Raw genomic sequence first — 57,671 nt, 5'->3', positions numbered from 1 at the left:
TGCCCTATGCAGCGTGGCGTTATGTCCAGCGGCGGCGGGCGATCCATGCGTGAGCGAACCATCGCGCCAAGCCGGATTCTGATCTATCTCGTCGTCTCGCTGATCGCTGCAGCATGGCTCGCGCCATTGGTTGTTGTCGGGCTGAACTCGCTCCGCACCAACGAGGAGATCGCGCAGGCGTCGATGATCGGCTGGCCGAAGCAATGGGCATGGAGCAACTACGCCGCGGCCTGGAGCGGTTTCTGCGTCGCCGAGACCTGCGCCGGCATCCGGCCGTACATGCTGAACTCGGCGCTCGTCACGATTCCCGCGACGATTTTCTCGACTCTGCTCGGTGCTGTCGCCGGTTACGCTGTGTCGCTCTGGCGTTTTCGCGGCGATAACTGGATCTACGGCATCGTGACCCTCGGCCTCTTCCTTCCCCAGCAGATGCGCTTGCTTCCCTGGACCATCGTGTTGCGCGATACGGGCCTGATGAACACGCTCACGGGCCTGGTCGTGATCCACACGATCCAGGGGCTCTCCTTTACCGTCTTGTTCTGCCGAAACTACTACACTGCCATCCCGCAGGATCTGATAAGAGCTGCGCGCATCGATGGCGCAGGGTTCTTTCGTATTTTCTGGCGCATCATCCTGCCGCTCTCGCCGCCTATTCTGGTCGTCACCGTGATCTGGCAGTTCACGCATATCTGGAACGAATTTCTCTACGGCGTGACATTCACGACTGGTCAGCAGCAGCCCGTCACCGCCGCGCTGATCGCGCTATCCGCAGCAGTCGCGGACATCCCGCAGCATGGCGTGCAGAGCGCGGCGGTGATGATCGCCGCCCTGCCGACCCTGCTGATCTATCTGATCGGCGGCAAGTATTTCGTGCGCGGCCTCACCGCCGGGGCCGTGAAATGATCGGATTGTCATGGCAGCCCTAAGCATTCGCTCCCTGTCCAAGCGCTACGCCAATCTGGAGGTGCTGAAGGGCATCGATCTCGACATCGAGAGCGGTGAATTCACCGTGCTCGTTGGCCCATCCGGCTGCGGCAAGTCCACGCTGCTCAACATCATCGCTGGGCTCGACCTCCCGAGCGCAGGCACCGTGGAAATCGGCGGACGTATCGTCAACGACATTCCGCCGAAGGACCGCGACATCGCGATGGTGTTCCAGTCCTACGCGCTCTATCCGTCGATGACGGTGCGCCAGAACATCACCTTCGGCATGGAATGCCGTCACGTCCCGAAGGCCGAGCAGGAAAAGGCGCTGGCGAATGTGGCCAGGCTGCTCCAGATCGAGCCGCTGCTCGGCCGCAAGCCCTCGCAGCTCTCCGGCGGCCAGCGCCAGCGTGTGGCGATGGGCCGGGCGCTGGTGCGCGATCCCCTGCTCTTCCTGTTCGACGAGCCGCTCTCCAATCTCGACGCCAAGCTGCGCGTCGAGATGCGGATGGAGATCAAGCGGCTGCACCAGCGCATCGGCGCCACCATCGTCTATGTCACACACGATCAGATCGAGGCGATGACGATGGCGACGCGCATTGCCGTGATGCATCGCGGCGTGGTGCAGCAGTTTGCCGACCCGGATACCGTGTATCGCTATCCCGCCAATCTGTTCGTGGCCCGCTTCATGGGCTCGCCGCCGATGAACACGATGCCGGCACGGCTGGAGGCCGATGCCGGCGGGCCGGTGGTCGTGATCGGCGCGGGACGGCCGGACGAGGTCCGCCTCCGCCTTGGTCAATACGACGCGGCGGCCCCTTTCGTCGGCCGTGACGTGGTGGTCGGGATCAGGCCGGAATGCCTCGCCGAGGGCAGCCGCGTGTTCTCCGCCGATCCGCCCGTCGTCGTCAACGCGCCGGTGGAGATGGTCGAGCCGACGGGAGCCGAAACGATCGTGCTGCTGCGGCTTGGCGGCGAGCCTGCGCTGGCGCGCATCACGCCGGACATCCGCCCCACACCGGGCGCCGCCGCCCCGTTCGCGCTCGACACGCGTCGCATCTGCCTGTTCGACCCCGAGACGGAGCGACTGATCGCATGACAAGAACGAGCTATGCCGGCCTTAGGGACCGCGTGGTGTTGATCACCGGTGGCGCCAGCGGCATCGGTGCCGCCTTCGTGCGGGCGTTCGCGGCGCAAGGGGCGCGCGTCGCGTTCCTGGATCTCGATGAAGCAGCCGGCCGGGCGCTGGTCGCGGAAGTGAAGGCCGCGGCCGGGACCGTACCCTTGTTCGTGCCGTGCGATCTCCTCGACATCGACGCCTTGCGCGGCGCCATGGCGCAGGTCCGGGGATCGCTTGGCGATGCCGCGGTCCTCGTCAACAACGCCGCCAATGATCAGCGTCAGGTGCTGGCCGAGGTGACGCCGGCCGAATTCGACTGGATGATCGGCGTCAACCTCAAGCACGTCTTCTTTGCTGCGCAAGCGGTGGTGCCGCAGATGCAGGCGCGCGGCAGCGGTTCGATCATCAACATGTCGTCGATTGCCTGGATGCGCGGCGCGCCGGGGCTGCCTGTCTACGCCGCGGCAAAGGCCGCGATCGTCGGCTTCACCAACTCCCTGGCCCGGTCGCTCGGGCCCGACCGCATCCGCGTCAACGCGATAGCGCCGGGGATGGTGATCACGGAGCGTCAGCGCCGGCTGTGGTACCCAGACGACCAGGTGATCGCCGAGCTGCGCACGCGCCAGGCCATTCCCGACGCGGTGACACCCGACGACATCGCCAGCATGGCGCTGTTCCTCGCCTCCGATGAGAGCCAGCGCATCACGCGGCAGTGTTTTCAGGTCGACGCTGGTCTCGGCTAGAGCGTGTACTCACAAACCCGAGCTGCCTCGTAGAGGTCCGCTCCGTATCTTGATAGCAGTCGCGTTGGCGTAACTCTCCCTGGGTCCGAGTTGGGCCACAAGCGGAAGTAATCGCTCATTCATTCGATCGGCGCGCCGCCACAATCGCGTACAGTAGTTTCGCGACGCTGTACCCGATATCTTCCCGCGTGAGACCCATACGCAGGATCACCAGTTTACGCGAGGGGATGATCGCAATCACCTGGCGCAGGTGCCCTTGCAACATGAACGTGTCGGTAGGGAGTCGGAATCCCGGCCCGGCCCCAACCAAAGCTGTCCGCGACCGTAGACCGGGCCATGTCCCTCATCGGACGCTGGCACAGGCGAGCGCATGTAATCGACAAAGCCCGGCGGCAAAAGCTGAGCACCGTTCCACTCTCCGTTCATGCGCAGGAATTCGCCGAAGCGCGCCCAATCATGCGCATTGGCGAAGAGAAAGGCTTCGCCAAGGAATGTGCCTGAAGGGTCAGCCTCAAGAACAGCGCTGGTCATGCCCAAAGGCTTGAACAATCGCTCCTGCGGATACGCTCGCGCGTCGGCTCCAACCGCGTTCTGCCAGACCCGGGCCAACAGGACAGACGAACCCCCGGAATAGTTGAACTGCGTCCCAGGCGGGGCGACAAGCGGACGGTCCCGCGCGAAAGCCGCCGCATCATGTGCGAGATTTTCTAACCCGTCGGGGTCGGGAGAGTCACCGTCCTCGCTCCATTTCAATCCGCTTGTCATGGCCATCAAATCGGCCACCGAGATGTCCGCGCGCGCGTCGCCAGTCCACTGCGGAAACAGATTTTTTCGGTCCAGCGAAAGCTTTCCGTCCCTGATCGCCATGCCGGCCAAGGCGGCGTTCACGGTCTTCGTCATCGACCAGCCCTGGAGGGGCGTCGAAGCGTTGAAGCCTTCGCCGTAGGTTTCTCCGATGATGCGCCCGTCCTGGACCACGACGATCGCGCGCATGCCCGGCCCCTGGAGAGCCGGATCGTTCAGCGTCGCCAGTAAGTGTTTGTCGTCAGACAATTGAGCACTCTCGCCGACCGGCCAGAGCGCACTAGGCTTTCCGGGCAGTGAGGGCGGCTCGGCACGGTCGGGGACTTCGTCCTTAGACACCAGCGTACAACCACGTCCTTCCTCATATTGGGCGTAGCGTTTGGCGAACAGGCCTCGATATGCCGCCTCGACACGCTGGTTGGCGGTGTCGACGTTGATCTTCAGACGTTCGACAATGCGTGGATGTGTTAACGCGAGGTCGGTTTTGATCACCGCATCCGCATCACGTTCGGCAATGAACACATTCGAGCAAACCATTTTTGCCGCATAAGCCGAGGCGGACACTAGTCCATTGGGTGGGCTGAAGGTCAGCCAGCCAGCGAACCCTAAAATCCCAAGAAGCAAGATCGCGACAAGAAATCTGAACATTTTTAGAGCAAGACGCATGCGTCCCTTTAGGTAAATCCAATCAGGAGGCCGCACCTAGGCGAGCGCACAAGATATTGCGCGCAGATCCTGACATGCACCTGACATCCCGGTTTGCCGTGGTTGTTTGGTGGACCGAGGATGTTGGCAGTCTTACCGAGACGATGAGAGATGCAAATCGACGCGAGGTCTGCTCTGGGTCACAAACCGCCGATCACGCCCAAGGTTAGGAGGCTTCCGCTTTGCGCTGGCAAGCCAACGTTTATGAGTACACGTCCAAGCCTGCCCGCCTACCCTTGCGCATCGTCGCCAGCACGATGTCAGCTGCGAGCACGCTCGGCGATCTGTTGCCGGTCGACATGATCGCATCGAGCTGGGCGAATGCTTCCACCTGCTGCCGGCGCAGCGGTGAATCGGTCAGAAGCTCCGAGAGCGCGGCCGCCAGCTTCTCCGGCGTGCAGTCTTCCTGCAGGAACTCCGGGATGACATCCTTGCCGATCACGAGATTGGCGAGGATCACCGAGGAGACACGGATCGCGCGGCGCAGGATGAAGGCTTCGATCGCGCCGACGCGATAGGCCGTCACCATCGGAATGCCCGATAGCGCGAGCTCCAGCGTCACCGTGCCGGATTTTGCCAGTGCCGCGCGCGCGATGCGGAAGGCAGCGCGCTTCTCGTTCTCGCCGACCACGATTTGAGGCTTGACCGGCCAGTTCGCGATGCCTTCGCGGATGGTGGTTTCGAGATGCGGCATGGTCGGCAGCATCAGCTCGAACGCGCGGCCTTCAGTCTGCAATCGGCCGAGCGTCGCGCCGAACACGTCGAGATGGTGCCTGATCTCGCTGCGGCGGCTGCCGGGCAACACCAGCAAGACCGGCGGCTCGCCGTCGCGGCGCGCCTGCTCCTCCGCGTTCGGCCGCAGCGAGGGCAATTGCTCGATCAGGGGATGGCCGACATAGCTGCATGGCGGCCCGCCGAGCTTGCGGTATTCCTCCGGCTCGAATGGCAACAGGCCGAGCACATGGTCGACATAGCCGAGCATGGTCCGCGCCCGTCCCGGCCGCCAGGCCCAGAGCTGTGGCGAGACGTAGTCGACGATCGGGATCGCCGGATTGCGCGTCCGCACGCGGCGGGCGACACGGTGGGTGAAATCGGGGCTGTCGATGATGACGAGCGCGTCCGGCGCGGCTTCGGTCACGGCCTCCGCGGTCTCGCGGATCAGCCGCAGGATCTTCGGCAATTGCTGCACGACCGCGGCGAAGCCGACGATCGAGAGCTGCTCGATCGGAAACAGCGTCTCGAGCCCCTGGCGCGCCATGGTGTGGCCGCCGACGCCCACGAACTGCACGCCGTCGCCGAGGCGCTGGCGCAGCACCTTCATCAAGGCGCTGCCGAGCCGGTCGCCGGATTCCTCCGTGGCGATCAGGAAGATCTTGCGCTTGGGATCGCGACCCTGCATCACGCCGGCAGGCCGATGACGAAGAGATATTTTGCGTCGGCGAGTGCGATCATTGCCTGCGGCTCGGCGGCGATGGTGTTGCCGGCAACGACGGCGATCCCGGCCAGCCCTGCGGCGGCGACGCCCTCGAGGGTGCGCGGGCCGATCGTCGGCAGGTCGAAGCGCAGATCCTGCCCGCTCTTTGGGACCTTCACCAGCACGCCCCGCCCGGTGGCGGCGCGGATGCGGCCCTCTTCGCGCAGCCGTGCCACGCGCGCGAGCAGTGCATCGGTGCCCTCGATATCCTCGACCGCCACCACATGGCCGTCGATCACGACCGCGGCCTGGCCGATGTCGAACGGACCGAGGGCGGTCAGCACCGCGCGTCCGCGCTCGATGTCGGTCTTGCCGGTGTCGCTCGGCCAGGCGCGGCTGATGCAGCCCTCGGGCATCAGCAGATCGGGCGCGACATCCTTGATGCCGACCATCCGAAAGCCGCCCTGCTCGAGAATGCGCCCGACGCCGGACAACAAATGATCGTCGCCGCCGCGGAAGGCGCGGATGACATTGCCGAGCAGCCGAAGCGTCGTGAAGTCGACCCGGACCTCCGAGAGCGAAGGTCGCACCAGCGTGCCGATGAAAATCAGGTCGCGGCAGCCCTCCTCGCGAAACAGCCGCATGGCGCGGCCGAGCTGGCCGACCGAGATCCAGCGATGACGGAATTTCTCTACCCGCGCGAGATCGCAGGCTCCCCGAAGGGGAAACAACACCGGCGTGATGCCGCGGGCGGCGAGCGAGTCGGCAACCGCGAACGGCATCGCGCCGCCGCCAGCGACGACGCCGACCGGCGATGAAATTTCCGAAGCCGCCGATGTCATGCCCGGGGCCATTCCATCATCACTTCGCGATGGCGGGAAGACAGAGCGGGCGCTTGCCCTTGCCGATGAAGTCGAGGATTTCGCCGATCGCCGGATCTCCACCGGCGAGCGGCCGCGCCGCCTCCAGGCGTTCGGCAAAGGTAGCGGGGCCATGGAAGAGTTTCTGGTAGAACGCGCGCACGGTCACAAGCCGCTGCTTGGTGAACTTGCGCCGCTTCATGCCGATCAGGTTGAGGCCTTCGAGCACCGCATATTGGCCGTTGACCAGCCCATACGGGATGACGTCGTCGCGCACGCCGCAGACACCGCCAACCATCACATAGGGGCCGATGCGGGTGAACTGATGCACTGCGGACAGGCCGCCGATATAGACGGCGTCACCGATCTCGCAATGGCCGCCGAGCGTCGCCGAGGTTGCGAAGATCACGTTGTTGCCGACCATGCAGTCATGCCCGACATGACTGTTGTTCATGAAATAGCCGTCGTTGCCGACGCGCGTCAGGCCACCGCCCTTGATGGTGCCGACATTCATGGTCGCACCTTCGCGGATGGTGCAGCCCGAGCCGATCTCAAGCTTCGTGGGCTCGCCCTTGTAGCTGAGATCCTGGGGCGCCCCGCCCAGCACCGCGAACGGCGAGATCACGCAGCCATCTCCGATCGAGGTGTGGCCGATGGCGGTGACCTGTCCGATCAGCTTGCAGTTATTGCCGATCGCGACATGCGGGCCGATGATGCAGAAGGGGCCGATCTCGGTGCCCTCGCCGATCACGGCGCCGTCCGCGATCCGTGCGGTGGGGTCAATCTTACTCATCAAGCAATCTGACTCATCAAGAAGGTCTGATTAGGTGTTGAAGTCGCTCGGTTTTCCGCTGGTTAGCGCGACTATGCCCGATCTGTCCAGTGACGTATGATCTCTCCGTGTTTCAAGTGCCGGATGAGGCAGCCTTCCCGGGTCATCAACAAGTTCACGCGGAGCTTCAGGTATCGTGGTCAGGGCCCTGGCACTTCTCCTCGCACAGTTCGCCGCGGCGCCGATCGTCTCCGAGACGATCGAGACCGCCGAACACCGCCCCATCGACCTCGCGACGTTCGAGTGCCGCGACATCAGCCGCAGCACGGTGCTTCAGCGGGTCTGTTACGACCGTGCGCAGCAGGCCCTCGTCGTGGCCGTTGAAGGCGTTTATGACCGCTATTGCGGCGTACCGGTCGACACGGTCGAGCGCCTGCTGGGCGCACCGTCCATGGGACAGTTCTTCAACCAGAACATCAAGCGCGAGGTCAGCGGCGGCCGGTACGCGTGTCCTGCGCGCGAGCGCATCCAGAGAAGTTGATCCCGCTCAGTCGGTCAGCATGGCGCCGACGTCGGCCTCCGCAACCACCTGGCCGTTGACCTTGGCGTCGCCGTGAAACCACCACATGGCCTTGCGGCGGCCGATCGAGCGCATGTGGTATTCGATGGTATCGCCGGGCAGCACAGGCTTGCGGAACTTGCACTTGTCGATGGTGAGGAAATAGACCGCGCGCGGCTTCTCGGTGCCTTCGACCGACTTGATGCCGATCACACCCGCGGTCTGCGCCATCGCTTCGATCATCATGACGCCGGGATAGACCGGGCGATCGGGAAAGTGGCCCTGGAACGGCGGTTCGTTGAAGGTGACATTCTTGATGCCGATGCCGCTGTAATCGGTGCGGATGTTGATCACGCGATCGATCAGCAGCATCGGAAAACGGTGCGGGAGCGTTTGCAGGATCATGTTGATGTCCACAAGCTCGAACCTGACCGGTGCTTCGTCCGTCACTCCCGTTCCTCCTGCTTCGGATCGGCCTTGCTGTCGCGCGCCAAGCGCTCGACCGCCAAAATTTCCTTGAACCACTGCCTGGTCGGCTTGGCGAAAAAACCACCCCAACGTCCGTTGGGAGGAACGTCGTCCTTGACGCCGCTCATGGCAGTCACCTGAGCTCCATCCCCGATCTTGACGTGATTGTTGATGCCCACCTTCGCTCCCAGCGCCACGTTGTCGCCGAGGGTGAGGCTGCCGGCAAGGCCGATCTGGGCTGCCAGCAGGCAGTGCCGGCCAATGGTCACATTGTGGCCGATCTGGACCTGATTGTCGATTTTGGTCCCTTCCCCGATCACGGTGTCGCGCAAGGAGCCCCGATCGATGGTGGTGCCGGCGCCGACCTCCACGTTGTTCTGAATCAGCACGCGGCCGGTCTGGGGCACCTTCAGATGGCCCTCGGGGCCGAAGAAGATGAAGCCGTAGCCGTCCTGGCCGATCGAACAACCGGGGTGGATCAGCACGTCGTTGCCGATCAGCGCGCACTGGATGGCGGTGCGTGCGCCGACATTGCAGTCCCGGCCGATCTTGACGCCGGGGCCGATCACGGCCCCCACACCGATCACCGTGCCGCTGCCGATCTCCACGTCAGGGCCGATCACGGCCAAGGGATCGACGATCACGCCGTCCTCGAGCCTGGCGGTGGGGTCGATGATGGCCGACGGCGCGATGCCGTCGTTGCCGGTCCAGGATTGCGGCCGGAGCGCGTCGCCATGCCACTCCCGCGCGATCCTGACGAAGGCGCGGAACGGCTGTGGCGCCCGCAGCACGGCGACATGCGCGGGCACCCGCGCCTCGAAGCGTGGGCTCACCAGGCAAGCACCGGCCTTGGTCGCCTTGAGCTCATCGGCATATTTGAGATTGTCGAAGAACGTCAGGTGCATCGGGCCGGCTTCGTCGAGCGAAGCAAGACCCCTGATGATTTGGCCGCCCCTGGCGGGATCGACCAACTCCGCCTTGGTCAGCGTGGCGATGTCAGCCAGCGCTGAGGCGGGCGGCTGTGTGAAGAAGGTCGGCTGCGCCATTCCACCCCGTCGCGGTCCGGCTTCGGCATGAAGCGGCCAAGCCGCATCATGCCTCATCTCCTGGATTGGCACGATCCCTTTCGGAAACCGGCTCCGGTGGTCCGGATCGTGCCGTGCTGTTCGAATTAGAACGAGGTGCCGCCGCCGAACCGGAACTCCTGCGTACGGTCGTTCTTGCCCTTGGTCAGCGGCACGGCGTAGTCGAAGCGCAGCGGACCGAACGGCGAGGCCCAGATCAAGCCGACGCCGACCGACGACCGGACCGCATTGCCATTGTCATACACCAGGCCGGTGCAGGTTCCAGCCGAAGCGGGATTGACGGTCGACGGCGTGCAGCTCGAATTCTTGGTCGTGGTCAGTTCGTTGGTCACCGACCACGTCGTCGGTCCCTGATAGTCGAACAGTCCGCCGGCGTCGGCGTAGACGGCGCCCTTCAGACCCACTTCCTTCGGCAGGAACCAGAACGGCATCTGCAATTCGAGCGAAGCACCCCAATACTTGGTGCCGCCAAGCGCGTCCTGCGTACCGAAGGGGTTCAAATCGCGCGGTCCGATGCCGTTCGGGGCAAAGCCGCGGACGAGGTTCGGGCCCATCTGGAAATGATCGAGCATGCGCAGATCGCTGCCCATCTTGTTCAGCATGCCGCCCTGGAGGCGAACGAGACCGACGATATCGGAGACCAGCGGAGTGTAGTACTTCGCGTCAACCACAGTCTTCAGATAGGAGACGTCGCCGCCGACGCCGGCGAAGTCCTGCCGGAAATCGACCAGCAGACCGTCGGTGGGGTTCTTGTTGTTGTCGAGCGTGTTGTAGGTCAGCGTGTAGCCGAGCGCCGAGGTCAGGGTCTTGCCGTTGGCAAGCTCCTTGCGGACCGGCAGCGAGGCCTCGCCGTCGCTGTAGCAGCCGAGGCCGTTGGTCGAGGGAGCCAGAGGAATACCACTCGCCGCGGAGAAAGCCGGGCTTGGATTGAATGCCGGATTCGGAGTGACACCGTCGGCAAGGAACTGGTTGTTGTTACAGTTCGCGAGGTACGACGGCAGCGTGATTTCCTGCCGGTAGATCGAGTAGCGCACCTGCAGCGACAGATCTTCACGCAGGGAGAAACCGAGGCGCGGCGAGAAGCCGAGCGTCTTGGTGCCGTAGGAGATGTAGCTGTTGGACCTCTGCTCACGCTGATAGAGGTCGAGACCCAGCGCGACCCGGTAGTCGAGCAGATAGGGTTCGACGAACGACAGCGAGTAGCCGCGGGCATACTGGCCGTAGGTCACCGCCGCCTTGGCGAACAGGCCGCGGCCGAGCAAATTGCGTTCGGAAACCGAGACTTCGGCCAGCGCGCCGTCGGTGGTGGAATAACCACCCGAGACCGAGAAGTCGCCGGTCGATTTCTCTTCCATGTCCACGAGCAGGATCACGCGGTCGCTCGACGAGCCGGGCTCCGTCGTGATCTTCACGCTCTTGAAATAGTCGAGGTTCTTCAAGCGGCGCTCGGCACGGTCGACCAGCGCGCGGTTGTAGGCATCGCCCTCGGAGACGTCGAACTCGCGACGAATCACGTAGTCGCGCGTGCGGGTGTTGCCGCGAAGGTTGATGCGCTCGATATAGGTGCGCGGACCCTCGTCGATGTTGAACACGACCGACACGGTGTGCGCCTCGAAATTGCGGTCGCCGCCGGGACGGACCACGGCGAAGGCGTAACCGCGACGCGAGGCCTCGATCTGCATCTCCTCGACCGACTTCTCGACCGACTCGACGTTGTAGAGCGAGCCGACATTGACGCGCGAATAGTTGCGCATCGAGGTGGGATCGAAGTTCGGAATGCTGGAGCGGAAGTCGATCGAGCCGACCCGGTATTGCGAGCCCTCCTCGATCTTGAAGGTAACGTTGAAGCCCTTCTTTTCCGGATCGTATTCGGTGAGCGCGGCGACGACCTGGACGTCGGCGAAACCGTTCTTGAGATAGAAGCGGCGGATCAGGTCGCGGTCGGCCTCGACCCGATCGGGATCGTAGATGTCGCTGCTGGCGAGGAAGCTCAGCAGGTTCGATTCGTGCGTCTTGATGACGTCGCGCAGGCGGTACGACGAGTACGCGTTGTTGCCGACGAACTCGATCGACTTGACGCCGGTCTTGGCGCCCTCCTCGACCGTGAAGACGAGATCGACGCGGTTGTTCGGCTGCTCGATGATTTCAGGCGTGACGCGAACGTCGTAACGGCCGGAGCGGCGATAGATTTCTGCGATTCGCAGGGTGTCGGACTGCACCATGGCGCGGGAGAAGGTGCCGCGCGCCTTGGACTGGACTTCACCGGTGAGCTGCTCGTCCTTGATCTTCTTGTTGCCCTCGAAGGCAATGCGGCCGATCACCGGGTTTTCCACCACGGAGACGACGATCTGGCCACCGGCCCCGCGGTTGATCCTGACGTCCTGGAACAGGCCGGTCTCGATCAACGCCTTGAGGCCGTCGTCGATGGCACCCTGATCCAGGCGACCGCCGGGACCCGGCTTGAAGTAGGAGCGGATCGTCTCCACCTCGACCCGGCGATTTCCTTCGACGGAAATCGACTGCACGGTCTGAGCAAGCGCAGACGAAGACACAAAGGCAGCCCCAACCGGGGCAAGCACCGGCGCGCCGAACATGATCAGGGTTGCGAGCAAGCCCCCCGGAGTCGCAGTCCAAACTTCATTGCGCAACGCGCCCTTATCATTCCGTACCAGACCCAACCCCAACGCCGGTCTGGAGATTCCCCAAGTTCAAGCCGCTTGTAGACAATTTCACCGACGCCGCAAACGGTCGAGCGCGCCGTAATTTCATTTTCATTCCAAGACGTTGCCCAAGAGCAACGCCCGGGCAACGCCACAAAAAAGCCCCTATCAGGATGCGGCCATTCGCAGGATGTCGTTATAGGTCGCAAACACCATCAACATCAGCACCAAGCCAAGCCCGATTCGGAACCCCATCTCCTGGGTCCGCTCGGACAGGGGCCGACCACGGGCGACCTCCGCCGCATAGAACATAAGGTGACCGCCATCGAGCAGTGGGATCGGGAACAGATTCAGCAGGCCGATCGACACCGACAGCACCGCGCAGAGGTTGATCACGAACTGGAACCCGGCGCTGGCCGCCTGCCCTGACATCTTGGCAATGCCGAGCACGCCGCTGACCTCGTTCGGATTGCCGTTCCCGACGAACAACGAGCCCAGGAACTTGAAGGTGCTGGTGATGATGAACCAGACCTGCTCCACCCCGATCTTGAGCGCTTCGCCGACGCCGACCGGCGACGTCGAGGCCTCCCCGGCCTGAGACTTGTGTTCGACGCCGAGCACGCCGAGACGGTGGCTGTTGCCGAAGGGATCCTTGCGCTCGAGCAGCGCCGGCGTCGCGGTCAGCGACACGATGGAACCGTCGCGCTTGACCTGGAAGACAAGCGGCGAACCAGCATTCATCGCAACCATGCGCTGCATGTCGGCAAAGCTTTCGATCGGCTTGCCGTCGATCTGGACGACGACGTCGCCGATCTTGAAGCCGGCTGCCGCCGCAGCGCCATCGGCGACGACACCGTCGACGCGCGCAATCGTGCTCGGCTTGCCGTAATACAGCGCCATGCCGGCGAAGATCAGCGCGCCCAGGATGAAATTGGCGATCGGTCCGGCGGCAACGATGGCGGCGCGCGGGCCGACCTTCTTGTGATGGAAGCTGCCGGCGCGCTCCTCGGCCGTCATGGCCGCAAGCTTCTCGGACGACGGCGTCGAAGCCTCGCTCTCGTCGCCGAAGAACTTGACGTAGCCGCCGAGCGGGATCGCCGAGATCTTCCAGCGCGTGCCATGGCGGTCGTTGAAGCCGACCAGCTCAGGTCCGAAACCGAGCGAAAAAGTTAACACGCGAACGCCCGCCCAGCGCGCGACCAGGAAATGGCCGAGCTCATGGAAGAACACGACGATGGTCAGGACGAACAGGAAGGGAACCGCGTAGCCGAGGAGCCCATGGCTCAACGTATTGAAACTATGGACGAAAAAGTCGATCATCGAATTCCCTCATCCAGTGCCGCAAGGCGCTGGCCCCGAACCATCTAGGATGCCTTTAAGGCAATTTGAGGCAATAGGGCGGCAGCCCTATTTCGCGCAACATGGTCAACAGCGATTGCATCGTCCGCTGACGTCAGCGGCGCCTGGTTCCCGCTGCGGATCCAGTCATCCAGCGTCTCCTCCACCAGCCTGGCAATCGCCCCGAACCGGATCTTGCCGGCGATGAAGGCGGCGACCGCGACCTCGTTGGCGGCGTTGTAGACCGTGGTCGCCCCCTTCCCGGTCCGGAGAGAATCGAAGGCCAGGCGCAGCCCGGGGAAGCGCTCGAAATCTGGCGCCTCGAAGGTCAACTGGCCGATCTTGGCCAGATCGAGCTTGGCGGCCGGACCCTTGATACGGTCGGGCCAGCCGAGGCAATGCGCGATCGGCGTGCGCATGTCGGGTGAGCCGAGCTGGGCCACGACCGAGCAATCGGAGAACTCAACCATGCCGTGGATGATCGACTGCGGATGAACGAGGACGTCGATCTCGTCGGGCGAGAGCGCGAACAGATAGGAGGCCTCGATCACCTCGAGCCCCTTGTTCATCATCGAGGCGGAATCGATCGTGATCTTCTGGCCCATGCTCCAGTTCGGATGCTTCAGGGCTTGCGCGAGTGTCGCCTGCTCGATGTCGGCAGGCTTCCAGGTGCGGAAGGGGCCGCCGGAGGCCGTGATGATGACACGGACGAGCTCGTCGCGATTGCCCGAGGCGAGCGCCTGGAACAGCGCATTGTGCTCGGAATCCGCAGGCAGGATGCAGGCGCCCGCTTTGGCCGCGCGCTGCATGAAGAAATCACCAGCGCAGACGAGACATTCCTTGTTGGCGAGCGCGACATGCGCGCCGCGATCGACCGCCGCCAGTGCCGGCTTCAGCCCGGCCGCGCCACTCACGGCGGCCATCACCCAATCGGCCGGACGCGCGCCGGCCTCAATCACCGCGCTTTCACCGGCGCCGCATTCGGTGCCGGTGCCCGCGAGCGCAGCCCTGAGTTCGGCAAACTTGGAGGTGTCGGCGATCGCAACGAAGCGCGCGGAAAACTCCTTCGCGAGCTTTGCCAGCGCCTCGACATTGCTGTTCGCCGTTAGCGCCTCGACACGGTAGCGCTCGGGAGAGGCGCGCAGCAGATCCATCGTGCTGTCGCCGATCGAGCCGGTGGCGCCGAGAACCGTGACGCTGCGGACGCTCGATGCCGCAGCCTTGTTGTTACGCAATGGAACCGCGCTCATATCTTCACCAAACCATAAGACCGCTTCCGGCGCTATGCACACCATGGCGGAGGAAGCCGATAATCCATGCCACCAGGATGGCGGCGACAAAACCGTCCAGACGGTCCAATAGCCCGCCGTGGCCAGGAATTAAGTGACTGGAATCCTTCACGTCGAAGCGCCGCTTGACCGCGGATTCGAACAGATCGCCGCAGGCCGACACGATTGAGAGGACCGCGCTGACGAGCAGCAATGGAACTATCTTTCCAACCCCGCAAGCGGCAAAGGCGACCGCGACCAAAAAGGCTCGCGGCAAAGCCGCCGAGCGCCCCTGACCAGGTCTTCTTCGGGCTCACGCGCGGCCACAGCTTCGGTCCGCCGATGCCGCGGCCGGCGAAATAGCCGCCGATATCGGTCGCCCACACCACGAGCAGCACGAACATCAGCGCGGCGAAGCCGTTCACGAAATCCTTCCGCAGCAGGATCGAGGCGAGTAGCGCCGCCGACGCATAGGCAAATCCGGAGGCCGCCCAGACGAACTTGCCCCGCGCGATCACCGTCACGACCGCCCCGCCAATCAGGCCGGTGATGATTGCGGTCTTCAGCGCGCCGAAGGCAACGCACAAGCCCATCGTGGCGATGACGATCGTCCCCGCCCCGGTCAGCGCGGTCGAGCCTGCGCCAACCACCATCAGCCATTCCGCGAACAGTCCGATCGACACCAGGGTGACGAGAAGCGCCCACAGCCAGCCGCCGGCATAAGCGAGCGCAATGGCGAGCGGCGCCAGCACCAGCGCCGCGAGGATCTGCATCACGAGATTGCTCGGGGCAGGCTGAGAGCCGGCCGGTGCGGAGTTGGGCTCGCTCACGAGGCGGTTTTCGCGACCAGGCCGCCGAAACGGCGCTCGCGCCTGGCGAATTCGGCGATTGCGCCTTCCAGCGCCGCCTTGTCGAAATCGGGCCAGTGAATCGGCACGAAGACAAGCTCGCTATAGGCGGCCTGCCACATCAGGAAGTTGGACAGGCGCTGCTCGCCACTGGTGCGGATGATGAGATCGGGATCGGGAATGTCGGGCGCGTCGAGATGCGCCCCCAGTGTCTCGGCATCGATCGTGTCAGGATTGCGCCGGCCCTCGGCGACTTCGCGCGCGAGCTTCTGCGCCGCCTTCGCGATCTCCTGCCGGGAGCCGTAATTGAATGCGACGACGAGCGTGAGGCGCGTGTTATCGCGCGTCAGTTCCTCCGCCTCATTGAGAAGTGCGCAGATGTCGCCCTCCAGCCCATCCCGCTCGCCGATGATGCGTACCTTGACGCCGTCGCGATGCAAGCTCGCCAGATCGTTGCGGATGAAGCGGCGCAACAGGCCGAACAGATCGCCGATCTCGCTCGCCGGACGCGACCAGTTTTCCGAGCTGAAGGAGAAGATGGTGAGATAGCGGATGCCAAGTTCATGCGACGCCCGAACCACGCGACGCAGGGCCTCCACGCCGCGGCGATGGCCCTCCGCCCGTGGCAAGCCGCGCGCGGCCGCCCAACGTCCGTTGCCATCCATGATGATGGCGACATGCGCAGGCGCATCGGACCGTTCTGGTCCTTCCGTTGCGGGCGCGGCGGCGTTGGACATGAGGTGCCTTAAAGCATGATCCGGACCCGAAGGGCCGCGTTAGCGCAAAGTGCGAAGCGGTTTTCCGTAAATCATGCGCGAACAATAACCTAGAGCGCGATCCATCGTGCTTTAGACGGTGAGGATTTCTTTTTCCTTGGCGGCCAGCAACTGGTCGATCTCGGAGATCGTGCCGTCGGTCGCCTTCTGCACCTCGTCGGCGTGGCGCTTCTGATCGTCCTCGGACATCTCGTGATTCTTCTCGAGCTTCTTGAGAACGTCGAGACCGTCGCGGCGGACGTGGCGCGCAGCGACCTTGGCGGCTTCCGCGTATTTGTGCGCGACCTTGACGAGCTCCTTGCGACGCTCCTCATTGAGTTCGGGGATGCGCAGGCGCAGAACCTGGCCTTCAGTCGCCGGCGACAGGCCGAGATTGGAATCGACGATCGCCTTCTCCACCGCCTTGACCATCGACTTGTCCCAGACCTGCACCGAAATCAGGCGCGGCTCCGGCACGCTGACGGTGGCGAGCTGGTTCAGCGGCATGTGGCTGCCATAGGCGTCGACCTGCACCGGATCGAGCATCGAGGCGGAGGCGCGACCGGTGCGCAGGCCGCCAAGCTCGTGCTTGAGCGACTGGATCGCGCCCTGCATGCGGCGCTTGACTTCGTTGAGATCGAAATTGTCCGTGGCCATCACGTTTCTCCTTCAAAATCCCGGCGACCTCTCCGCACCCCTTCTCTGAGGGTGCAACGACAAGCCGTCAGCCGGCGACAATGGTTCCGTGGCCGCCGCCACGCAGTACAGCACCGATCGAGCCCGGCTCCGCGATCGAGAACACGATGATAGGCAGCGACGTCTCGCGGGCAAGCGCGAAGGCGGTCGCATCCATCACCTTGTAGCCGCCCTCGATCGCCTGCGAATGCGTCAGACGGTCGAATCGCGTCGCCGTCGGGTCTTTCTTCGGGTCGGCCGAGTAGACACCGTCGACATTGGTCGCCTTCAGAACCGCCTGGGCGCCGATCTCGGCTGCGCGCAGCACCGCGGTCGTGTCCGTGGTGAAGAACGGATTACCGGTTCCGCCGCCGAGCAGCACGATCCGGCCCTCGGCGAGGTATTTATGTGCCGCGGTGCGGGTGAACAGCTCGGAAATCTCGGGCATGACGAAGGCCGACAGCGTGCGCGCAGGCGTGCCCTTGCGCTCGATCGTGGCCTCGAGCGCGAGGCAGTTCATCATCGTCGCGAGCATGCCCATGGTATCACCGGTCGGGCGCGACACGCCGCGCGAGGAGACCTCGACGCCGCGAAAGAGATTGCCCCCGCCGATGACGACGGCGACTTCGGTGCCGAGGTGGCGAGCGGCGATCAGATCGTCGGCGACCCGGTCGATGGTCGGTTGATCGATGCCAAAACCCTGCGGTCCCGCGAGATATTCGCCGGACAGCTTGATCACGACGCGACGATAGACCGGATCAGTCATGAGCACTTTCCTTGTCCGGGCGCCGCTTCCGGCGGCACGCCGGAAGGAACGTTCCGGCGCTTACTTCTTGCCGCTGGCCGCCGCGACCTCGGCCGCGAAGTCGCTTTCCTGCTTCTCGATTCCCTCACCGAGAGCATAGCGCACAAAGCCCGCGATTTTCACCGCGCCGCCGACCTTGCCTTCGGCTTCCTTCACCGCCTGCGCCACCGACTTCCCGGTGTCGTGGATGAAGGCCTGCTCGAGCAGGCAAACTTCCTTGTAATAGGTCTTCAGGCCGGACTCGACGATCTTCTCGATCACGTTCTCGGGCTTGCCCTGCTGGCGATATTTGTCGGCGAGCACGTCCTTCTCGCGCTTGACGACCGCCGGATCGAGACCGGACGGATCCAGCGCCAGCGGGTTGGCGGCCGCGACATGCATCGCGATCTGGCGGCCAAGCGTTGCGAGCTCGTCGGCCTTGCCGGGGGATTCCAGTGCCACGATCACGCCCATCTTGCCGGCGCCCTCGACCACCGCGCCATGGACGTAGCTCGACACCACGCCCTGGCTGACCTCGAGCGAAGCTGCGCGGCGCAGCGTCATGTTCTCGCCGATGGTGGCGATTGCGTCATTGATCGCAGTTTCGATCGTGACGTCGCCGACCTTGGCGGCCTTGATCTTGTCGACATCGGCGCCGGTGTTGAATGCGACCTGGGCGATCATCTTGACGAGGCCCTGGAACTGGCCGTTGCGCGCGACGAAGTCAGTCTCGGAATTGACTTCGACCACGACGCCCTTGTTGCCCTTGGTGAGCGCGCCGATCAGACCCTCGGCGGCGACGCGGCCCGACTTCTTGGCGGCCTTCGACAGGCCCTTCTTGCGCAGCCAATCCTGCGCCGCTTCCATGTTGCCGTCGTTTTCGGTCAGCGCGGCCTTGCAGTCCATCATGCCTGCGCCGGTCGACTCGCGCAGGTCCTTGACCATCGCAGCTGTGATCGTTGCCATCGTTCAAAATCCTTTTTGCCTGCCGGTTTGCCGCGGCGCGGCCAGATCGCCTCGCCGCGGTCCATCTCAGGAATTCGCGTCAACTGAAATGGTGGCCGGAGCTTGTCCGGCCAACCCATCGCTCTTTTTGACTATTCCGCTTCCGCGGTCAGCGCCTTGGCCTTGGCCACCCAGGCGTCCGCGCGGCTCGGCAGGCCGACTTCTTCGCCGATCTTGTGCGCGGTATCGTGATCGAGCTCAGCCAGCTGCCAGAAGTGGAAGATGCCGAGATCGTTGAACTTCTTCTCGATCGCGCCCGACACGCCCGGGAGCTTCTTGAGGTCGTCGGACGTCCCGCGCGGGCCGGCAAGGCCTTGGAAGCCGCTCGTGGCGGGCAGCTCTTCTGCGACCGGCCGAACCGAAGCACCGACGTCGATTCCGGAATCGCCCTGCGCGCGTGAAATGCCGTCAATCGCTGCGCGCGCGATCAGATCGCAATAGAGCGCAATCGCGCGGCCGGCGTCGTCATTTCCCGGCACCACATAAGTGATGCCCTTCGGATCCGAATTGGTGTCGACGATCGCCGCGACCGGAATGTTGAGCCGCTGGGCTTCCTGGATCGCGATGTCTTCCTTGTTGGTGTCGATCACGAAGATCAGGTCGGGCAGACCGCCCATGTCCTTGATGCCGCCGAGCGAGCGGTCGAGCTTGTCGCGCTCGCGCTGAAGGGTCAGGCGCTCCTTCTTGGTGTAGGAGGAGGCATCGCCGCCGGCGAGCACGTCGTCGAGATGACGCAGGCGCTTGATCGAGCCCGAGATCGTCTTCCAGTTGGTCAGCGTGCCGCCGAGCCAGCGCGAATTGACGAAGTACTGAGCGCAGCGCTTGGCCGCGTCGGCAACGCCGTCCTGCGCCTGGCGCTTGGTGCCGACGAACAGGATGCGGCCGCCCTTGGCGACGGTGTCGCTGACCGCCTGCAAGGCGTTGTGCAGCAACGGCACGGTCTGCGCGAGGTCGACGATGTGGATGTTGTTGCGGGCGCCGAAAATGAACGGCGCCATTTTCGGATTCCAGCGGTGAGACTGGTGACCAAAGTGCACGCCGGCTTCGAGGAGCTGACGCATAGTGAAATCGGGTAGTGCCATCGTTCTAATTCTCCGGTTGGTTCCTCCGGAAGCGTGTGAGCAGGACAGAGCGTTGTCGCCCCGGCTGCCACCGGACGGCCTTGTGAGCCATGCTTCCGTGTGAGATGGCGCGGTGTATAGCGCGATTTCGGCCAGAAGCAAGGAAATAAGGGCCTTTCGGGGCGGCTTTCGCCCGCAAGAGGCCCCCTTCCGTAAAGATCGCTCCGGCCTAGCCCCTGCCTAGCATCTGGGCTGGTTCGGCGGGCACTTCTTTGCCGCCGGCGGCGGAGCCGGAGGACGCGGTGGAGGTGCTGCCGGGCGCGGCGGCGGCGGTGGCGCGACGGCCATCCGGGGCGGCGGAGGTGGCGCCGGCCGGGCGACCGGCGGCGGCGGCGCGGGCCGCGCCATTGGCGGCGGCGCCGGTCGAGCAACCGCCACGGGTGGAGCCGCCCGTGGCGGTGGCGGCGGCGCAACACGCGGCGGAGGCGGAGGCGCCGGCCGCGCCACGGCCTGAGACCGCGGTGGTGGCGCCGACGGCCGGGCAGCCTGGGCGGGAGCTGCGGTCGGCTGATGCTGCGGCCTGATCGGCTCCCGCGCCGCCGAGGGCGGCGGCGTGACCGGTCGTCCAACTGCGCCAGGAGGCGTGCGGGCAGCAGGCGGCGAACCAGCCGGCTCGCGGGTCGCGGACTTGCCATGGTCCCCAGGCCCGGTCCCGGTCCCGGGCGGGGCCTGGGCCACCGGCGGCTTCGGCGGTTGGCCGGGCACAGCGGCCGGGTTTGTCGCCGTGGGCGCAGTCGCCGGCGCGGCGGCGGTCGGCGCACCGGGATGACCCGGCGGCGTGGTGCCGGGAGCAGCAGTCGTCGGCGCTCCCGCAGGCCCTCCCGGATGGGTCGGCGGCGGTGTGCCGGGAGCAGTGGCCGTGGGCAGCCCGGGTCTGCCGCCCGGCAGTGGCCCGGCTCCCGCTGGCGGTACAGGTGGACCGCCATGGGTGCCGGGAACCGGCAGGGTGTTGGCTTGGGGCAGCTTGGCCGGTGGCGTGGCAAGCGGACTGGCAGGTGGAGTCGTAGGTGGCGTACCGGTCGGTGCGGCATTGGCCGGCCTGGCCGGAGGCATTCCTGGCCTCGCCGTCGGCTGCATCGTCGCGCTCGGCGGCATCGGCGCCTTGCCCTGCTGAATCAGGGCGGCGCGCTGCACGACCGCCTGCGGCATGGCGGGACCAGCCGGATTGGTGCGCCCGGCAATGGCTGGCGCGAGATTGCCCGCTCCGGCACCCGCACCCGCCGGCGGTGCCGGCGGCTGGTTGATCACCGTGTTGATGACCGTCCTGTTATGGATGTTCTGATAGATGATGTTGTTCGGGGGCGGTGCGACATAGACCGGCGGCCTGACGAACACAGGAATTGGCACGAACATCGGCTGCGGCAGCACGAACAGGCCGACCACCGGCATCGGCGGCGACAGCACGACGAAATCCGGCGGCGGCGGTGGCAGATAATAGACCGGCGGCGGCGGTGGCGGCGCAAAGCCAAAATCCGGATCGCTGAAATACAGCACGGGACGCTCGACATAGACCACCTCCTCCGGCGGCGGTGGCGGCACGTCGTAGTCGATCATCGCGAAGCTCGGCGGCGGCTCGGCCGGCGCGGTGAGAATCGCCAAGCGCCGGCGCGCATCCGCCGCATGCGGACCGCGCGGATAGCGACGCAGATACGACCAATAGGCCTCCGGCGTGTCGGTCCGATAGGTCCGCCGCCAGGTGATGGCCTCGCGGCGCGCCGCGACGATCACCATCACGCGCTTCGACAGCGGGTCGCCGGGATAGGCGGAGAGAAACTCTTCGTAGGCCGGCAGCGTGTCGCGCGTGAGCGCGGCGGCATAGGCATCCTGCACGCCGAGATCGCGGATCGGCTTGTTGCGCATCGCGGCGACTTGGTCGGGTGCGGCCTCAGGCGGCGGCGCGTCAGGTCCGCGCTCGAAGAACGAGAATTGCGCCGATATCTTCTGCTCGTTCCAGGGCACTTGCGCGCCCTTGCTGGCCTCGTTGACGCGCAGGCGAACGCGGTCGAACACCTCAGGCAGCGGTAGGCCGCCGGTGCGGATCATCTCCGCCAGCGACTGCGCATAGATGCCGTAAGGTCCAGGCTCCTCGGGCGCCACCGTGCCGGGCGCGGCGTTGAACGCGACCAGCATGTTGGCGTCGGGCTCGACCAGCGCAAGTCCGCTCGCGATCTGCTGGCCGCCCTCCACGAAGGGCTGCGCCCGCGCAGCGTCGAGCACGACGATGTTGGCCTTGAGCGGAACGGAGGCGAGCTGGCGGAGATAGTCGCCGATGCGCAGGCCTTCGGTCGGAATGTCGGTGTCGCGGGTGATGTTGGAATCGACCGGGATGAAGTAGTTCTCACCGGCAAGTTGCACGCCATAGCCGGCGAGGTAGACCATCGCGACGGTGCCCGGTCCGGAGGCCTGCGCCTTCTGGATGAAATCGCGAAAGCTCTTGCGCAGCGTGTCGCCGTCGAGATCGCGGGCGCCGACGACGTCGAAGCCCGCCGCCTGCAGCGTCTGCGCGATCAGGCCGGCATCGTTTGCCGTCGTCGCCAGCGGCGACTTGGCATAGGCGCCGTTGCCGACCACGAGCGCCATACGCTTTTCCTGCTGCTGTGCACGCGCCGGATCCGGCGCGCCCGCGGCAAGGACCGCGATTGGCAGGAGAAGGCAAATGAAGGCTCGGAGCGTCCCACGCATGACTTGCTTGCCCGTTTTTGTTGTTGAGATGCCGCCACGCATCAGACGCGTGGCGAGCTGAATGACACTTGAACGAAAGGCTTCCAAATAACGAAGGCTTGGATTGAGGCGGCGGCATGGCGCCCGGCACCAACGCCAGGGCGCCTGCGTCAGCCTCGCGACAACGAACCGGCGCGAGCCGGTTCGTCTCGTCAGACCTGCGCGATCAGGTCGACCGTTCCCGTCGTGAGCCGATAGATGCCGCCGACGACCTTCAGCTTGCCCTGCTCCACGGCCGCATTGAGGATCGGCGCTGCCGACTTCAGCTTCGCGACGTTGTCGATGACGTTCTGCCGGATCGCCTTGTCGAGGACGTCCCCACCCTGCTGCATCGCAGCCTTCGCTGCAGGCGTGATCGCATCGACCAGCGATGGAATATGGCCCGGCGGCGGCTTGTTGTCCTTGATCGCCTTCAGCGTCGCATCGACCGCGCCGCAAGCGTCATGGCCGAGCACGAGGATCAGCGGCGCATTCAGCACGGCCACCGCGTATTCCATGCTGGCGATGGTTTCGGTGCCGGCAAAATTTCCGGCGACGCGGCAAACGAACAGATCGCCGCGGCCAGTGTCGAAGGCATATTCCGGCGCGATGCGCGAGATCGGCACAGCTCAGTACGGCCGCGAACGGATTCTGTCCGCCGACCAACGCCTCGCGCTCGTGCTTGAAATCGTGCCGCCGCGACACGCCGTCGACATAGCGGGCATTGCCTTCCGTCAGGCGCTTCAATGATGCGTCGGGCGACAGCACGTTCTGCGGCTTGGGCGGCGCCTTGGTCTCTTTGGCGAAGGCTCTGCCGGTCAGGGCGAGGCCGAGCGCCGAGGCACCCAACAACATCGCGGATCGTCGCGACGGCGCGATCCTCTCATGTGGGGATTCATTGCACTTGTCGCACATGTCACGTTCCCTCCCGGCGCGATGGACGAACGGCCTCACGGCGATCATAGCCGCAACGCTGTGACGACACCACAAATGACGGTGCGGGCGGAGCTCGAATTTCGCGCGGAGGCTATTCTGCCAACCGAAGCTCTGCGATCGTCGTCCTGGCGGCCGATTCATCCAAGGGCAGGAAATCCAGCGGCCCCTGATTTTTATAGCCGGACGTCATCGCAAGGGTGAGACCCCAGCCCAGCACCCCCGTGCTCGCATTCGCGATCATGGCGCTCTTGCGCTGACTGAAGCGCGCTACGAAGAACACGGTCTGGCCGGACTGAGCCGAAAAGTCCACGCGCGTGACGCCGAGCGCCGCCTCCTCTGCTACGAACTGGTGCTGGCCTGCCGGGCGATCGACATAGACATATGTCCCGGTCTTCAGGCCCTTGATCGGCGTACCGTCGAGGGAAAATTCCCAGTCCGGATCGCCGATGCCGCCGAAGCCCTTCTCGCGAAACACGACGACACGGGCCTGCCCGGCTTTCGGCGGACCCAGCTTTCGTACCGTCTCCGAATATCCGAGCCCGCTCCTCGCCGTCTCACAGCCGCACAGCAGTGCCGCAGCCACGAGCAATACCAGCCCACGCAATAGCATCACGCCCTCAGATTTTCCCCGAGTGCATGCTAACCGAAAACAGCGAAAGGTTGCAACAGGGCCGCCGCATGTCCCGCGCAAGACATGCAGCCGCCTGCAACACCGTGCGCGTTGCTAGAGCTGCTGCACGTCCACCACACCGGCGACCGCCTTGATGGCGCCGGCGATCTGCGGCGAGACCTTGAAGCGGCCGGGCAGCTTCATCTCGACCTCGGTTTCGAGGTCGAGCATCATGACCAGCGAGACCTCGCCGTCGCCGTTGGAGCGGGGCGCGATGCCCGGACTGCCGACCTTCGGCGCGGCGCCGTTCGCCATGTCGGGGCCGGCGAGACGCTTGGCGATCGATTCCAGCGGCTTGGTGTCGCGCACGAAGATGCGCAGGCCCTTCTGCGTCTTGGCCGCGGCCTCGTCCAGCGGCTCGGCGTGCAGCACGCGCGCGCGGACGTCCTCGCCCTGGAGCTCGGCGCCGAGCTGGAGCAGCACCGCGGCGCCCGGTTCCAGGACGTCGCGATATTGCGCGAGGCCTTCGGAGAACAGCACCGCCTCAAAGTGACCCGTGGGATCAGAGAGCCCCATGATGCCCATCTTGTTGCCGGTCTTGGTCCGCCGCTCCATGCGCGACACCACGGTGGCCGCGACCTTGCCGGCGGTGGCGCCGGTCTTCACCGCGCGGGAGAACTCGGCCCAGGACTGCACGCGCAGCCGCTTCAGCACGGTGGCGTAATCGTCGAGCGGATGTCCCGACAGGAAGAAGCCGATCGCGTCATATTCGCGGCGCAGCCGCTCGGCCGGCAACCAGGGCTCGATCTGCGGCAGCATGATGGTCGGCGCGTCGGCCGAGCTGCCGAACATGTCGTTCTGGCCGATGGTTGCAGCTTCGTTCGCCCGCTGGCATGCGGCGAGAATCGAGTCGGCGCCGGCGAAGACCCGCGCCCTGTTCGGCTCCAGCGTGTCGAAGGCGCCCGCGGCGGCGAGGCTTTCGATGATGCGCTTGTTGATCGCGCGCGGCGACACCCGCGCGGCAAAGTCGGCGAGCGAGGTGAACAAGCCGTTTTTGGTCCGCTCCGCGATGATCTGCTCGACGGCCGCAATACCGACGCCCTTCAGCGCCGCGAGCGCGTAGTAGATGGTCTTGTCGCCGACTTCGAAAGTCGCGCCGGAACGGTTGACATTGGGCGGCTCGACCTTGATGCCGAGGCGCTGCGCCTCGGCGCGGAATTCGGACAGCTTGTCGGTATTGTTGAGATCAAGCGTCATCGACGCGGCGATGAACTCCACCGGGTAATGCGCCTTCATGTAGGCGGTGTGGTAGGACACCAGCGCATAGGCCGCCGCGTGGCTCTTGTTGAAGCCGTAGTCGGCGAATTTCGCCAGCAGCTCGAAGATGGTATCGGCCTGCCCCTTCGGCACGCCGTTCTTCACTGCGCCTGCGACGAAGATCTCGCGCTGCTTCTCCATCTCGGCGCGGATCTTCTTGCCCATGGCGCGGCGCAGCAGGTCGGCGTCGCCAAGCGAATAGCCCGACATCACCTGCGCGATCTGCATCACCTGTTCCTGGTAGATGATGACGCCGAAGGTCTCCTTGAGAATCGGCTCCAGCACGGGGTGGAGATATTCCGGCTCCTCGTCGCCGTGCTTGCGCGCGCAATAGGTCGGGATGTTCGCCATCGGACCCGGTCGATAGAGCGCGACCAGCGCGATGATGTCCTCGAAACGGTCGGGGCGCATGTCGACCAGCGCGCGCCGCATGCCCTGGCTTTCAACCTGGAACACGCCGACCACCTCGCCGCGCGCCAGCATCTGGTAGCTTTCGGCATCGTCGATCGGCAGCGTCGCGAGATCGACGTGGATGTTGCGCGGCTTGAGCAGTTTGCACGCGACGTCGAGTACGGTCAGCGTTTTCAGGCCGAGGAAGTCGAACTTCACGAGGCCCGCGGGCTCGACCCATTTCATGTTGAACTGGGTCACCGGCATGTCGGATTTGGGATCGCGATACATCGGCACGAGTTCGCTCAGCGGCCGATCGCCGATCACGATGCCGGCCGCATGCGTCGAGGCGTGACGGGTCAGGCCTTCGAGGCGCTGCGCGATGTCGAAGGCGCGCGCCACCACCGGATCCTCGTCGCGGAACGCCTGGAGTTTTGGCTCGCTCTCGATCGCGGCGGCCAGCGTCACCGGCGCGGCCGGATTCTGCGGCACGAGTTTTGTGAGCTTGTCCACCTGGCCATAGGGCATCTGCAGCACGCGGCCGACGTCGCGCAGCACGCCGCGCGCCTGCAGCGTCCCGAAGGTGATGATCTGCGCGACCTGGTCGCGACCGTAGCGCTCCTGGACGTACCTGATCACCTCGCCGCGGCGATCCTGGCAGAAGTCGATGTCGAAGTCCGGCATCGAGACGCGTTCCGGATTGAGGAAGCGCTCGAACAGCAGGCCGAACTTGATCGGGTCGAGGTCGGTGATGGTCAGCGCCCACGCCACCAGCGAGCCTGCGCCGGAGCCGCGGCCCGGCCCGACCGGGATGCCCTGGCCCTTTGCCCATTTGATGAAGTCGGAGACGATCAGAAAGTAGCCCGCGTATTTCATGCGCATGATGACGTCGAGCTCGAACGCAAGCCGCGCGTTGTAATCTTCTTCCGTCGTGCCTTGCGAGAGGCCGTGCACGCGCAGGCGGTTGGCGAGCCCCTCCTCCGCCTGCCGCTTCAATTCGGCCGCCTCGACTGCGGCGGCATCGAGCTTGCGGCAGCGCCGACCGTGAAGAACGGCAGGATCGGCTTGCGCGTCATCGGCCGGAACGAGCAGCGCTCGGCGATCTCCACCGTCGAGGCCAGCGCCTCCGGAATGTCGGCGAACAGCACCGCCATCTCGGCGCGGGTCTTGAAGCGGTGATCGGGCGTGAGCTGCTCGCGCTCGGTCTCCGCGATCAGCCGCCCGCCGGCGATGCAGAGCAGCGCGTCATGGGCTTCATAATCGTCGGTCGTGGCGAAATACGGCTCGTTGGTCGCAACCAGCGGCAGGCCCTTGGTGTAGGCGATGTCAATCAGGCTGCTTTCGACCCGCCGCTCCTTCTCGATGTTGTGGCGCTGCAATTCGATGTAGAGACGGTCTCCGAACAGGCTGGCCAGACGCTCGCAGCGCGCCGCCGCGAGCTCGGTATAACCGCCGGCAAGCGCCAGCGAGATCGGTCCGTCCGGACCGCCCGTCAGCGCGATCAGACCTTCGGTCTCGCCTTCGAGCCAGTCGAACTTGATGTGGGGAGCATGAGTGTCGGGCGTCTCCAGGAACGCGCGCGAGTTCAGCCGCATCAGGCTGCGATAGCCGCGCTCCTGCGCGGCCAGCAGCACCACGCGCGAGGGCAGCAGCACGTTGCGCGCATTGGGATCCTGGTCGCCGAACTCGATCGCGATCTCGCAGCCCACGATCGGCTGGATACCGGAGCCCGCCATCTTGTCGGAGAACTCCAGCGCACCGAACATGTTGTCGGTGTCGGTCAACGCCAGCGCCGGCTGATGGTCTTTCTTCGCTAGCTCGGCGAGCTTGGCGATCTTGATCGAGCCCTTGAGCAGCGAATAGGCCGAGTGAACGTGAAGGTGGACAAATCCGGCGCTCGGCATGGTCGCGTGACGGCCTCTTGCAGATGAGATGGAGCGGTCACCGGCACCGGAGGCATCCTGCACCCGCCCGGCCGACTCGCCTCAGAATGGTGGGGCGTCATGGTGCCAGAGTCCACGCCGGAGCGGCCGATCGGCCGCGTCGTCCTGCTTTTCCCCAACCTAGGCCCGCGCCTAGAGCTGCGGGAGCACCTGGGCCCAGATCGCAATCATCCCGACAAACAGCGCGATCGACGCCAACGCGGCGGCCTCTTCAACGAAAATCCTGAACATGGCTTACTCCATGGTGAGAACGTATGAAGAACATTGTTCTCATTTCGTTCTCAGGAGTCAAGCCATCTCGACCATCTCCAAACAGAATGGTTAACCCGCTGAATTTAAGCAACAAAAAAGCCCCGGCCGATGGCCGGGGCTTTCGCCAACCGCTCGAAGTCGAGCGATCGATAGCAGTCTTTTACTCAGTAACGGCCGAGGCTCGGGCCGCCGAACTTGTAGTTCAAGCGAACGAGGCCCATGTCGACGTCCTGGCGGATGCGATCGGTGCCAACCAGGCCTGCGAACGTGACGTTCTTGTCCTGCAGGAAGATGTGGTTGTACTCGACGCCAACCGACCAGTTCGGGGCGAAACCGTACTCGAGGCCGGCACCGATCGTGCCACCCCAACGGGTCTGATCGTTCGAGGACAGCAGCGCCCCGCCAAGGGTCGAGACTTCATACTTGCTGCCGGCGACAGCCGCACCGCCCTTGGCGTAAAGGAGGACGTTGTTCCAGGCGTAGCCGATCTGACCGGTGATCAGACCGAACGAGTCGATCTTGGAGCGGTTGCGCGTCGCGAACAGCGCGCTGACGTTGTCGCCCGAGAAGTCAGCCCAGTTGCCCTGACCTTCGATACCGAACACCCACTGGCCCGACTGCATGCGGTAGCCGATCTGGCCGCCGACCGTGCCGCCGGTCGCATCGTGCGAACCCTCGCGGCCACCGCCGACGAGATCCCAAGTCGAATGGGCGGAACCGCCGCCGCCGTTGACGCCGATGTAGAAGCCGCTCCAGTCGTAGATCGCGGCGACCATCGCCGGCGCCTTGGTGTAAGGCCGCGCAGCGAGGTCAGCAGCCACCGCCGGTGCGGTCGCGCCGAGCGCGACAAGGCTCACAGCAGCAAGCAACAGATTCTTGTTCATTTGATTCCCGTTCCAGTTTCGTCGTTAGGCCCCCGGGCCGTAGCGTCGTCATAGCAGCGCTCGACAGAATTGCTGTAACCTCGACGCCACAGTTCGCGCCAAAGGATCGCGCTTCATTAATGAAGATTTACCAGCGCGCGCGGGAAACCCTTTGAAACAAGAGTTTTCATGAGTTCCATTGTCGACTACACGACATACGCAGCATGCGCGCGTAACAACGTCGCGCGCACGTTCGCGTGATTGGAGAATCGAATGCGCAGACGAATTGCTCTCCCCATTGTCGCCACATTTTCGCTCGCCCTCGCCACATTTGGTTTCACGCTTAGCGCAAGCGTGCCTGCGCGCGCGTTCGGGACCCACCATGCCTTCTGCCTCACCGGCGATGAATGGCCGGGGCTGAGCAATTGCACGTTCGACACTTACGCGCAGTGCCAGGCGAGTTCGTCGGGCCGCGCGCTCACCTGCATCGCGAACCCGTATTTCGCAGGCCAGAGCGACGATCCCTACGCGTATCAGAACAGGCCGCGCGCGCAGGTGCCGGGTTATTCGCCCGGTTACTATTTGCCGCGCTGAGATGCGTCGCGCTCGCTTCGCGCTCCTCGCGATCGGCCTGCTGCTCGCCGGCGCGCCTGCGCACGCGCAGACCTACGATCCGAGCTATCCGGTCTGCATGCAGATCTACGGTCCCGTCGGCTATTTCGATTGCCGCTACACCTCTCTCGAGCAGTGCAGATTTTTAGCCCTCGGTCGGTCAGCGACGTGCGTGGCGAACCCGTATTTTGCGCAGAAGAAGCCCCCTCGCCACTCGCGGCGCGTCAATTAAATCGGGACTTCGATATGCGGCCCGCCTTGCGTTGAGCTTCCGACGCCACGCTCGGCAATCTGGTCGGCGAGACCGGCGCCGCCGCTGGCTCTGGATGATCGAACCCGTTCGGATGCTGCCCGAGATCCGGTGGCTTGAGGAGCCTCCTTAACCAGCCATCGTAACGATCAACGGTCCGCTTCGCGTGGCGATCACGGTGTGCTCGTATTGAACGGTCGGCGCCTCGGGGCTGCTGTAGAGCGTCCATGGATCATCGCCATCCTCTGCCCATTCCGCGCCAAGGGACAGGAACGGCTCGACGGTGAACACGAGGCCTTCGCTCATGATGCGGCGTTCGGAGCGGTCGGGCCACGTTGCGATCTCCGTCGGCTCCTGGTGGAGCGACAGGCCGACGCCGTGACTGGCAAGGTTCCTGACCAGGCTGTAACCGTTCTTCCGCGCAAAGGTCCCGATGGCCTGACCGATACCGGCAATCGGTTTGCCGGCTCCGACCTGCTGCAGGCCCGTCCACATCGCCCGCCGGCCGTCCCTGCAAAGACGTTCGACCGCGCGGGTTGCGGGTGGAACGGCGAATGAGGCTCCCGTATCCGCAAAGAAGCCGTTCTTCTCGGCTGACACGTCGATGTTCACGAGGTCCCCGCGCGCGATCCGCCGATCGCCGGGGATGCCATGAGCGATCTCCTCGTTCACGCTGATGCAGGTTGCGCCCGGAAAGTCGTAGGCCAGCTCCGGAGCCGAACGTGCACCGGCGGCCTCCAGCAGCGTTCGCCCGATCTGGTCGAGCTCGGAGGTGGACATGCCCGGCTCGAGCGCCTTTCCCATTGCCTCCAGGGTATTGGCGACAATGCGCCCGATCTCCTTCAGGCGCGCGAGGTCGTTGTCATCCGAGATTGTCATGTCATGCTCTTCCGAAAGCCGGGACATAGCCCTTGTGAAGGCAGCTTGCAAACGGAAGAGATCGTTTCCAAAACGCGTTCAGATCTCGTCGAGCAAGGTGCGGACTTTGGCAGCCAGGTCTTCGATAGAGAAGGGCTTGGGAAGCAGATGCTTGCCGGCATCGAGCACGCCATTGTGAACGATTGCATTGCGCGTGTAGCCGGTGGTGAACAGCACTTTCAGCGCCGGGTATCGTTTCGACAGCTCGGCCGCCAGCTCGGCGCCGGTCATGTCGGGCATGACGACATCCGTGAACAGCAGATCTGGAACGAAACCATTTTCGATCGTCCTGATCGCCTCTTTGGCGCTGGCTGCCTCGATGACGTTGTAGCCAAGTTCGCGCAGGCTTTCGGACGAAATGTTGCGGACGCGCTCGTCGTCTTCCACGACGAGAATGGTTTCGTTCTGATGGCTTGCACCGGCGGGTATTTCTTCCTGTGACAGAGCTGAGCCCGCCTCCTCGCCGGCGAAGCGTGGAAGGTAGATCTTCACGGTCGTGCCAACATCGACTTCCGAGTAAATTTTGACATGGCCGCCCGACTGCCGCACGAAACCGTAGACCTGACTGAGGCCGAGACCGGTGCCCCTGCCCACGACCTTGGTCGTGAAAAACGGATCGAACACCTTGCCCAGCACGTCGGCCGGAATTCCCGTGCCGTTGTCCGTCACGGCCACGAGAACGTACTGCCCGGGTGCGAGTGCATACTCGCGAGCATATTTTCGGTCTATCGAGACGTTGCTGGTTTCTACTGTCAGCCTGCCGCCCTTCGGCATGGCATCGCGCGCATTGACCGCGAGGTTGATCATCGCGCTTTCCAGCTGGGCCGGGTCTGCCTTGACCCGCCAGAGGCCAGCCGCCAGCACCGTCTCGAGGCGGATCAGCTCGCCCAGCGAGCGCTCGAGCAACTCGCTCATCCCGCCGACCATCTTGTTGATGTCCACGACCTCAGGCGCGAGCGGCTGTTGGCGCGAGAACGCGAGCAGCCTCTGCGTCAACGTGGCTGCGCGATTTGCACCGTCGATGGCGCCCTCGATGAAGCGGTCTATGCTGACCTCTCCCCTGCCGAGCCGCCGCTTGGCAAGATTCAGGCTGCCGAGAATCACGGCCAGCATATTGTTGAAGTCGTGGGCAATGCCGCCGGTCAACTGCCCGACGGCTTCCATCTTCTGGGATTGCCGCAATTGCTCTTCGGCCTTCATGCGCTCGGCAATTTCGTCGGCAACACGTTGCTCCAATCCGGCGTTGAGCGCCTCGAGCCGGGTCAAGAGCTGGGCGTTGTCGATAGCGGTGGCGGCATGGCCCGCAATACCAAGCAACGCGGACTCCTGCTCGGCTTGGAATTTACCCGTCTCGGCGTGACCGAAGAAAAGTCCGCCGAAAACTTCGCCGGTGCGCGAGATCACAGGGACCGCCAGGTAGGATCGGACCGGAAGATGGCCCTCGGGCATGCCTTTCCGCGGCGCGTTCTTGCCATAGCGGGGGTCCCGCAGGATATCGTCGGACCTCACCACGCCGGAGCCCTCGAAGGTCGGGCCAAAGACGGCTGTGTTACGCGGCATCGGAAAGTTTTCAAACGCGGATCGCGGCGCACCAGACAGCGAATACAGCATGTAGCTGCCGCCATCCGGCGCCAGAACGTTGTAGAAAAAGGCGCCGAATTGAGCACCGGTGAGTCCGACGCCGGCATCCGTCACGATCTGGACGATCTTGTCGAGGTCGCGTTCGCGAGAGACCGAGGCCCCGGTATCATTGAGTATTCTGAGATGACGCTCGGTTTTCTTTTGCGCGGTGATATCCAGAACCGTTCCGATGAACCGAACAGCTTGGCCGTTGGCAAAGATGGCTTGACCGGTCGCGGCGATCCAGCGTTCGACCCCATCCTCGATGCCAATGGTCCGGTATTCCATGTTGTAGTTTGCCGGCGCGTGCGGCGTCAGCGCCGCGGAGACGGCCTCGTGGGCGCGCTGCCTGTCTTCGGGATGAAGGCCCTTCAGGAACGACCCTTCATAGCTGACTTCGGCGTCCGGCGATAAACCGAACACCTCCTTGCAGCGGCTATCCCATCGAAGAACGTTGTTGACCGGGTCGTAGTCCCAGGTGCCGATACCAGCCGCCTTGTTTGCAAGCGTCAGTCGTTCGGCGGCCTCCCGCGCCGCCTGTTCCGATCGGACGCGCTCGATGTGGGCCCACGACCGTTCGGTCACTTCGGTGAGCAAGGCGAGTTCGCGCGGCGTCCACTGGTGCGGGCCCCGGTGATGGATCGCCATCAAGGCGGTGAGTTGCCCTTCTTTGACCAAGGGCATGCAAATCGTCGAACCGATCCCGATGTTCTGGAAAGTGGCGGCTTCCTCAGGCGCAAGCTCCTTCAAATTGTCATTGATGATCAGGGGCCTGCCGGCGCCGAGCTCTCGCACCGCCTTCTTCCCGAAGTCAGCCAGGCTGTAGTGACCAAGGATATGCACCGCGCCCGGCGCCGCCCAATCCCCGCGTATGGTGAAGCCGTCCTGGTCGGGATCCATATCGGCATAGGCACAGCTCGATACCTCGAGATGCTCGCCAAGCATCCTGGTCGTCACCGCCATCACGCCGTCGGCATCGCGGGTCCTGGCCGTCTCCTTGTTGAGTGCGTCCAGGAAAAGCAGCCGGGCTTCGTTCTCCCGCACGGCCGTCTCAGCACGGCGACGCTCAACGGCCGTGCGCGTACGCTCGGCAACATCGCGAATGAGCTCCAGCTCTTCGGGGCTCCATTCGCGCGGCCCGGCATTGTTCAAATACAGCAGCGCCACGACCCCATCGGCCTCCGAGATCGGCATGTTGACGAGCGCACGCGCAGAGATCGCCTCGAGAGCCTCGGCACGATCGCCGACGCGAGGGTCTTTTTCAGCATCGGCACAGATGACGGTCTCGCCCCGCTTGAGATCTTCGATGTAGCTGCCATAGTCGCGGAAGCGCAGCACGCCTGCGAGGCTCAGGATGCCCGGTGCGTTCCAGTCGCGGACAATGGTGATGGTCTCGGCTGAGGTGTCGACCGTGCCATAGCCCGCCCGGCTGACGTTCAGGCTGCGGCCGAGCAGTTCCGCCGCAGCATAGGCGAGATCGTCGGGATTGCTGATCTCTCGGATGAAGTCGCCGAGTGTGGCTAAGACGGAATTGCGATCGGCCGAGCGGATCCCGGTCGCTGTCGTCATTGGTCTTCCCCTGCCACGTTCCTAGCTCCACGAGGAGCTACTGCTTGATCGTCCCGCTGCTGTTCGCTTCGACCACAGGTAGCCCGCCTGACTTTCTGAGTGATGCAGCCGGGTCGCGCAAATTGTCTGCGCGATAACCGCATGATGGCATTTAGGTTCCTGTCGTCACCGTCCCCTCGGGAGATGCTGTTCTGCCTGCTCCCACATCGCCGCCAGATTGCCAATCCAGCCGTCGCGGACAGACCCGTGCGGATGCGCCACCGCAAGTTGTGGCTGCGCGGATCATCGTGTAACATCGATCTCTGCTTTTCACTGCGGGTGGTCCCCGTCGTTTCATGCTCGCCCGTAGTCTGCTTGTCCTGGCCTCGCTGATGCTTCCTGGCGCATTGCACGCCGAAGGGACGCCGGCCGAGAAGACTGGATTTGCATCCAGGCTGACGATCTATCTTGCCAAGGGACCACCAGACGCCTGCGGACCGGGCTGCGACCGCTGGATCGCCATCGAGGGCGATATCGACCAGGACGCTGCGCCGCGCATTCGCCGCTTCCTTGCCGGCGTCAAGGACACGCAGCGTCCGATCTACCTCTATTCACCGGGCGGAAACGTGGAGCAGTCCTATGTCATCGGGCGGTTGTTGCGCAGCCGCAAGGCGATCGGTCGGGTTGGCCGGACCATCGCGACGGCGTGCGCCGCGGGCACGCAGGTGGACGCCGCGTGCCTGAAAATAAAAAATACCGGCGGCGAGGTGGAAGCCGAACTCACCACTTACCATGCGATGTGCAACTCGGCCTGCGGCTACCTGTTTCTCGGAGCGACATCGCGCGAGGTCGCCCCCGACGCCGCGCTGGCGGTCCATAATTCCAGGCTGGTCCTTGCCTTTCACGGGCATCCGCCTCCGGCGGCGGTCGCGGAATACAGGCAGCGCCGGATGGCCAGGGCCGATCGCGATCGCGCTGCGTTCATCGCGGCGATGGGGATCAGCCGCGAGCTAGACGATCTGATCCGGACGGTGAAGTTCGAAAACCTGCACCTGCTGACGCGCGCCGAGCTCTATCGTTTCGGCATCGACACGCGTTCGCTTGCCGAAACGGCGTGGAAACTGGAAAAGGAAGCGCGCCCCTTCGCCCGCAAGTTCGCGATGCTGAAGGAGAACGGCGCTTCGTTCCGGCCTATGGAATGGCGTCTGTCCTGCGAAAGCGGAAAGCGCGTGCCGTTGACATTCGCGCGCGAGATCGACGAGACGGCCGTCGGCAAGACCACCATCCTGGTGACGGCGGACGCCGCTCCGGACAACGCGGCCGGAGGGTCTGCGTTGCGGACCGGAAAATACGAAGTCTGGCGTGGCAGCATCGATCCGGACATGCTCAAGGCGATACTGGCGTCCCGCTCCCTCCATGTCCGCGAAACCACGCTGTTACCCGACGACAAGGCGGACATCACGAAATTCGACATCGACTTGACGGGCCTGACGTCAGTGTGGCCGCAGCTTGCGGCGTCATGCGCGGCGGCGACGCCGGCTCCGAAGAGCCCGTGGCCGGCCATTCAGCAGCCGAACGCCAGCGTAACGCCCCCGGCCGCACCGTCGCCATGAGTCAACGTGGCGAAACTCGAACATCGCGCCGAAGGTCAGCTCCGCCAGGGAGTGTTGCGGATGCGCGTGCATGCGTTCGGCTTGTGAAATGTGGGGTCGTGATCTTCGATGTAATCGAAATTGACAGTCCCGAACGTGGTCTGCGGCTTCTTCAAGGCCGAGCAGGTTTGTACCTGAAGGAATTCGTTCTTGAAATCACCGCGCGGAAATGCGGTGGTCACCTGGTCGCGCTGCTCTGGCGAGTACTCGTCATAGCCAATCCCCACGACGTCGACCAACACACCCGCATTCGTGAGAGCGATGTCCGGCCGCATGTATTGTGGAATTCCGGGCGTCGTATGTAACGCGATCGCCTCCCAAACCAGATCGGCTTTTGGCTCGTCGATGCCGTGCCCCCTCAGAAATTCGCGGGCGGCATCGGCGCCATCAACTTCAAATCGCTTGGTCTGTGTATGGTAATGGTCGACAAGCCCGAGATCATGGAACAGCGCCGCGATGTAGAGCAGCTCGGAATCGAATTTCAGATTTTGCCGATGTCCCTTGATCGCGCCGAACACAAAGACGCGGACCGAGTGGTTGAACAACATGTCGTTTTCGTACTGGCGCACCAGCTCGGCGGCCTCCCGTGCGATCTTGCTGTCGGGAATCTTCACGCCGGAAATTGCGATGGTCATTTCAAGCTCCTGCCTTGAATCGCCGATATCTCAGGACATGCCGTCGCAGTCGATGGCATGTGTTTACCCTCTTGCCGTCCGGCACCGGGGTCAGGCTGCCATCTCTTTCGCGGCCTGTGGCGTATTTCGGAAGCTGATTGCCATGCGATTGTACGCATTCATCAGGCCGATCGCGATGGTGAGATCGACGAGCTCGCGCTCCTCGAAGACGGCGCGGGCAGCCTCGTAAGCTTGATCCGGGATGCCGGTGTCGGCCACACGGGTCACCGTTTCAGCCCATGCGAGGGCGGCACGCTCCCGCTCGTCGAAGAGATGACCGCCTTCCGCCCAGGCCTGCACCAGCGCGATCTTTTCGATCTTCTGTCCGCTCTTCAGCAGATCGCGCGTGTGCATGTCGAGGCAGTAGGCGCAATTGTTGATCTGCGAAATGCGCAGATAAACCAGAGTGACGAGCGTTGCAGGAAGATTGCTCTGCATGACATAGCCGTAAACGCCGCCGAGCGCTTTCATGCCTGCGGGTGCAATGCGGTCGTAGTCGAGACGCTTAGCCATTTTCATACTCCATGATCGGTTCTGTTCGGCGGCTGTCGCCATGTACTTCCGCCATGTACTTCCCTGCCCGATAAATGGCCCCGCCCTGGTCTACAAAAAAGCACCAAGAATGGACGAAAATCGTGTACCACGGGGGCATGGTCAAACCGCTGCAGCTGGAGCTCGATCGATCTGCGAAGACGCCATTGGCGGAACAAATCCGCAGAGGTATCGGAGCTGCCATCGAGAGCGGCGTGCTGGCTCCGGGAGCTCGTCTGCCCTCATGGCAGGATTTGGCGGCTCAGCTGGGCGTGGCGCGCGGCACCGTGCGATCGGCCTACGAAAAACTTTCCTCTGCGCAACTGATCGTCGCGTCGCGCGCGACCGGAACGCGTGTTGCGGATCGACCCGCCTTTACCCCTCGGCAGGAAGCCGCTCCCCACCCCGGCTCGTTCATGGAGATGTACCAGGAGCTCACTGCGGGACCGGCCGTTTTCCAAATGGGTGTGCCCGCTCACGAGACCTTTCCCGCCAAGCTCTTCTCGAGGATGCGCACGCGGGCGGTGCGCGCGGAAACCAGCGCACCGGCCATTTATCGGGATCCCCGCGGCGAGCTGGAATTGAGGCGCGACATTGCGGCATATCTCGCGCTGGCGCGGGGGATCGAATGTGCACCGTCGCAGATCATCATCACCGGCGGCTTCAGCAGCGGCCTCGGACTGGCACTGCGGGTTCTCGGCCTCGAGCAGAAGAAGGTCTGGATGGAGGACCCGGGCTTCCCCTTCACAAGACACGGCCTTGAGCTTGCAAGGTTGTCGATCAGGCCGATCCCGGTTGATGTAGACGGCATTGACGTCCGTTACGGCCTGAAACACGCTCCTGATGCTGCGTTGGTGGTCGTGACGCCAGGACAGCAGGCACCGCTTGGCTCCACCTTGTCGCTGGCAAGACGTTCATGTCTTCTCGACTGGGCAGCCCAGGAAGGGGTGTGGGTGATCGAGGACGACTATCTGAGCGAGCTTCAGCTGAGAGGGCGGGCCACACCGGCGCTCGCCTCTCTCGATCGTTTCGGGCGCGTGATTCACATCGGGTCGTTCAGCAAGACCCTGACTCCTGCCTTGCGGCTGGGCTTCGTCGTTGCACCCGCCTCTCTGGCATCCCGTTTTGCCGAGGTAGCGGCATGCCTCGCTCCGGCGCCCGGGCCCTCCGTACAGCTCGCAACCGCCGAATTCATCCGCGACGGCCACTATCTGCGGCATCTTCGACGCACGAAGCGGGCCTATGCCGCGCAAGGCGATGCGCTGCTGAAATATTTGAAGGCACGCGCCAAGGACGTTGCGAAGGACGTTGCGATCGCCGGATTGGCCGCGGTCCTGAGACTGCCGGACGGAACCTCCGACGTCGCGATCGCGAGGGAAGCAGCATCGTTTGGGTTGGCGCCCACGCCCCTGTCGCTATGGCATGCGTCCGCGGCCTCGGCGCGATCCGGCCTGTTGCTGGGCGTCGCCACATCTCCCCACAAGAGGATCGAGGCGTCCTGCGATCGGCTCCTTCAGATCATCGACCGTCATACGTGACGAGCTTCGACCCCATGTTTCCGCAATCTACACCGGCGTGTAGATCACGAGCTTCAGCGCCGGATCGTCATTGGCCTGAAAGCTCGTGTGCTCGAACCGGAGCACGCCCTTGGTCGGATGGTTCATGATCTTGAGGCCCGCGGCAGTGCTGCGGATCTCGTGCGCCTCCCACCATTTGACGAATTCCGGACTGCCCTGGCGCAGCCGCGTCAGCAATTCCGTAAAGGCGGGATCGCCGGCCCAGACGTCGTGAGTGGCGCGAAACATCGCGACCATGCTCTTGGCGATGTCAGCCCAGCCGGCACCGTAGAATTTTCGCGTCTGCTTGTTCGTCATGACCAGCAGCAGCGTGTTGCGGTCCTGCTCGGGCAATTGTCCGAACCCGAAGATCTCCTCGGCCGCCGCGTTCCAGGCCAGCACGTCCCAGCGCCGCCCCGTGACATAGGCCGGCTGCGCCAGGCTCTCGATCATCCGCCGAACGGGGGCGGCACGATCTCGCGCGTGAACGCGCGCCTATCGCCGTCGCGCGCAAGTGCCTTGAGATGGGCGTGCTCGGTCTTGCTGAGGCGCAACGCTCGCGCCAGCGCATCCACGGTGGTGACCGAGGGGCTGACGGTGCGGCCCTGCTCGAGGCGGATGTACCAGTCGACGCCGATACCGGCGAGCTGCGCCACCTCTTCGCGGCGCAGGCCCGCCGTGCGACGCCGCCGGCCCGCGGGAAGCCCGACCGTCTTCGGCGACAGCTTTTCGCGGCGGGACCTGAGGAAGTCGCCGAATTCGACGCGGCGTGGGTCGGCCATGGTGACGTGCCTCGATGGAGGGCTTGGGGAATACTAGGATAATACCAGGCCTTCCTGGGCCTGGAACGGCGGCGCATATGGGCTTCAACCCACTTTGAGGTGAGATCATGAAAGCTGCCGTATTGAAATCATTTGGATCGCCGCTTGCGATTGAGGAAGCCGCGGACCCTGTGCTCGGCACGGGCGAGGTCATCGTGGACGTCATCGCAACGCGGGTGCTGTCCTACATGAACGAGGTCTTCAGCGGGGCACGCAACTATGCCTTCGACCTGCCGATCATCCCGGGGCCAGGCGGCATCGGCCGGGTGCGCGCCATCGGCCCGGACGCAACCAAGCTCAGCGTTGGCGACTGGGTGTTCTGCGACCCGACGGTGCGCTCGCGCGACGACGCCGCAGCGCCCGACATTGCCCTGCAAGGACTCACTGCCCCCGGTGCCGGCGCCATGCGCCTGCAACAGCATTTTCGCCATGGCTCGTTCGCCGAGCAGATGCGGGTGCCGACGGAGAACGTCAAACGGCTTGGCACGATCGAGTCGGAGGACGCCACGCGATGGTGCGCGCTGGGGACGCTGCTGGTGCCCTATGGCGGCTTTCTCGCCGCCAGCCTTCAGCCCGGCGAGACCGTGCTGGTGAGCGGGGCCACCGGCAATTTCGGCAGCGCAGCCGTCTCGGTCGCGCTCGCGATGGGCGCGGCCTGCGTGGTCGCGCCCGGCCGCAACGACAAGATCTTGGCCGACCTCGTCCGCCGTTTCGGCGATCGCGTGAAGCCGGTCAAACTCTCCGGCAACGAGGATGACGACCGCGAGAGCATGAAGCGTGCGGCGCCCGGGCCGATCGACTGCGTGCTCGACATCATGCCGCCCTCGGTGAGCACGAATGTGGTGCGCGCGGCGATCATGACGGTGCGCCCCAATGGCCGCGTCGTGCTGATGGGTGGCGTCGGCATGGCCGGCGGCGCTGGCCTCGAGCTGCCCTACCCCTGGATCATGCGCAACTGCATCAGCATCCACGGCGTCTGGATGTATCCGCCGGATGCGGCAAGCCGCCTGATCGCGCTGGTGCGCGCGGGACTGCTGAGGCTGGAGGAGTACGAGGCCACGGCCTTCGACCTCGACCACGCCAATGAGGCGGTAGCCCATGCCGCAGCCAATGGCGGGCCGTTCAAATTGACGGTGATCCGGCCTTGAACCTCCCGGGAGCACCATTTTTTTCGTCAGTGCGCCCAAGCACTTGGCTACTGTGCATGGGGTTGTTTTCGCGGTTTTTACTCGAGCTCGACCACCTGGCCGTTCGACAGCGACACGCGGCGGTCCATCCGGCCGGCGAGCTCCATGTTGTGGGTCGCGATTAGCATCGAGACCTTGGTCGCCTTGACGAGCTGCATCAGGGCCTGGAAGACGTGGTCAGCGGTGTGCGGATCGAGATTGCCGGTCGGCTCGTCCGCAAACAGCACCCGCGGAGCATTGGCCACCGCGCGCGCGATTGCAACGCGCTGCTGCTCGCCGCCCGACAGCTCGGACGGACGGTGCGTGATGCGCTCGCCGAGGCCGAGATAGCCAAGGATCTCCTTGGCGCGCTTGACGCTCTCGGATTTCTTGAGGCCGCGGATCATCTGCGGCAGCATGACGTTCTCCAGCGCCGAGAACTCCGGCAACAGCCGGTGGGACTGGTAGACGAAGCCGATATCGGTGCGGCGAAGCTGGGTGCGCTCGATGTCGGGCAGTTGCGAGGTCGGCGCGCCATTGACGTAGACCTCGCCGGAATCGGGCGCTTCCAACAGACCCGCAATGTGCAGCAGCGTCGACTTGCCCGAGCCTGACGGCGCCACCAGCGCGACGGACTGGCCCGCCCACAGCGCGAGCTTGGCGCCGTCGAGGATCGTCAGCGGCACCTCGCCCTGCAAGTACTGTCGCTTTATCTCGTGGAGATAAATGACCGGTACATCTTCCGCCCCCTGCTGCTCCATCAGCCCCTCACTCGTACCGCAGCGCTTCGACGGGATCGAGGCGCGCGGCGCGCCAGGACGGATACAGCGTCGCCAGGAACGACAGCGTCAGCGCCATGATCACGACGGCCGAGGTCTCGCCGATGTCGATCTCGGCGGGCAGCTTCGACAGGAAATATAGCTCTGGCGAAAACAGTTCGGTGCTGGTCAGCCAGGACAGGAATTGCCTGATCGATTCGATGTTCAGGCAGATCACCAGCCCGACGATGAAGCCGACCATCGTACCGACCACGCCGATCGAGGCGCCCGTGATCAGGAAGATGCGCATGATCGAGCCTTGCGAGGCCCCCATGGTCCGCAGGATCGCGATGTCGCTGCCCTTGTCCTTCACCAGCATGATCAGGCCGGAAACGATGTTGAGCGCGGCGACCAGCACGATCATGGTGAGGATCAGGAACATCACGTTGCGTTCGACCTGGAGCGCGTTGAAGAAGGTCGAGTTGCGCTGCCGCCAGTCCACCAGAAACACCGGCCGGCCCGCCGCCTCCGTCACGGCCTGGCGGAACGCGACGATCTGATCCGGATTGGTGGTGAAGACCTCGATCGAGGTGACGTCGTTGCTGCGGTTGAAATAGGCCTGCGCCTCCGCGAGCGGCATGAACACGAAGCCGAGATCATACTCGGACATGCCGATCTCGAACACCGCGGCGATCTTGTACGGCTTGATGCGCGGTGTCGTGCCCATCGGCGTGACCGCGCCCTTAGGCGCCACCAGCGTGATGCTGTCGCCGGCGTGCAGCGACAGCTGGTCAGCGAGGCGCCGGCCGATCGCGACCCCCTGCCCGTCATCGAAGCCCTCGAGCGAGCCCTGCTTGATGTTCTTGGCGATCGAGGTGAGGTTGTTGAGGTCGTCGGAGCGGATGCCGCGCACCAGGACGCCGGAGGCGTTCCACGGCGATGACGCCAGCGCCTGGCCATCCACCACGGGCGCTGCGAGCCGAATGCCCTGGACCTGACTGAGGCGGTCGGCGACGTCCTTCCAGTCGGTCAGCGGCGATTCCAGCGGCTGGACCAGGATGTGGCCGTTGAGCCCGAGGATCTTGTCGAGCAACTCCTTGCGGAAGCCGTTCATGACGGCCATGACGATGATCAGCGTCGCCACGCCCAGCATGATCCCGAGGAAGGAGAACCCGGCGATGACCGAGATGAATCCCTCCTTGCGGCGCGCCCGTAAGTAACGCGCCGACAGCATCCACTCGAATGGCGCAAAAGGCGCGGTTTGAACAGTTTCGGTCATGGTCTCATCCATCGCTCGATAGTCCCATGATTCGGGGTCAAATGTGGCCGGATTGGCGGCCGCGATCTCGGGCGATGAACAATATTCAGCCGACCAGCCTTATCAGCCCACAAGTCTTGCGACCGCGTCCGCAGGCGACATGATCTCGCGGGCGCCGTCACTTCGCCGCTTGAGCTCGACGTTGCCGTCGGCGAGCCCTTTCGGCCCGATCATGATCTGCCACGGAATGCCGATCAGGTCGGCGGCGGCGAATTTGGCTCCGGCGCGCTGGTCGGTGTCGTCGTAGAGCACGTCGACGCACTTGGCGGACAGCTCCGCATAGAGCTTCTCGCAGGCCGCATCGACCGCGGCATCGCCCTGCTTGAGGTTGAGAATCGACACGCGGAACGGGGCAACGGCCTCCGGCCATTTGATGCCGGCATCGTCATGGCAGGCCTCGATAATGGCGCCGAGCAGGCGCGAGACGCCGACGCCGTAGGAGCCGCCGTGGATCGGCACGTCGACACCGTGGGGGCCTGCCACCAGCGCCTTCATCGCCTCGGAATACTTCGTGCCGAAATAGAAGATCTGCCCGACCTCGATACCGCGGGTGTTCACCCGCTTGTCCGCGGGCACTTCCTGCTCGAAGCGCGCGGCGTCGTGAACGTCTTCCGTCGCCGCATAGACCGAGGTCCATTGCTTGATGATCGGCGTCAAATCGCTCTCATAGTCGACGTCCTCGCCCGGCACCGGCAGGTCCAGCACGTCGCGATTGATGAACACGCCGGATTCGCCGGTCTCGGCCAGCACAATGAACTCATGACTGAGATCGCCGCCGATCGGGCCGGTCTCGGCGCGCATCGGGATCGCCTTCAGCCCCATCCGCGCGAAGGTGCGCAAATACGCGACGAACATCTTGTTGTAGGCGACGCGCGCCGCGGCCTCGTTGAGGTCGAATGAATAGGCGTCCTTCATCAGGAACTCGCGGCCGCGCATCACGCCGAAGCGCGGACGCTGCTCGTCGCGGAATTTCCATTGAATATGATAGAGATTCAGCGGCAGGCTCTTGTAGGACTTCACATAGGCGCGGAAGATCTCGGTGATCATTTCCTCGTTGGTCGGGCCATACAGCAGCTCACGCTTGTGCCGGTCGGCGATGCGCAGCATCTCGGGGCCATAGGCATCGTAGCGGCCGCTCTCGCGCCAGAGGTCGGCGAGCTGGAGCGTCGGCATCAACAGTTCCAGCGCGCCGGAGCGGTCCTGCTCCTCGCGCACGATCTGCTCGATCTTCTTCAAGACGCGGAAGCCGAGCGGCAGCCAGGCATAGATGCCGGCGGCCTCCTGCCGGATCATGCCGGCACGCAGCATCAGCCGATGCGAGACGATCTCCGCCTCTTTCGGATTTTCCTTCAGAATGGGCAGAAAGAACCGCGACAACCGCATGGCAATACTCGAGGAATCAGTGATGACTTGCAGTGAAACCGGATTGGGAGCCAAAACACAAGACCGGGAATGAGGAAAACCCGCTAACACAGCGGAATTCCTGTCATTTTTCCGTCGACTTCAGATTCGACGTGATGTGCCGAAGAGCCCGATTCAGGGCGCCGCCACCTCAAGCTCGTCCTCCAGAGTGATCTTCTCGAAATCGCTCACCAGCGCGTCGATCCGCACATGCCAGCGGCCCGCAAAGGGCAGCTCGACCTTGCGCACGTGCCAGTAGCTGTCCGGCCCGAGCGAGGCGTTCCGCTCCATCGGCTCGATGCCGCGTTCGGGCAGGCTCAGCGTCAGCGTCACCTCCTTGGCCTCCAGCACCGCCCCCTCGCCAGTGATGAGCTGCAGCACGAAATCGTCGATACCCGCCTTACCCGGCGAGACCAGGATCTGAAACATCGCCCTGTCGGTGTGGATGTGGATCGCCAGCGGGGTCTCCGGAACGATCGTCCGCGGCGGCGGCGTGAAGCGCCAGCCGGCGACCACGGCGAAGATGCCGAGCGCGATGGCGCATTCGATCACGATCGAGCGCTTCAGGGCCGGCGCAGCCTTGTGATCTCCCGCGAGCGCCGGGGTCAGGCGGAAGCGGTTGAGCGCGGCAAGCGCCAACAGCACGAGGACCAGCGCGAGCTTGATCGAGAGGATGAGCCCGTAGCGGGTCTCGACCAATGCAGACGGATCCTCAAGCTGGACGATGGCGAGCGCGAGGCCGGTCAATGCGAGAACACCAACGACCGGCGCGGCGAGGCGAGAGAAGCGGTTCACGACAGGCAATGCCACGGCGGGCCGCTTCGATAACAGGGCGACCAGCGGTGCGAGGGCTCCAATCCAGAAGGCAACACCAAGACCATGGAGAAAGATTGCCGGCCGGGTCAACAGTTCGGGCGGTGCCGTAGCGGCGTGCCCGGTCATTGCCAGCGACAAGCCGACGCCGACGAAGGCAATAATGGCCAGAGCGCGCGCGCACCACGCGCTGCCTAGCGCCAGCAATGCGAACAGCATTGCAGCGACGGCCACGAGCAAGGCGGGGCCCGCGCTGGTCCCGAATGCCACTTTCCAGGGAGCCATCGTCGCGAGAGCCGACAACGGTAGCCCGAGGAGATCAAGCCCCAACACGCCAAGGGACACCACCGCGCTCGGGAGACCGATGGCGAGCGCCACGCACGGAACAGTTATGCCGGTCATCGACCACGCAACCCACCGTGCAAAGAAAACGCCGCCGACGCCGACGAACACGCCAAGATAGAGACCGACCCGCGCCAGCCAGATCAGCACGTTCAATCCGCCATCGGCGTTTGCGGGAGGTTGCGTCCCCGTCGGCGTGCCTATCGAGAAGATCACCGATCCAACGACGGGATGGCCATCCTGCGAGATCACGCGATAGCTGACGACGGCCGTGCCCTGCGGCAGGTCCGCCGGCATCGCAACCGAGATGGTCTCGCCCGATGCGCTGACGCGCACGTCATCCCGCGCCCTGCCTGCGCCGTCGATCAGCCGGATCGCGCCCGGCGTCACTGTCTCGTTGAAACGCAACTCCACCGCCTTCGGCGCGCTCGCGAGCATGCTGCCGCTCGCCGGCTCGACCGCGACCAGCGCCGCGTGCGCCGAAGCGCCGGTCGCGAAACCGACAACGAGGAGCAGCGTCGCGACCGCGGCGAGCAGGCGCATCAGGGTTTTGGCAGGAGTTTTACGCCTGGCGCCGGCGATTTGCTCTCATGCGAATGCCCTGCCCCCTCCGCTGGAATTTCGATCCAGCGACTGAGGCCGGTCTCGCATTCCTGGACGACGGGGAAGTACAGGATCGTGTTCGGCTTGAGCGTGTCGGTCAGGGCCGTGTGCATGACGAACTCGTCATAGTTCTTGTCCGGCAGCTTGCCGCCGGACCAGGTCACCTCCTTGACGCCGGAGGAGAGCTTGTTGCCGTGATAGTCGTATTCGCTGGCGTATTTGCCCTCGACCACGTCAACACTCCAGCCCGCCTTCGGCATCGGTTTCACCGCGATCACGCCTTCCGGGATCTGCACCCGGATTTTCACCGTGGGCGAGCCCGCGCAACCGTGCGGGACGGCGAAGACGGCCTTGTACGATCCCCCCACTGTCGCCTGCTTGCCTTCGAGGAAGACGTGCGCAGTCGCTGGCGTTGCCGCAAATACGCCCAGAAAGATCAGCCAGGTTCGCTTCGACATATTGAGTCTCCCGAAGGTCCAGATCACGCTGGTCACATCTTCATTCCCGAATGATCAGGCATTTTCTTCATCATGTGCCCACTGTCGCCGGGCGCCTGCGCGCCGACGCCTTGGACGTCGAGGGAGACGGCGACCTTGCCGGCCTTCTCGAACTGAAGCGTCACCGGCACCTTGTCGCCCTGCTTGAAGGGACCCTTCAGCTCCTGAAGCATCAGGTGGTAGCCGCCGGGGGCGAACTTCACCGTCTTGCCGGGATCAATCACGAGCCCCTTGTCGAGCAGGCGCATCTTCATCACGCCATTGTCCATCGCCATCTCGTGGACCTCAGCCTTCCCCGCGATATCGGCGGAAACGCTGACCAGCTTGTCTGCCACGGTGCCCTTGTTCTCGATGGTCAGATAGCCGCCGGCCACCTTGGCTCCGCCTGGTGTCGCCCGGCTCCACGCCTGCGAGATGACGAGATCGCCGGCCTTGATGTCCTCGGCCTGCGCGGCGGCACAGGCGGTCAGCAACAGTGAAATTGCAAGGAGAGTTCGTCCGATAGTCTTCATGTTGATTGCCTCTTTCGCGATTGATCGGGCCGAGAATGGCCCTGCATTCTTCCACAACGACCTTCCGTCAGCATCGGCATTCGGAATGCCGGCCTGCCGCGGGCCGAATATAGGCCCAAGCGCCCATTTGCACGTCACCATCGATACCTCATTCCAGCGTACACTGCCCGTCCCGTGCCCGGCTCAAACAATGCTGACGTCGCCGTCGCTCGATCGATGATGCTCGCGCTGGCTGTGTAGGTCTTGTTGGTGAGATTACGCCCCTCGATGTAGGCAGACATCGGGCCACCATTGTCGAAGCCGGCTTTCAATCCCAACAGGGCGTAAGGCTCTGTCGTCAGCGTGTTCATGCTGTCGACGAAGTAGGCCTGTGGCACCCATTCGACGTTGGGTCCAACATAGAAACCGGAAGGGTGCTTGTAGAGAAGCTCCGCCCGCAGGTAGTGAGTTGGAGCTCCCGGCAATCGATTGTTTCCGAAGGTCGGATCTTTGTCGAAGCGGAAGTCGTTGAAGGAATAGGCGACATTCAGCCAGACCTTGTCCGGCGCAGGGCCATTGACGAAGATGTCACGAAGGATTGCTGCGCTCGCGCCGGCCTCGATGCCTTGATGAAAGGTGCGGTCGGCATTGGTCACATTGCAATTGCCGAAAGTACTATAGAGGCATTGCAATTCGTCGCGAATGTTGGCCCGGTAGGCCGTCAGTTCCCAGGCATAATCAGATCGCTTCATGCGAGTCCCGATTTCGTACGTGGTCGCAATCTGCGGGCGGATGCTGGTGAACGGGATCGTCGGAATGCCGAGACCAATCGCGCTTTCGCCGAAGCTCGGCACCTCGGCACTCCGCGAGACATTGGCGAAGGCTTGCCAGGCCGGATCAATTTGCCACAACACACCGCCTTTCGGCGACCAGAGATTAAAGCGCGTTGCCCCCGATTGATCCCCGTCGCTGATGAAGCGATCCTGCCGATTGCGGGTCGCGTACAGAAATTGCGTGCCGCCGATCAGCGCAAGATTTGGAAGGACGTAGAAGCTGTCCTCGACATAGGCGGAAATATTCTCCGACCGATCGATCGAGGAAGAAAGCAGTGCGCCCTTCTGCCCGCCAATGTTGGCGAACTGCTGGTTGTCAATGCTGCCGTTCAGCACATTGACGCCTGCGACCAACTTGTTGCGGAAGCCGCCAATGGTGCGGTCATCCGTGATCTTCGCGAATCCGCCGTAGTCCTTGTAACGGTAGTCCAGCCACTGGAAGATCGGATGCATCAAATGGCGATCGACGCCAAAGGCGCCGAATTCGACTTTGGTGTCATCGAAACGAACGGTGGTTTTGTTGGCGAGCCTGACAGTATCGATATTGCGCTGCTGATCCATCGCAACATTCGCGGGTGCAGCAGCTTCCGGATCGGTCAAAGCGGACATCTTGGTCACGGTACCCGGAATTCGCTGCCGCACCTCGTTGGCATTGAGGTAGAACCGTGTCTCGACATCCGCGGAGAACTGATAGCCCACATTACCGCTCAAGCGGTTGCTCGAGCCGAAGCTGTGATCGCGAAATCCGTCTGCGGCCTGCGTGGAAGCGGTCACGAAGCCGTCCCACGGACCGTTGACGCCTCCTGCGTTCGCCTGAAGTCGTTTGTAGCCGAATCCTCCGACATCGAAGGACACACCATGCGGAAACGAGTCGCGGCCGGTCGGGGTCACGAAGTTGATCGCGCCTCCCAGCGAATTGGCGCCGAACTGAAGCGCGTTGCCGCCCTTGAAGACTTCAACATATTTGTAGGCGCTCGGATCGATCTCCTGGAAATCGCCATAGCCATCCGCAGTGTTGATCGGAATGCCGTCCATATAGAGCTGCACACCGCGCAGATGAAAATTGCGCGACAGGCCGGACCCACGAATCGAAAGGCGGGTGTCGTCGCCCCATTTGGGCTGGGCGTACACGCCGGGCACGTAATCCAGAACATCCTTGATCGTGTTGGACGGCGTCGAGTTCCTGTACGCCTCGGCCGACACGAGCGCCACGCCGCCCGGGTCTGGTCAATTTCCGCCAGCGCTTGTTGAGCAGTCAGAACCGTCAGGGCACCCGGAGCCCCTGCACTCTGGTCGCTCACGGTTTCCTGCGGTGATGGGGTCGTTCGCAGGCTTCGGGTGATGCGGGCCGATCGCGCAGAATTGCGTGGCGGTCGGACCGCCGGCGTACGCTTCTGGTGAGGCGCCTCAACCGTGATCGGCGGCAGCACTGCGCTGCTGTCTTGGGCAAAGGCTCCGCTCGACGACGCAAGCAGCGCGGCCTGAATGGCAACGACGCTCACGCCAAGGCGGGCATGACAACGTAACATGGGGCATTCCTGACGCCGGGCTTTCTCTCCGGCCATTCGACAGCATCAATCGCCTGCGGCGGACCGCGGCGATCACGAGAGTCGTCAGGAAAATTGAGGCGGGGCGCGCGCCTGGGCGTTTGTACCCTTATGGGCCGCGCCGGCGAATGCCTCCGCCGCGTGCCACACCACGCGCTGGGCGTGGCGCAAGGGAACGGAGAGTGCGGCGTGCGGCGGCGATCGGGCGACGCGCCCACCTGCGCCAGGCAACAGAGGGCACACGTACCGGCATGTGCGACCGGCGTACCCGCCGGATCGTTCAGCCCGCCTTGCTCGCCTGCGCTGTGGCAGATGACGGCGGCGGACAGCGGATCGGCCACGGCCTGGCCGGCCGCCAGACAGGCGGCAATCGGCGCCAGCACCTGCATCACTAGGGCAAGCAGGACCAGAGGTAGGAATTTTTGCAGCCGTGCGCGCATCCGCCGAACCGTTTGTTCGTCTACTAACTAAACACCGGCGGATGGCCAAGTCGAGCCCGGTTCCGCCGCCTTCTTGGTCCCGCGCAAATTCCCCGGAACTGTGGTCCGGCCGGCCCAAGGGAGGGGACCTCCGGGATTTGAGGCAGTCGAGACCTGGCCCATCCACAGATTTCTTATATTTGTCATACACTTATGCGGCCGGCCGCCCGATCATTTCGTCAATTGCTCGAATTTTGAACATTCGTTGCCGAAAATGATGACAAGTGAGAAAAGTTGATCTAGCATCCTTTTGCTCAGGCTGGCCGCGAGGTCGAAGTCTGGTGGTCCAAGTCTCGGGAGGAGCCCCTGACGCGCAAAATGCAGCGTCGCCCCGCCAATCAAGATCAAATCTTAGAATCGGGGATAATAGGGTCGACACAATTTTCGAGCGGGGCTAGGGCCCCGCTCTTTTTTTGTCTGCGGGGCTAAAGCACCGATGAATCCTTCTCCCAATCCGATCGAACAGAGCTTTGAACTTGCAGCCTCGCGCTGCATCGATCTCACGCCACTCGTCTATCAGCGGCTGTTCGAGCAGCATCCCGAAACCCGGGCGATGTTCCGCACGCTAGGCAGCGAGATCGTGATGGGATCGATGCTCGCACTCACGATCGAGGCGATTCTCGACTTCGCCGGTGATCGCCGCGGGCAATTCCGGCTGATCACATGCGAGGTCGTATCGCACGATGGCTACGGCACGCCGCGCGAGCTGTTCATCGCCTTCTTCGCCGTCATCAGGGATACGCTGCGCGATCTTCTCCGCGATGAATGGTCGCCGGGCATGGCGCAGGCATGGGACCGATTGCTCATCGAGATCGACGCGTTCGCCGCCGTACAGGCCTGACGCTTTGCGCTGCACCAACACGAGCTCGCGGCGACCCCGCCGTTGATTGCGGATTGAGTGGCACCAACTCTTGTGAGACACTTTCGAACATCGGTCGCGCAATCAATGACGCGCCGAGATAGAATTGTATGGGAGCGAGCGATGTCCGGGACGAAAGATTTCTCGACGACGAGGCGCGATCTTCTTCAGGCGGCAGCAACCGCCGGCGCCGCGACTGCCATCCTCGGCAGCATGGGCATAAACCCCGCCCTTGCAGCCGAAGTCGGACGAAGCGAGAAGCCGCTGAAGGCGGCGTTCTCCAACGCGGGCCTCCAGGCGACCTGGTGCGCGCAGGGCAAGCAGGCCGCGGAATTCTGGGGCAAGCTGTTCAATGTCGAGGTCACCTGGTTCGACGGCCAGCTCGATGCCGTGAAGCAGCGCGCGGCGATCGACAACATGGCCTCGCAGAAATGGGACTTCGTCGCGATCCAGGCTTTTGGCATCGGCACGCTCACCCAGCCGGTGCAGAAGATGATCGACGCCGGCACGCCCGTGATCGACATGGACACGCTGATTGCGCCGCTCGACCAGATCAACGTCCACTCCTTCCTCGCCCCCGATAACGAGTTCATGGGCGCCTCGGTGACGCAGGCGCTGTGCAACGCCATGGGCGGCAAGGGCAAGATCATCATGACGCAAGGAGCCCTCGGCCACACCGGCGCGCAGGGCCGCGCCAAGGGCTTCAACAACGTCGTGAAGCAATTCCCTGGGATCGAGGTGCTCGACACCCAGCCGGCCGACTGGGATGTGTCGAAGACCGCGCGTCTCTGGGAAACCTACCTGACGAAGTATCCGCAGATCGACGCGGCGTTCTTCCACAATGACGACATGGCGCTCGCCGCCGCCAACATCATGAAGGCGCGGGGCCGCACCAACATCCTGATCGGCGGTGTGGATGCGATGCCGCCGGCGATCCAGGCCGTCAGCGAAGGCCGCATGTTCGCCACCGTGCGCAATCCGTCCTGCCGCATTCATGGCGGCGCCATCATTGCGGGCGTCTCCGCCGTGGTCGGGGGCGAAAAGAGCGGACAGGGCATCCCGAAGAACGTCGTCACCGACGGTCCGGTCGTGACCAAGGCCAACGCCGCCGGCATGCAGTGGATGCAGGATCACTTCCTGATCTGAGCCTCCATGCGAGAGGATCGTTCGCCCATTCTGGAACTGCAGGGCATCACGAAGAGCTTCGGCGGCGTCGAGGCGCTTCGTGGTGTCGACTTCGCGCTCTCACCCGGCGAGATCCATGGTCTCGTTGGCGAGAACGGCGCGGGAAAAAGCACGCTGATGAAGATCATCGCCGGCGTGCACACCGAATTCTCGGGTCGCTTCCTGATCGACGGACAGGAGACGCATTTCCGCTCGGCCCGCGACGCTCACAGCGCCGGCATCGCCATGGTGCACCAGGAGCTGTCGGTCGCGCCCGACCTCACGGTTGCGGAGAACGTGTTTCTGGGCAACCAGCCGACCAACCGGCTCGGCCTCGTGCAATGGCGGCGGATGGCGCGGGAGGCCGGCGAGCAGCTCGCCCGCTTCGGCATCGACGTCGATCCGATGAGCAGGCTCGGCGACCTCCCGATTGGGCTGCAGCAGCTGATCGAGATCGCGCGCGTGCTGTTCTCCGGCGCGCGCATCGTCATCCTGGACGAGCCGACGTCCGCCCTCTCTCCGCCCGAGGTCGAGCGATTGTTCGCGACCCTGCGGCGCCTGCGCGAGGAAGGCACGGCGATCGTCTTCATCTCGCATTTCATCGAGGACATCTTGCGCGTGTCCGACACGGTCACCGTGTTCCGCAACGGGCGGAAGGTCGCGGAGACGGCAAGTGCCGCGACCAACAAGGGCGCGCTGATCGAGGCCATGATCGGCCGCGGCGGCGAAGCGCTCGAGCACAGCTACAGCGACGATTTGATGCTGCCCCAACCGAGCGACAGCTCGGTTGTCCTAAGGGTCGACCAGCTGTCGCTGGCCCGCAGCCTGAAGGACATCTCCTTCGAGGCGCGCGCCGGCGAAGTGCTCGGCATCTACGGCTTCATGGGCTGCGGCCAGCAGGAGCTGTCGCGCATCTTGTTCGGCAAGCTGAAGCCGGACGGCGGCACGCTCGCTGTCGAGGGCAAGCCCAAGACCTTCGCGAGCACGGCGGCGGCGCGGCGCGCCGGGGTGGCGCTGGTGCCGGAGAGCCGGCGCGCGATGCTGTTTCACCAGGAGCCGGTTTACAAGAACATCTCGATCAGCATCCTCGATCGCATCTCGGCGTTGCTGCTCAAGCCGGCGCAGGAGCGCGACATCGCAAAGCGCCAGGTCGAGCAGCTCCAGATCAGGCCGCCCGTGGTCGGCCTCGATCTCGGCATGCTCTCCGGCGGCAACCAACAGAAAGTCGCGCTGGCGAAATGGCTGACCTATCCGCCAAAACTGCTGGTGCTCTGCGAGCCCACTCGCGGCATGGATGTCGGCGCCAAGAACGACGTCATCAACATCGTCCGTGATCTCCGCGCCAGGGGCTCGCGATCATCGTGCTGTCGACCGAGCCGGAAACGGTGCTGTCGCTGGCCGACCGCATCCTGGTGCTCAAGCGCGGCGCATTGGTGCGCGAATTCAAGAACGAGCCGGTCAGCAAGGACCGCCTGCTGGAAGCGGCGTGACGGAGAAGCACCATGGCAAGCAGTGACACGGCTTTGGCGGCGGGGCAGCGGACGCGAGGGCTTGCGCCCTTCCTGCGCTCGCAGATGCGCAACATCGCCCCGTTCCTGACGCTGATCTTCCTGTCCGGCTTCTTCGCGCTGGCCAGTCCGTCGTTCGCGACGCTGGACAATCTCGGCAACATCCTGACGCAGGTCTCCGTCACAGGCATCATCGCCGTCGGCCTCACCTTCGTGATCCTCTGCGCGGAGATCGACCTCTCGATCGCCAGCATCGCCAACGTCACCGGAATCGCGGTCGCCTACTTCACGCTCCAGGAATCCTACGTCAACATTCCCAACATTCCCCTGCCCGGGGCCGCAGCGATCCTGCTGGCCATTTTGCTGTGCGCGTTTCTCGGCCTCGTCAATGCGCTGGGACTGACCGTGATCGGCATCCCCTCCTTCATCATGACCTTGGCGATGATGCAGATCGCGGCCGGCATCTCGGCGCTGCTGGTGCGGGGCCAGATCGCCTACAAGGTGCCCGGCGTGATCACCACGCTCGGCTCCGGATCGATCGGCGGCATCCCATGGATCGTCATCGTCGCCGCGATCATGCTCCTCTTGGGACATCTGGTGCTGACCTACACGCGCTTCGGCCGCTACGTCTACATGGTCGGCGGCAACCGCGAGGCGGCCGAATATTCCGGCCTTAACGTCAAGCTCATCCTCGGCGCGGTGATGGTCATTTCGGCGGTGTGCTCCGGGATCGGCGGCATGCTCGGTGTCGCTCATTTCGGCAGCGCGCAGCAGAACGAGTTCGACACCTATCTGCTCGACTCCATCGCTGCCGTCGTCGTCGGCGGCACCAGCCTGTTCGGCGGCCGCGGCGGCATCGGCAACACCATCGTCGGTCTCTTCGTTCTCGGTGTTCTCAACAACGGCCTCGACCACGTCAACATCGACAGCTTCCTGAAAATCCTGATCCGCGGCCTGATCCTGCTGGCAGCGCTGGTGATCAATGTTTATGCGCAGCGGCTGAGGGAGAAAGCGGTGGAATAGCCGCCCCTCAAAACAAAAAGCGCGAAAACAACCCCATGCACAGTAGAGACTGTGAGGGAATTCAACGACTTACAAAAACCCGAAATTGTGTAGCTGCGACCGTGGCGGCATTTGACTCGTCGGGCAAAACAGGAGCAGGATGTCATCGTGGCAGCGGGCGCGGATGGGCTCAGGGTCGCTCCCCAAACTCCGTCATTGCGAGCGCAGCGAAGCAATCCAGGCTGCCGCCGCGGAAAGATTCTGGATTGCTTCGCTGCGCTCGCAATGACGACGTGACAGCAGGGGCAATCCAGCCTCACCTCGATCGCGGAGCATGAGAACGCGGCTTAGCTCTCCGCTTTCTCATCCGGCGCAAGCCGCGAGAACCGGAAATTGCAGTGGCTCGCACCGCCCGCTAACGTCTGTGTCCTTTCCAGCCGGATGCCTCGCGCTGCGTAGGCAACGAAATCGAGCCCGCAGATGTTCGGCAAAATGTCCTTGTCGCCATGGCGCGCCGCGAGTTTGCAGAAGCCGCAAGCCTTGTAGTTGATGCCGAACTCAAAACTGTCACCCGTATCAGGCTCGACGAAATCGTAGACGAAATCTTCCGGAAATTCGGTCTGATGGCTTTCAGTCGCGCTTCTTGCCGCCTGCTCTCGCAGCAAGGCCTGGTTCTCCGGCGACATGAATTGACGCCCTGAGGCGAGACGCTCCGCTTCAGGCGCGGTGAGCAATTGCGCCTTGTAGGTTTCCCGCTCGATCTCGCCGATCACAGGCACCGGCACGCCGTGGCGCCGCAGCACCCGGCTGATGGCCATAAAACCCATCAGACGCATGAAGAAATCGCTCATGCGGCTTGCCGCGCCGCCGACATAGGGCATTTGGGTGAGCACGACTTCGAACTCGTCCATCACCTCGCGCCTTATCTCGTCGATCTCGGAAAGTTGCGCGCGCTCACGCAACATCGCTTCGGCCAAATCGAGCCGATCGCGCATGGCGGCCTCCATTGCACCGCGATGCGCTTCGTAAAACGGATGGATGATCTCAGCCATGGGACACCCGATATGATTGGCTCATTGCAAAGTCGGCTGGTTCACTCCGCGGCGATCGCCTCGATCTCCAGCAGCCATTTGCTGTCGACGGTCTCGACGATCACGACCGTCAGCGCAGGCTGGTGTTCGCCCAGCATCGCGCGACGAATGGAGCGGTTGGTCACGAGTTGATTGCGGTCAGTCAGGAACGTGGTGACCTTGACCAGATGCGCGATGCCAAGGCCGGCGGCAGCAAGCACCTCGATCAAATTGCTCCAGGCCTGCTCGCACTGCGCCTCGAAACCTTCGGGCACGGTGCCGTCGAGTCTCTCCGGCACCTGGCCGCTGATGAACAACAGGCGGCGATACTGCGTCAATTCAAGTCCCATGCAGTAGCCGCCGGCAGGCGCATGGACTGTTGCGGGATTGTGGCTGACGAGGTGAGCCGGGGGCACGAGGTTTCTCCGGATTGCGGGTCGGACCGTATCCGGCGCCATCACCGCTCCGCAAAGCATCATTGCTGCGGTTCAGCGCAAGAAAATCTATTGCAAGGCCACAGCCCATCAGTGTCAAAATGGAGCCCGATGACCTACGCCCTTCCCCCACTCAACGCGCTGCGCGCCTTCGAGGCCGCCGCGCGGCATCTCAGCTTCAAACTGGCCGCGCACGAGCTGCACGTGACGCCCGCCGCCGTGGGGCAGCAGGTGAAGGCGCTGGAGGCGCGCCTCGGCGTGCAGCTCTTCGAGCGGCTGCATAAGCAGCTCGTCCTCACCGTCGCCGGTCAGACCTATCTGCCTGGGGTCTCCGAAGGCTTTCGCCACATTGCGGAGGCGACCTCGCAATTGAAACCGGCAGGTGCGGTGCTGCTGCAATTGGGCATCCATGGCGGCTTCGACCTCCGCCGCCTCGACCTCGCGGCGTTTCGCAGCACGCATGCGGAGATCGGCTTGCGGGTGCTGCATCCGGCCGGCCTGCACGAATTGGTCGAGGGCAAGGTCGACCTGCTGCTCGCCCGCGGCCTCGGCCACCATCCCGGCTATCGCTGCGACCGGATCGATGAGGGATCGGGTTTGGGCGATTGGCTGGTTGCGCCTGAAGGCACCGCGGATTGCCCGGAGATCGTCAGTTTTCGCGCGTGGCTGCGTGCGCTGCCGGCGGAGAACTCGATAGCGAATCGCCGCCCTCGTCTGGTTGGTGGCAGACGATAGGCTCGACCGGCACGGAGGGTAACGGAGATAGAGCGACGCTCGCTGCACCAATCTCTTCACTCCGCCAACACCTCACCGCGTGCCCGTCGGCTCGCGTCTCCAGCACAGGCCCCGGCTCGCTCCGACACACAGCTTCCGCATAACGGCACCGCGGGCTGAAGGCGCATCCGTTCGGCGGATTGAGCGGATTGGGAAGGTCGCCGCCTGTCGTTGCCAGCGGTGCATGGCGCAAGGGATCGGGGATGGCGGCGATCAGGGCTTGCGTATAGGGGTGCGCGGGCCGTTCGAAGATCTCGCGCCAGTGGCCGTTCTCGACGATGCGGCCGAGATACATCACGGCGACCTTGTCGCTCATGTGTTCGACGACGCCGAGATCGTGGCTGATCATGATGTAGGAGAGGCCGAGCGTTTCCTTCAATTCCAGCAGCAGATTGATGATCTGGGCGCGGATCGAGACGTCGAGCGCCGAGACCGGTTCATCGCAGATGACGATCTTCGGATTGAGGATCAGCGCACGCGCAATGCCGATGCGCTGGCGCTGGCCGCCTGAGAATTCATGCGGGTAGCGGTCGGCCTGCTCCGGCCGCAGGCCCACATGCCGCAGCATCTTCGCGACGCGGTCCTCGATCTCGCTCTTGGCCGTGACGCCATGCACGCGCAGGGGATCTTCCAGCGTGCGGCGAACGGTCTGGCGCGGATTGAGCGAGGCGTAGGGATCCTGAAACACGATCTGCACGATGCGGGCCAGCGCCTTCCGATCGCCGGATGGTCGGTTGGTCACGTCCTGTCCGTCCAGCACGATGCGGCCGCGCGTCGGGGTCACGAGGCCAAGGATCGACAATGCGACCGTCGACTTGCCGGAGCCGGACTCGCCGACGAGGCCGAGGCATTCGCCCCGCTTCAGGGTGAGATCGACGCCGTCGACGGCACGGAGCAGCCGCCGGCCGCGCCCGAGCAGGCCGCCTCCGAGCGGAAAATGGACCGCGAGATCTCTGACGCTGAGAATGACATCGTCGTCCGGCCGTGTTTCAACCAAACTAGCTTGCGGCTCATGCATGGTGGTGACACCTGACCAGGCCGCCGGCGTCCAGCAAATCCGCTTCCGGCGGGGTGGTCCGGCAAATATCGGTCGCCTGCGCGCAACGCGGATTGAACCGGCAGCCGTTGGGGAAATTCGTGATGGCCGGGACCACACCCGCGATCTCCGTCAGGCGGCTGCGGCCAAGCGCTGCGCGACTGCCGAGCCGCGGCAGCGAGGCAACCAGGCCTCGCGTATAGGGGTGCGAGGGTGCCCGGAAAATATCGGCCGAGCCGCGCTCCTCGACGATGCGGCCGGCATACATCACGGCCACGCGGCGGCAGACATTGGCGACCAGCCCCAGATCGTGGCTGATCATCAGGATTGCGGTTCCCCGCTCGGCACACAGATTCCGCATCAGCTCGATGATTTCGGCTTGCACGGTAACGTCGAGCGCCGTGGTCGGCTCGTCGGCGATCAGGAGATCCGGACCGCAAGCGAGCGCGATGGCGATCATCACCCGCTGGCGCAT

Annotated in this window: 45 protein-coding genes and 7 pseudogenes (2 of these 52 cut by a window edge); 15 read left to right on the top strand and 37 right to left on the bottom strand. The window is 64.0% G+C overall.

Annotated features, from left to right (window positions below):
* The 4 genes in view from AB3L03_RS36305 to AB3L03_RS36290 are tightly spaced (at most 10 nt apart) and all read left to right on the top strand, a layout consistent with a single transcriptional unit that may run on beyond the window.
* Positions 1-53 carry the final stretch of a carbohydrate ABC transporter permease gene (locus AB3L03_RS36305; RefSeq protein ID WP_085362119.1) on the top strand. 871 nt of this gene lie to the left of the window's left edge, so the window shows 53 of its 924 coding nt (coding positions 872-924); its start codon lies off the left edge, out of view; its stop codon occupies positions 51-53.
* The gene (locus tag AB3L03_RS36300; protein ID WP_204511313.1) at positions 46-903 is read left to right on the top strand and encodes a carbohydrate ABC transporter permease; all 858 of its coding nucleotides are present in this window, start codon (positions 46-48) and stop codon (positions 901-903) included. The genes AB3L03_RS36305 and AB3L03_RS36300 overlap by 8 nt, the downstream gene beginning before the upstream one ends.
* 10 nt (positions 904-913) lie before the next feature.
* A complete protein-coding gene (locus AB3L03_RS36295; protein ID WP_085353264.1) occupies positions 914-2,023 on the top strand; it encodes an ABC transporter ATP-binding protein in 1,110 nt (369 codons plus the stop codon).
* Positions 2,020-2,787 (top strand): SDR family NAD(P)-dependent oxidoreductase, encoded by a 768-nt coding sequence (locus AB3L03_RS36290; protein WP_085353267.1) that lies wholly within the window; start codon positions 2,020-2,022, stop codon positions 2,785-2,787. The genes AB3L03_RS36295 and AB3L03_RS36290 overlap by 4 nt, the downstream gene beginning before the upstream one ends.
* Positions 2,788-3,024: 237 nt before the next feature.
* Here the strand turns inward: AB3L03_RS36290 and AB3L03_RS36285 are convergent, their stop codons facing one another.
* The 4 genes from AB3L03_RS36285 to lpxA form a co-directional block, all read right to left on the bottom strand.
* A complete protein-coding gene (locus AB3L03_RS36285; RefSeq protein ID WP_368507987.1) occupies positions 3,025-4,257 on the bottom strand; it encodes a serine hydrolase domain-containing protein in 1,233 nt (410 codons plus the stop codon).
* Positions 4,258-4,498: 241 nt separating this feature from the next.
* Positions 4,499-5,698 (bottom strand): lipid-A-disaccharide synthase, encoded by a 1,200-nt coding sequence (gene lpxB, locus AB3L03_RS36280; protein WP_204511317.1) that lies wholly within the window; start codon positions 5,696-5,698, stop codon positions 4,499-4,501.
* A complete protein-coding gene (locus tag AB3L03_RS36275) occupies positions 5,695-6,552 on the bottom strand; it encodes an LpxI family protein (RefSeq protein ID WP_368507986.1) in 858 nt (285 codons plus the stop codon). Before AB3L03_RS36275 ends, lpxB begins: the two co-directional genes overlap by 4 nt.
* A 19-nt stretch (positions 6,553-6,571) precedes the next feature.
* Positions 6,572-7,363 (bottom strand): acyl-ACP--UDP-N-acetylglucosamine O-acyltransferase, encoded by a 792-nt coding sequence (gene lpxA, locus AB3L03_RS36270; RefSeq protein ID WP_085353276.1) that lies wholly within the window; start codon positions 7,361-7,363, stop codon positions 6,572-6,574.
* Positions 7,364-7,538: 175 nt separating this feature from the next.
* Between lpxA and AB3L03_RS36265 the strand changes: the two genes are divergently transcribed.
* The gene (locus AB3L03_RS36265; protein ID WP_085353277.1) at positions 7,539-7,883 is read left to right on the top strand and encodes a KTSC domain-containing protein; all 345 of its coding nucleotides are present in this window, start codon (positions 7,539-7,541) and stop codon (positions 7,881-7,883) included.
* Positions 7,884-7,889: 6 nt separating this feature from the next.
* Here the strand turns inward: AB3L03_RS36265 and fabZ are convergent, their stop codons facing one another.
* From fabZ to AB3L03_RS36185, 16 genes and pseudogenes are all read right to left on the bottom strand, one after another.
* Entirely contained in the window at positions 7,890-8,351 is a 462-nt protein-coding gene (fabZ, locus tag AB3L03_RS36260; protein ID WP_007610868.1) for a 3-hydroxyacyl-ACP dehydratase FabZ, read from the bottom strand.
* Positions 8,348-9,415: a UDP-3-O-(3-hydroxymyristoyl)glucosamine N-acyltransferase gene (gene lpxD / locus AB3L03_RS36255; protein ID WP_085353279.1), complete on the bottom strand. Its 1,068-nt coding sequence runs from the start codon at positions 9,413-9,415 to the stop codon at positions 8,348-8,350. The genes fabZ and lpxD overlap by 4 nt, the downstream gene beginning before the upstream one ends.
* 125 nt (positions 9,416-9,540) lie before the next feature.
* A pseudogene (gene bamA / locus AB3L03_RS36250) lies at positions 9,541-12,095 on the bottom strand (outer membrane protein assembly factor BamA).
* 187 nt (positions 12,096-12,282) lie between these two features.
* Positions 12,283-13,434, bottom strand: a complete 1,152-nt coding sequence (gene rseP, locus AB3L03_RS36245; protein WP_368507985.1) for an RIP metalloprotease RseP — start codon at positions 13,432-13,434, stop codon at positions 12,283-12,285.
* Between the two features lie 44 nt (positions 13,435-13,478).
* Complete coding sequence (gene dxr / locus AB3L03_RS36240; protein ID WP_368507984.1) at positions 13,479-14,702, bottom strand: 1-deoxy-D-xylulose-5-phosphate reductoisomerase; 1,224 nt, start codon at positions 14,700-14,702, stop codon at positions 13,479-13,481.
* Between the two features lie 4 nt (positions 14,703-14,706).
* Positions 14,707-15,550: pseudogene (locus AB3L03_RS36235) on the bottom strand (phosphatidate cytidylyltransferase).
* Positions 15,547-16,305 (bottom strand): isoprenyl transferase, encoded by a 759-nt coding sequence (locus AB3L03_RS36230; protein WP_085353284.1) that lies wholly within the window; start codon positions 16,303-16,305, stop codon positions 15,547-15,549. Before AB3L03_RS36230 ends, AB3L03_RS36235 begins: the two are co-directional and overlap by 4 nt.
* 111 nt (positions 16,306-16,416) lie before the next feature.
* Positions 16,417-16,980 (bottom strand): ribosome recycling factor, encoded by a 564-nt coding sequence (gene frr / locus AB3L03_RS36225; protein ID WP_007603628.1) that lies wholly within the window; start codon positions 16,978-16,980, stop codon positions 16,417-16,419.
* Positions 16,981-17,047: 67 nt separating this feature from the next.
* Positions 17,048-17,764 carry a UMP kinase gene (gene pyrH / locus AB3L03_RS36220; protein ID WP_018455040.1) on the bottom strand — a complete coding sequence of 239 codons (717 nt, stop codon included), beginning with the start codon at positions 17,762-17,764 and terminating at the stop codon, positions 17,048-17,050.
* A gap of 60 nt (positions 17,765-17,824) precedes the next feature.
* Positions 17,825-18,748, bottom strand: a complete 924-nt coding sequence (gene tsf / locus AB3L03_RS36215; RefSeq protein ID WP_018455041.1) for a translation elongation factor Ts — start codon at positions 18,746-18,748, stop codon at positions 17,825-17,827.
* 131 nt (positions 18,749-18,879) lie between these two features.
* Entirely contained in the window at positions 18,880-19,869 is a 990-nt protein-coding gene (locus AB3L03_RS36210) for a 30S ribosomal protein S2 (protein WP_007603625.1), read from the bottom strand.
* Positions 19,870-20,088: 219 nt separating this feature from the next.
* Positions 20,089-22,590 (bottom strand): caspase domain-containing protein, encoded by a 2,502-nt coding sequence (locus AB3L03_RS36205; protein WP_204511322.1) that lies wholly within the window; start codon positions 22,588-22,590, stop codon positions 20,089-20,091.
* Positions 22,591-22,781: 191 nt separating this feature from the next.
* A pseudogene (locus tag AB3L03_RS36200) lies at positions 22,782-23,523 on the bottom strand (carbonic anhydrase).
* Positions 23,524-23,635: 112 nt separating this feature from the next.
* Positions 23,636-24,154, bottom strand: a complete 519-nt coding sequence (locus AB3L03_RS36195; RefSeq protein WP_026232865.1) for a hypothetical protein — start codon at positions 24,152-24,154, stop codon at positions 23,636-23,638.
* Between the two features lie 114 nt (positions 24,155-24,268).
* A pseudogene (dnaE, locus tag AB3L03_RS36190) lies at positions 24,269-27,765 on the bottom strand (DNA polymerase III subunit alpha).
* Between the two features lie 455 nt (positions 27,766-28,220).
* Positions 28,221-28,940, bottom strand: coding sequence for an outer membrane protein (locus tag AB3L03_RS36185; protein WP_085394829.1), 720 nt, complete (start codon positions 28,938-28,940; stop codon positions 28,221-28,223).
* Between the two features lie 252 nt (positions 28,941-29,192).
* Here AB3L03_RS36185 and AB3L03_RS36180 point away from each other — a divergent pair, with 252 nt between their 5' ends.
* The gene (locus AB3L03_RS36180; RefSeq protein WP_018455047.1) at positions 29,193-29,513 is read left to right on the top strand and encodes a DUF3551 domain-containing protein; all 321 of its coding nucleotides are present in this window, start codon (positions 29,193-29,195) and stop codon (positions 29,511-29,513) included.
* A 1-nt stretch (position 29,514) separates the two neighbouring features.
* Positions 29,515-29,763 carry a DUF3551 domain-containing protein gene (locus AB3L03_RS36175; protein WP_018455048.1) on the top strand — a complete coding sequence of 83 codons (249 nt, stop codon included), beginning with the start codon at positions 29,515-29,517 and terminating at the stop codon, positions 29,761-29,763.
* 147 nt (positions 29,764-29,910) lie between these two features.
* Here the strand turns inward: AB3L03_RS36175 and map are convergent, their stop codons facing one another.
* Both map and AB3L03_RS36165 read right to left on the bottom strand, forming a co-directional pair.
* A complete protein-coding gene (gene map / locus AB3L03_RS36170) occupies positions 29,911-30,660 on the bottom strand; it encodes a type I methionyl aminopeptidase (protein WP_204511325.1) in 750 nt (249 codons plus the stop codon).
* Positions 30,661-30,738: 78 nt separating this feature from the next.
* Positions 30,739-33,888 (bottom strand): GAF domain-containing protein, encoded by a 3,150-nt coding sequence (locus AB3L03_RS36165; RefSeq protein WP_368507983.1) that lies wholly within the window; start codon positions 33,886-33,888, stop codon positions 30,739-30,741.
* A gap of 605 nt (positions 33,889-34,493) precedes the next feature.
* On the opposite strand from AB3L03_RS36165, the gene AB3L03_RS36160 reads away from it, so the two are divergent.
* Positions 34,494-35,480 carry a hypothetical protein gene (locus AB3L03_RS36160; RefSeq protein WP_247385798.1) on the top strand — a complete coding sequence of 329 codons (987 nt, stop codon included), beginning with the start codon at positions 34,494-34,496 and terminating at the stop codon, positions 35,478-35,480.
* Between the two features lie 35 nt (positions 35,481-35,515).
* Here the strand turns inward: AB3L03_RS36160 and AB3L03_RS36155 are convergent, their stop codons facing one another.
* Both AB3L03_RS36155 and AB3L03_RS36150 read right to left on the bottom strand, forming a co-directional pair.
* Complete coding sequence (locus AB3L03_RS36155; protein WP_247370280.1) at positions 35,516-36,154, bottom strand: HD domain-containing protein; 639 nt, start codon at positions 36,152-36,154, stop codon at positions 35,516-35,518.
* Positions 36,155-36,244: 90 nt separating this feature from the next.
* Complete coding sequence (locus tag AB3L03_RS36150) at positions 36,245-36,706, bottom strand: carboxymuconolactone decarboxylase family protein (RefSeq protein ID WP_085353296.1); 462 nt, start codon at positions 36,704-36,706, stop codon at positions 36,245-36,247.
* Positions 36,707-36,843: 137 nt separating this feature from the next.
* On the opposite strand from AB3L03_RS36150, the gene AB3L03_RS36145 reads away from it, so the two are divergent.
* Positions 36,844-38,262 carry a PLP-dependent aminotransferase family protein gene (locus AB3L03_RS36145; protein WP_085384787.1) on the top strand — a complete coding sequence of 473 codons (1,419 nt, stop codon included), beginning with the start codon at positions 36,844-36,846 and terminating at the stop codon, positions 38,260-38,262.
* 27 nt (positions 38,263-38,289) lie between these two features.
* Here AB3L03_RS36145 and AB3L03_RS36140 read toward each other — a convergent pair.
* Positions 38,290-39,062, bottom strand: a pseudogene (locus AB3L03_RS36140) (helix-turn-helix transcriptional regulator).
* A 107-nt stretch (positions 39,063-39,169) separates the two neighbouring features.
* On the opposite strand from AB3L03_RS36140, the gene AB3L03_RS36135 reads away from it, so the two are divergent.
* Positions 39,170-40,249 (top strand): zinc-binding dehydrogenase, encoded by a 1,080-nt coding sequence (locus tag AB3L03_RS36135; RefSeq protein WP_368507982.1) that lies wholly within the window; start codon positions 39,170-39,172, stop codon positions 40,247-40,249.
* Positions 40,250-40,326: 77 nt separating this feature from the next.
* Here AB3L03_RS36135 and AB3L03_RS36130 read toward each other — a convergent pair whose 3' ends face one another.
* The 8 genes and pseudogenes from AB3L03_RS36130 to AB3L03_RS36095 all read right to left on the bottom strand — a co-directional run bounded on the left by AB3L03_RS36130 (position 40,327) and on the right by AB3L03_RS36095 (position 49,259).
* Positions 40,327-41,028 (bottom strand): ABC transporter ATP-binding protein, encoded by a 702-nt coding sequence (locus AB3L03_RS36130; protein ID WP_018455056.1) that lies wholly within the window; start codon positions 41,026-41,028, stop codon positions 40,327-40,329.
* A 7-nt stretch (positions 41,029-41,035) separates the two neighbouring features.
* Positions 41,036-42,316: a lipoprotein-releasing ABC transporter permease subunit gene (locus AB3L03_RS36125; protein WP_007603606.1), complete on the bottom strand. Its 1,281-nt coding sequence runs from the start codon at positions 42,314-42,316 to the stop codon at positions 41,036-41,038.
* A gap of 90 nt (positions 42,317-42,406) precedes the next feature.
* Complete coding sequence (gene proS / locus AB3L03_RS36120) at positions 42,407-43,726, bottom strand: proline--tRNA ligase (protein ID WP_368507981.1); 1,320 nt, start codon at positions 43,724-43,726, stop codon at positions 42,407-42,409.
* Positions 43,727-43,879: 153 nt separating this feature from the next.
* Positions 43,880-45,442 carry a copper resistance CopC/CopD family protein gene (locus tag AB3L03_RS36115; RefSeq protein ID WP_368507980.1) on the bottom strand — a complete coding sequence of 521 codons (1,563 nt, stop codon included), beginning with the start codon at positions 45,440-45,442 and terminating at the stop codon, positions 43,880-43,882.
* Positions 45,442-45,960 carry a YcnI family protein gene (locus tag AB3L03_RS36110; RefSeq protein WP_162496494.1) on the bottom strand — a complete coding sequence of 173 codons (519 nt, stop codon included), beginning with the start codon at positions 45,958-45,960 and terminating at the stop codon, positions 45,442-45,444. Before AB3L03_RS36110 ends, AB3L03_RS36115 begins: the two co-directional genes overlap by 1 nt.
* Before the next feature lie 32 nt (positions 45,961-45,992).
* Positions 45,993-46,511, bottom strand: a complete 519-nt coding sequence (locus AB3L03_RS36105; RefSeq protein ID WP_085353308.1) for a copper chaperone PCu(A)C — start codon at positions 46,509-46,511, stop codon at positions 45,993-45,995.
* A gap of 134 nt (positions 46,512-46,645) precedes the next feature.
* Positions 46,646-48,852: pseudogene (locus AB3L03_RS36100) on the bottom strand (TonB-dependent receptor family protein).
* Positions 48,822-49,259 (bottom strand): DUF2946 family protein, encoded by a 438-nt coding sequence (locus tag AB3L03_RS36095; protein WP_368509114.1) that lies wholly within the window; start codon positions 49,257-49,259, stop codon positions 48,822-48,824. Before AB3L03_RS36095 ends, AB3L03_RS36100 begins: the two are co-directional and overlap by 31 nt.
* Before the next feature lie 526 nt (positions 49,260-49,785).
* Between AB3L03_RS36095 and AB3L03_RS36090 the strand changes: the two genes are divergently transcribed.
* The 4 genes and pseudogenes from AB3L03_RS36090 to AB3L03_RS36075 all read left to right on the top strand — a co-directional run bounded on the left by AB3L03_RS36090 (position 49,786) and on the right by AB3L03_RS36075 (position 53,903).
* Positions 49,786-50,190 (top strand): globin, encoded by a 405-nt coding sequence (locus tag AB3L03_RS36090; protein WP_085353314.1) that lies wholly within the window; start codon positions 49,786-49,788, stop codon positions 50,188-50,190.
* Between the two features lie 141 nt (positions 50,191-50,331).
* Entirely contained in the window at positions 50,332-51,354 is a 1,023-nt protein-coding gene (locus AB3L03_RS36085) for a sugar ABC transporter substrate-binding protein (protein ID WP_007610940.1), read from the top strand.
* A gap of 6 nt (positions 51,355-51,360) precedes the next feature.
* Positions 51,361-52,862, top strand: a pseudogene (locus tag AB3L03_RS36080) (sugar ABC transporter ATP-binding protein).
* A 12-nt stretch (positions 52,863-52,874) separates the two neighbouring features.
* Positions 52,875-53,903: an ABC transporter permease gene (locus tag AB3L03_RS36075; RefSeq protein WP_085353317.1), complete on the top strand. Its 1,029-nt coding sequence runs from the start codon at positions 52,875-52,877 to the stop codon at positions 53,901-53,903.
* 326 nt (positions 53,904-54,229) lie between these two features.
* Here AB3L03_RS36075 and AB3L03_RS36070 read toward each other — a convergent pair whose 3' ends face one another.
* Together AB3L03_RS36070 and AB3L03_RS36065 are read right to left on the bottom strand one after the other, a co-directional pair.
* Positions 54,230-54,934 carry an L-2-amino-thiazoline-4-carboxylic acid hydrolase gene (locus AB3L03_RS36070; RefSeq protein ID WP_085353319.1) on the bottom strand — a complete coding sequence of 235 codons (705 nt, stop codon included), beginning with the start codon at positions 54,932-54,934 and terminating at the stop codon, positions 54,230-54,232.
* Positions 54,935-54,975: 41 nt separating this feature from the next.
* Positions 54,976-55,368, bottom strand: a complete 393-nt coding sequence (locus AB3L03_RS36065) for a RidA family protein (protein ID WP_085353580.1) — start codon at positions 55,366-55,368, stop codon at positions 54,976-54,978.
* Between the two features lie 129 nt (positions 55,369-55,497).
* On the opposite strand from AB3L03_RS36065, the gene AB3L03_RS36060 reads away from it, so the two are divergent.
* Positions 55,498-56,121 (top strand): LysR family transcriptional regulator, encoded by a 624-nt coding sequence (locus AB3L03_RS36060; protein WP_085353322.1) that lies wholly within the window; start codon positions 55,498-55,500, stop codon positions 56,119-56,121.
* Here the strand turns inward: AB3L03_RS36060 and AB3L03_RS36055 are convergent.
* A complete protein-coding gene (locus AB3L03_RS36055; RefSeq protein WP_085353325.1) occupies positions 56,036-57,178 on the bottom strand; it encodes an ABC transporter ATP-binding protein in 1,143 nt (380 codons plus the stop codon). The two genes, AB3L03_RS36060 and AB3L03_RS36055, sit on opposite strands and share 86 nt — an antisense overlap.
* A protein-coding gene (locus AB3L03_RS36050) for an ABC transporter ATP-binding protein (protein WP_204511344.1) crosses the window boundary here: on the bottom strand, positions 57,171-57,671 show its 3' portion. It continues 480 nt past the right edge of the window; 501 of the gene's 981 nt are visible here — the last part of the coding sequence; the start codon falls outside the window, past its right edge — the gene reads right to left on this strand; it ends in the stop codon at positions 57,171-57,173. Before AB3L03_RS36050 ends, AB3L03_RS36055 begins: the two co-directional genes overlap by 8 nt.

It is taken from the genome of Bradyrhizobium lupini (assembly GCF_040939785.1).
In the GTDB taxonomy this organism is placed as follows: Bacteria; Pseudomonadota; Alphaproteobacteria; order Rhizobiales; family Xanthobacteraceae; genus Bradyrhizobium; species Bradyrhizobium canariense_D.
The sequence above is the reverse complement of the archived record's forward strand: the minus strand, read 5'-3'. Positions and strand labels throughout refer to the sequence as shown.

Bases quoted from the DNA above. Each gene is read 5' to 3' on its own strand.
- AB3L03_RS36300 (WP_204511313.1), top strand. From the start codon at position 46: ATGCGTGAGCGAACCATCGCGCCAAGCCGGATTCTGATCTATCTCGTC.
- AB3L03_RS36295 (WP_085353264.1), top strand. From the start codon at position 914: ATGGCAGCCCTAAGCATTCGCTCCCTGTCCAAGCGCTACGCCAATCTG.
- AB3L03_RS36290 (WP_085353267.1), top strand. From the start codon at position 2,020: ATGACAAGAACGAGCTATGCCGGCCTTAGGGACCGCGTGGTGTTGATC.
- AB3L03_RS36285 (WP_368507987.1), bottom strand. From the start codon at position 4,257: ATGCGTCTTGCTCTAAAAATGTTCAGATTTCTTGTCGCGATCTTGCTT.
- AB3L03_RS36275 (WP_368507986.1), bottom strand. From the start codon at position 6,552: ATGACATCGGCGGCTTCGGAAATTTCATCGCCGGTCGGCGTCGTCGCT.
- lpxA (WP_085353276.1), bottom strand. From the start codon at position 7,363: ATGAGTAAGATTGACCCCACCGCACGGATCGCGGACGGCGCCGTGATC.
- lpxD (WP_085353279.1), bottom strand. From the start codon at position 9,415: ATGGCGCAGCCGACCTTCTTCACACAGCCGCCCGCCTCAGCGCTGGCT.
- rseP (WP_368507985.1), bottom strand. From the start codon at position 13,434: ATGATCGACTTTTTCGTCCATAGTTTCAATACGTTGAGCCATGGGCTC.
- dxr (WP_368507984.1), bottom strand. From the start codon at position 14,702: ATGAGCGCGGTTCCATTGCGTAACAACAAGGCTGCGGCATCGAGCGTC.
- AB3L03_RS36230 (WP_085353284.1), bottom strand. From the start codon at position 16,305: ATGTCCAACGCCGCCGCGCCCGCAACGGAAGGACCAGAACGGTCCGAT.
- frr (WP_007603628.1), bottom strand. From the start codon at position 16,980: ATGGCCACGGACAATTTCGATCTCAACGAAGTCAAGCGCCGCATGCAG.
- pyrH (WP_018455040.1), bottom strand. From the start codon at position 17,764: ATGACTGATCCGGTCTATCGTCGCGTCGTGATCAAGCTGTCCGGCGAA.
- tsf (WP_018455041.1), bottom strand. From the start codon at position 18,748: ATGGCAACGATCACAGCTGCGATGGTCAAGGACCTGCGCGAGTCGACC.
- AB3L03_RS36210 (WP_007603625.1), bottom strand. From the start codon at position 19,869: ATGGCACTACCCGATTTCACTATGCGTCAGCTCCTCGAAGCCGGCGTG.
- AB3L03_RS36205 (WP_204511322.1), bottom strand. From the start codon at position 22,590: ATGCGTGGGACGCTCCGAGCCTTCATTTGCCTTCTCCTGCCAATCGCG.
- AB3L03_RS36195 (WP_026232865.1), bottom strand. From the start codon at position 24,154: ATGCTATTGCGTGGGCTGGTATTGCTCGTGGCTGCGGCACTGCTGTGC.
- AB3L03_RS36185 (WP_085394829.1), bottom strand. From the start codon at position 28,940: ATGAACAAGAATCTGTTGCTTGCTGCTGTGAGCCTTGTCGCGCTCGGC.
- AB3L03_RS36180 (WP_018455047.1), top strand. From the start codon at position 29,193: ATGCGCAGACGAATTGCTCTCCCCATTGTCGCCACATTTTCGCTCGCC.
- AB3L03_RS36175 (WP_018455048.1), top strand. From the start codon at position 29,515: ATGCGTCGCGCTCGCTTCGCGCTCCTCGCGATCGGCCTGCTGCTCGCC.
- map (WP_204511325.1), bottom strand. From the start codon at position 30,660: ATGACAATCTCGGATGACAACGACCTCGCGCGCCTGAAGGAGATCGGG.
- AB3L03_RS36165 (WP_368507983.1), bottom strand. From the start codon at position 33,888: ATGACGACAGCGACCGGGATCCGCTCGGCCGATCGCAATTCCGTCTTA.
- AB3L03_RS36155 (WP_247370280.1), bottom strand. From the start codon at position 36,154: ATGACCATCGCAATTTCCGGCGTGAAGATTCCCGACAGCAAGATCGCA.
- AB3L03_RS36150 (WP_085353296.1), bottom strand. From the start codon at position 36,706: ATGGCTAAGCGTCTCGACTACGACCGCATTGCACCCGCAGGCATGAAA.
- AB3L03_RS36145 (WP_085384787.1), top strand. From the start codon at position 36,844: ATGGTCAAACCGCTGCAGCTGGAGCTCGATCGATCTGCGAAGACGCCA.
- AB3L03_RS36135 (WP_368507982.1), top strand. From the start codon at position 39,170: ATGAAAGCTGCCGTATTGAAATCATTTGGATCGCCGCTTGCGATTGAG.
- AB3L03_RS36130 (WP_018455056.1), bottom strand. From the start codon at position 41,028: ATGGAGCAGCAGGGGGCGGAAGATGTACCGGTCATTTATCTCCACGAG.
- AB3L03_RS36125 (WP_007603606.1), bottom strand. From the start codon at position 42,316: ATGGATGAGACCATGACCGAAACTGTTCAAACCGCGCCTTTTGCGCCA.
- proS (WP_368507981.1), bottom strand. From the start codon at position 43,726: ATGCGGTTGTCGCGGTTCTTTCTGCCCATTCTGAAGGAAAATCCGAAA.
- AB3L03_RS36115 (WP_368507980.1), bottom strand. From the start codon at position 45,442: ATGCGCCTGCTCGCCGCGGTCGCGACGCTGCTCCTCGTTGTCGGTTTC.
- AB3L03_RS36110 (WP_162496494.1), bottom strand. From the start codon at position 45,960: ATGTCGAAGCGAACCTGGCTGATCTTTCTGGGCGTATTTGCGGCAACG.
- AB3L03_RS36105 (WP_085353308.1), bottom strand. From the start codon at position 46,511: ATGAAGACTATCGGACGAACTCTCCTTGCAATTTCACTGTTGCTGACC.
- AB3L03_RS36095 (WP_368509114.1), bottom strand. From the start codon at position 49,259: ATGCAGGTGCTGGCGCCGATTGCCGCCTGTCTGGCGGCCGGCCAGGCC.
- AB3L03_RS36090 (WP_085353314.1), top strand. From the start codon at position 49,786: ATGAATCCTTCTCCCAATCCGATCGAACAGAGCTTTGAACTTGCAGCC.
- AB3L03_RS36085 (WP_007610940.1), top strand. From the start codon at position 50,332: ATGTCCGGGACGAAAGATTTCTCGACGACGAGGCGCGATCTTCTTCAG.
- AB3L03_RS36075 (WP_085353317.1), top strand. From the start codon at position 52,875: ATGGCAAGCAGTGACACGGCTTTGGCGGCGGGGCAGCGGACGCGAGGG.
- AB3L03_RS36070 (WP_085353319.1), bottom strand. From the start codon at position 54,934: ATGGCTGAGATCATCCATCCGTTTTACGAAGCGCATCGCGGTGCAATG.
- AB3L03_RS36060 (WP_085353322.1), top strand. From the start codon at position 55,498: ATGACCTACGCCCTTCCCCCACTCAACGCGCTGCGCGCCTTCGAGGCC.
- AB3L03_RS36055 (WP_085353325.1), bottom strand. From the start codon at position 57,178: ATGCATGAGCCGCAAGCTAGTTTGGTTGAAACACGGCCGGACGACGAT.